The organism is Tahibacter harae (genome assembly GCF_024437735.1).
Classification (GTDB): Bacteria; Pseudomonadota; Gammaproteobacteria; order Xanthomonadales; family Rhodanobacteraceae; genus Tahibacter; species Tahibacter harae.
On the sequence record NZ_JANFQO010000007.1, the window covers coordinates 173,015 to 229,341 of the forward strand.

Consider the following 56,327-nt stretch of genomic DNA (forward strand, 5'->3'; position numbering starts at 1 on the left):
CTTTCCAATATCTACAATTCCAGCAGCAGCACCGGCGGCCAGTTCGGCTCCCAGCGCGCCGGCGCGCTGGACCTGCTGCTGGCCGACACGGCCAATCCGTCGCTGCTGACCCGGGAATACGCCCGCACCTTCAAGCGCGGGCGCGATCTGTACGACCTGATCAACTCCGCCCTGACCGCCGCCGACGGCTCGGGCAATGTGACCACGGTCTTCCCCTCGGGCAACTCCCTGGCCGACCAGCTCAAGATGGTCGCGCGCATGATCAAGATTTCGCGCGAGGACAGCGGCCAGATCCGCCACAAGCGCCAGATCTTCTACGTGCGCTTCGGCGGCTTCGACCTGCACGACAACCTGATGTCCACCGCCACCAACGGCCATGGCGCCCTGCTCAACCGCGTCTCGCAGGCGCTGGGCGCGTTCTGGGCCGCGCTGGGCGAGATCGGCGCGCGCAACGAGGTAACTACCTTCACCATGAGCGAATTCGCGCGCACGCTCAGTTCCAACGGCAACGGTTCCGACCATGCTTGGGGCGGCGTGCAGATGGTGATGGGCGGTGCGGTCAACGGCGGCCGCCTCTACGGCAGCTTCCCCGACCAGGCGCTCAACAACGCGATCAGTTTCAGCCGCGGCCAGACCATTCCGTCCACCAGCGTGGACCAGGTCGCCGCGACCCTGGCGCGCTGGATGGGCGTGACCAATACCAACGACCTCAACGCCATCTTCCCCAACCTGCCGAACTTCGCCAGCGGCAACCTGGGCTTCATGGCCTGAAAAACGGCACGGGACGGCATTGCGCCGTCCCGCCGGGTGAAACGGCAGCCCCGGCGCGGCGACGCGCCGGGGCTTTTTTGCATCAGAAGCGCGCGCTGAATTCCAGGCCCCAGGTGCGCGGCTCGTTGAGGAAGCCGACCAGGTTGTTGAAATCCAGCCCGCCGACGATGACTTCGCGGTCGGTGATGTTGCGCCCGAACAGGGCGACCTCGTAATCGCCGTAGTGCCAGTTGTAGCCCAGGCGCAGACCGCCTTCGAGCAGCGGCTTGCCGGTGAACTCCACCGATTCGTACAGGAAGAAGTTCACCTTGCTGCGATACGCCCAATCGGTATAGATGTAGAATTCGCCGCTTTCCAGCGGAATGCCGTAGCGCGCCGTCACGTTGTAGACATGCTTGGGCGCCTGCGGCAGCGGATTGCCGTCGATGCGCACGGTGCCGGCCACGCTGCCGGCGGGATCCAGCACGGTGCAGGGCGCGCCGCACTTGAACACGGTGAGGTCGCGGTCCTGGATCTCGGTGTCGTTGAAGCTGGCGCCGGCGGTGACGAGCAGGTGGTCGCCGAGCAGGGCTTCCAGATCCAGTTCCACGCCGCGGCCCACCGCCTTGTCCGCATTCACCAGACGCGCGATGTTGGCATTGCCGCCGACTGCGGTGAGCTGCGGATCGTCGATGGTGTAGTGGTACAGGGCCAGGCCCAGGCGCAGGCGGTTTTCCAGCAGTTGCGCCTTGAGGCCGCCTTCCCAGGACAGCACGGTTTCGGATTCGGCCACCGTCACCAGCTCGTCGCTGGGCAGGGTTGCGTCGGCGAACATCAGGCGGCCCTGCACGCTGGGGGCGCGGAAGCCGCGCGCGACGCGGCCGTACAGGTTCACCGCCTCGCTGGCCTGGTAGACCGCGCTGAGGTCCCAGCTCACGTCGGTATCGCTGGGGCTGATGCGGATGGGCGCGATCGGCGGACCGAACGGCCCCTGCACGCGCGCCGCGGTGAATTCCTTCTGGTCGTCGCTGTAGCGCAGGCCGCCGCGCAGCTTGAGGCGTTCGGTCAGGTCGAAATCGGCCGAGGCGAACACGGCCCAGGCTTCGTTGTCCTGGCTCTGCGTGGCATAGCCGTTCTGCGGCTGGCCCGGGGCCAGGGTGTCGTAGCTGAAGGTGTCGACGTCGATGGATTCATCGAAGCCGAATACGCCGGCCTGCCAGTCGAAGCGGCCCCATTCGTTGGATTCGATGCGGAATTCCTGGCTGAGCTGGCGGTGCTTGGGCAGACCGTCGGCGGATTCGGCCGGGAACGGGATCAGGCCGGGGCCGTAGTTGCCCTCGCCCAGGAATACCGCGCCGTAGCCGCCGTCGATATCGCCGCGGCTGTAGGAATCCACGGTTTCATAGCCGGTGATCGAATGCAGCGTGGTGCTGCCCAGGTCCCAGCGCAGGCGCAGGTTGGCGCCGAACTGCTTGAGATCCTGCGAATTGACGCCGTCGATGCTGACCTGGTCGCGGCGGAAGCCTGGCACCAGGTCGTTCGTGCCCGGCTGGATGATATTGGCGCGGAACAGGCGCGCCGTGCCGTCGAGCTTGCGCGCGTGCAGGTTCAGCAGCGCATCGAACTCGTCGCTGGGCGCGTGCAGGAACTGCAGGCGCGCGGCGCTCTCGCGGTAGCCTTCCAGATCGTCGCCGGGGCCGTTGCGGGTGTTGTCGACCCAGTCGTCGCGACGCTGGTGCAGCACCGACAGGCGCGCCGAGGTGCTCTCGCTCAGGCCGCCGGTGACTGCGCCGGAAAGATTGATGCTGCCGTAGCGGCCGTAGCTGACCCGGCCGAAGCCGCCGAACTCCTGTTCCGGCCGGGCCGACTCGAACTTGATGACGCCGGCCGGCGAGTTGCGCCCGAACAAGGTGCCCTGAGGGCCGCGGGCCATTTCCACCTGGTCCAGGTCGAAGATGGGAAAGCCCTTGAGGATGGGGTTTTCCTGCACCACGCCGTCGTAGACCAGCGATACCGGCTGGGAGGCGTTGAGGTCGAAGTCGGTATTGCCCAGGCCGCGGATGTAGAAGCGCGGGAAGGCACGGCCGAAGGAGGATTCGATGTTCAGGCTGGGCAGGCGTCCGGCCAGGAAGCGGATGTCGTCGCCGCCGGAACCCAGCACTTCGAGCTTCTCGGCCTCCACGGCGGTAATCGCCATGGGCACGTCCTGGATGTTCTCCACCCGGCGCTGGGCGGTGACGGTGACCGTCTCCAGCGCGGCGGCCTCGCCGCCGCGGCGGGCTTCCTCCTCGCGCTGTTCGGCATCCTCGGCCCGGGCCTGGACCGGCAGGGCAAGCAGGATGGCGGCGGCGAGGCCGCCCAGTTGCAGCCCGCGGCGGGCACGGAAATTCGACGTCTTCATGGAATCCGGTTCCTGATGGCGATGGACGAACGTCTGCTGGGAAGCCGCACCGGCCGCCGCCGCGCCGTCCCGGCCCCCGCCCGGACGTCACTGCGGCCCCCGAGGCTGCGGAAGCGGCTGGCTGAACTGTGCCCAAAAATGGCCGCTGGCGCCATCGGGCCGCCATCGCCACCGCACCCGGCAGCGGCGGCCCTTTGGCTTCAACGACTTGCCAGCAGCGTTCCGGCCCCGCTAGAATCCGCGACTCCGTGCGCCGTCCGGTGCCGGGGGCCTTGCCTCACCGCATGCCGTCACTGCAGACGTGACATGGACGGGAGGCTGCGCCGGGCATCCGTCCGGTGCCATCCACAAGGAGTTTCCATGCGTCATTATGAAATCGTGTTCCTGGTCCACCCGGACCAGAGCGAACAGGTGCCCGCCATGATCGAGCGTTACAAGACGCTGATCGAAGGCGACAAGGGCGCCATCCACCGTCTGGAAGACTGGGGCCGCCGCCAGCTGGCGTTCCCGATCCAGAACCTGGCCAAGGCCCATTACGTTCTGATGAACATCGAGTGCAGCCAGACCGTGCTGAACGAACTCGAATCGGGCTTCCGCTTCAACGATGCCGTGCTGCGCCACCTGATCCTGGTGCGCGACGAAGCCGTCACCGAGCAGTCCTTCATCATGAAGTCCAAGGACGAGAAGGCGGGCGACCGCCGCCGTCGCGATGACGATGAAGGCGGTTTCGGCGGTAATGCCGAATCCAGCGATTCCGAAGCGGCCTGAGCCAGGAGCCCACCATGTCCAAGTTTTTCCGTCGCAAGAAGTTCTGCCGCTTCACCGCCGAAGGCACGGTCGAGATCGACTACAAGGATCTGAACACCCTGCGCCAGTACATCGGCGAGACCGGCAAGATCGTCCCCAGCCGCATCACCGGCACCAAGGCCAAGTACCAGCGCCAGCTCGGCGTCGCCATCCAGCGCGCCCGCTTCCTGTCGCTGCTGCCGTACTGCGACAACCACTGAGCCTTTTGCGATGGCGTCCGGTTTCCGGATGCTATCCCTCTCGTCGGCGGCATCCCCGCCCATGAGACGCAATACCCCCTCGCCCCCCAAGCTCGCTTGGGGGAGAGGGTCGGGGTGAGGGGGCAACGCCCAACCCGCATCGAAGTTCGATTTTCGCCACCGGCCCGCATCGCGAGCTGTCACGCGAAAACCCGGCGGCGAAGCAACGGACGCGCCGCCCCTCACCCAACCCTCCCCCCACGCGCCTGCGGCGCGTGGGGGGAGAGGGCTTCAACCACAGTTTCGCGACGTTTAGCGACATCGCGATTCGGACAGCCACCGCTGCATCCGCACCGCCGCAATCCTGCCGTCAGCGGCCGCAAGGCCAGGCAACGGCGCCGGGTGCTAACGAATCGGAGAATCCCATGGAACTGATCCTGCTGCAGAAAGTGAAGAACCTCGGCGTGCTGGGCGACAAGGTCAAGGTCAAGCCGGGCTACGGCCGCAACTACCTGGTCCCGACTGGCAAGGCCGTGCCGGCCACCGCCGACAACGTCGCCCAGTTCGAACAGCGCCGCGCCGAGTTTGAAGCCAAGGCCAACCAGATCCTGTCCGGCGCCGAAGCGCGCAAGGCCACCCTGGAAGGCGCCAGCGTCACCCTCAGCGCGAACGCAAGCCCGGAAGGCAAGCTGTTCGGCTCGGTCGGCCCGCGCGACATCGCCGAAGCCTTCACCGCCGCCGGCAAGCCGCTGGAAAAGTCGGAAGTGGTCATGGGCGAAGGCCCGCTGCGCCACATCGGCGAATTCGAAGTGCAGGTCCACCTGCACGCCGACGTACACACCACGGTCAAGGTCGTCGTCACCGCCGCCTGATCGTGCGCGGCGCCGGACGGCATGGCCGTTCCAGCCCCGCAGCACACTGAAGTACCCGGACGGGCGCCCCAGGGCGCCCGTTCGTTTTGAGGGCAGGCGCGTGCAGGCAGGCCGGCCGGAAAACGGTCCCGGTGCCGGCCGGAGCTTTACGCGGGGAACGGATGCGGCAGTGAACGCCGTCCGCGCCGCGCCGCGCAGACCGCTGAACGCCATACACGCCGCTGCACAACTTACCCACAGCTTGTTGTCTCGACAGATGGGACGGCGCTTCGCATCATCGGAAGCCGTGCCAGTCGCTCGCCGCGAGAATTCAATGGCCGCCACGCCCGATCGCAAACCCGCTGCCGCGCGCAGCATGGACGCCCTGCGCGTACCGCCGCATTCCGTCGACGCCGAACAGGCCGTGCTGGGCGGACTGATGCTGTCGCCGGAGGCCTGGGACAAGGTCGCCGACCGTCTCACCGAGGAAGATTTCTACCGCAAGGACCATCGCGTGATCTTCCGCGCGATCACCGAGCTGTCCAACAAGAGCATGCCCTGCGATGCGGTGACGCTGGGCGAATGGTTCGAATCCCAGGGCCTGGCCGACCTGGTCGGCGGCACCGCCTATATCCTGCAGCTGGCCAATACCACGCCCAGCGCGGCCAATATCGCGGCCTACTGCGACATCGTGCGCGAGAAGTCGGTGCTGCGCCAGCTCATCGACGCCGGCACCGAGATCGCCAGCGACGGCTTCGCGCCGGAAGGCCGCAGCACCCAGGAAATCCTCGAAAGCGCCGAGCAGCGCGTGTTCCGCATCGCCGAGACCGGCGCACGCGGCCGCAGCGGCTTCGTGCCCATGCGCACCGCGGTGAAGGACGCCTTCGCCATCCTGCACCACCGCTTCGAGAACCGCGGCACGGTCACCGGCATTCCCACCGGCTTCACCGACCTGGACGAACTCACCGCCGGTCTGCAGCCTTCGGACCTCATCATCGTCGCCGCGCGCCCGGCCATGGGCAAGACCGCGTTCTCCCTCAACATGGCCGAATACGCCGCGATGAAGACCAAGCGCGCGGTAGCCGTGTTCTCGATGGAAATGTCCGCCTCGCAGCTGGCCTTCCGTCTGATCTCCTCGGTGGGCCGTATCAACCAGCAGCATTTGCGCAACGGCGACATTCAGGAAGAGGAATGGCCGCGCGTGACCAGCGCGATCACCCTGCTGTCCGAAGCCAAGATCTTCATTGACGACACCCCCGCGCTGTCGCCCTCGGAACTGCGCGCGCGCTGCCGCCGCCTCAAGCGCGAGCACGACCTCTGCCTCATCGTGATCGACTACCTGCAACTGATGCAGGTGCCCGGGAACAAGGAGAATCGTGCCACCGAAATTTCAGAAATCTCGCGCAGCCTGAAGGCGCTGGCCAAGGAGCTGCATGTGCCGGTGATCGCCTTGTCCCAGCTCAACCGCTCGCTGGAACAGCGCCAGGACAAGCGCCCGGTCATGGCCGACCTGCGCGAATCCGGCGCTATCGAGCAGGACGCGGACATGATCATGTTCATTTACCGCGACGATTACTACAACCAGGATTCACCGGACAAGGGACTGGCGGAAATCATCATCGGCAAGCAGCGTTCCGGACCTACCGGGAGTGTGAAGCTGACCTTCCTTGGGCAGTATACGAAGTTTGAGAATCATGCTTCGGATAATTATCTCGGGTCGTATGAGTGAGGCAGGATTGGTGATTAGGGCCCGGGGTTGGCAGAGCCCCGGAATACGCAATGGATATTTTTATAGTTTCAGTCTTTTTTGACAAATTTCCGGCGACCGCACTCCGGATTGACTTGAGCCTGCCGATTTCGTGCCTGGACAAGGATCCGCGCCGGAAAAGCCCTCTCCGATTGGAGGAGAGGGGTGGGTGAGGGGGCAACGCTTCAGCTCACCGCTCCGCCCAGGTTTTCACGCAAAGCTGCATTTTGAAGATCGCGGCGAAAATCTTGTGTGACTGCTGATTCCGGCGTCGCCCCCTCACCCCAACCCTCTCCCCCAAGCAAGCTTGGGGGAGAGGGAGCGCTCCGAATCTCCAGCCCCGAACCCCAAGCGCCCACTCGAATCCCGAACCTCGAATCCCGAACCTCGAATCCCGAACCTCGAATCCCGAACCTCGAATCCCGAACCTCGAATCCCGAACCTCGAATCCCGAACCTCGAATCCCGAACCGAACCCCGAACTTCGAATCCCGGATACCAGGTCCCAAATCCCGAATCGACCCTCATGAGCCGCACCACCGTAGCCACCATCCACCTCGACGCCCTGCGTGCCAACCTCGCCCGCATCCGTGCGCTCAGCGCCGGCGCCAAGGTGATGGCGGTGGTCAAGGCCGATGGTTACGGCCATGGCCTGGAACGTGTGGCGCGGGCGCTGGCCGATGCCGATGCCTTCGGTGTCGCGGCGATTGCCGACGGGCAGCGTCTGCGGGCGGCGGGACATGCGCAGCGCATCGTGGTGCTGTCGGGGCCGGACGAGGCGAATGATCTGGCCGAAATGCGCCGTCTGCGCCTGGATGCGGTGATCCATCATCCCAGCCAGATCGAATGGCTGGAGGCCGACACAGATCCGCGCCCGCTCGCGGTCTGGCTCAAGCTCGATACCGGCATGCACCGGCTGGGCTTCGCGCCCGAAGCCGCGCAGGCCGCCCATGCACGCCTGCGGGCGGTGGGCTCGGTGGAAGACGAAATCGTGCTGATGACGCATTTCGCCGCGTCCGACGAATTCGACAACGGCGCCACCGCGGCGCAGATCGCGCGTTTCAACGCCGTCACCGCTGCCCTGCCCGGCCCGCGCTGCCTGGCCAATTCCGCCGCCATCCTGGGCTGGCCGGCCGCGCGCGGCGACTGGGTGCGCGCCGGCGGCCTGCTGTACGGACTGTCGGTGGTCGCCGGCACGAGCGGCAGCGAACTGGGTTTCGCACCGGCCATGAGCCTGAGCACACGCCTGATCGCGATAAACCCGCTGCGCCGCGGCGAGTGCGTCGGCTATGCCGGCACCTGGGAATGCCCCGAGGACATGACCATGGGCGTCATCGCCATCGGTTACGGCGACGGTTATCCGCGCAGCGCGGCCAGCGGTACGCCGGTGCTGATCGGCGGCGAACGCGCCGAAATCATAGGCCGCGTGTCCATGGATCTGATCACCCTGGATCTGCGCAACGCGCCGTCGGCACGCATCGGCGACCGCGTATTGCTGTGGGGCCGCGGTCTGGCGGTGGAAGAAATCGCCGGACGCGCGGGCACGATCAGCTACGACCTGACCTGCGGCATGACCAAGCGCGTGCTGTTCGTCGAGGACTGAGACCCGTGTACTGCGCTGGCCGCGTGCGGCTGTGGGCCGCAGCCCGGCGGTGGAAGAAGTATCCGGTCGCGCCGCCGCGATCAGCTGCGGCGTGACCAAGCGCGTACTGGTCGTCGAGGACTGAGGCCCGCGCACAGTGGCGGCCGCGTGCGGCTGTGGGGCCGCAGCCCGGCGGCGGAAGAAGTACCCGGTCGCGCCGGCGCGATCAGCTGCGACCTGATCCGCGGCCTGAGCAAGCGCATGCTGTTCGTTGAAGACCGGGTTGCGCGCGCGCCGACCTCCGCGGGCCAATGGCAGCCGCGGCCAGAACGTCAGTCTCGCCATCTGCGATCCGCCGCAGCCATCCTGCGCGCCGTTTGCGTCCGCGCCGCCGCCTCGGCGACGCTATCCCCTCGCCACAGCTATCAGGACCGCCCATGGCCAAGGCCAAGACCGCCTACGTCTGCAACGAATGCGGCAGTGAACACAGCAAATGGCAGGGGCAATGCGCCGACTGCGGCGCCTGGAACTCGCTCAGCGAAATCGTGCTCAGCCCGGCGGCGAAGAATGCCCCGGCCGCGGCGCGCCGCAGCGGCTACGCCGGCGACGCCACCGCACCGCGCGTGCTGTCGCTGGATGCGGTGGCGCAGACCGTGGAGGCGCGCACGTCGATCGGCATAGGCGAGCTGGATCGCGTGCTCGGCGGCGGCCTGGTCGAAGGCTCGGTGGTGCTGATCGGCGGCGATCCGGGCATAGGCAAATCCACCTTGCTGCTGCAGATGCTCGGCGCCCTGGGCGAACGCCTCAACGGCCTCTACGTCACCGGCGAAGAATCCCTGGCCCAGGTCGCGGCGCGCGCCCAGCGCCTGGGGCTGCCTCTGGCGCCGCTGCGCGCGCTGGCCGAGACCTGCGTGGAACGCATCGTCGAACACGCCGCCGCGCACAAGCCCAAGGTGCTGATCATCGATTCCATCCAGACCATCTGGACGGAACTGCTGACCGCAGCGCCCGGGTCGGTCAGCCAGGTGCGCGAATCGGCGGCGCGGCTCACGCGCTTCGCCAAGGAATCCGGCATCAGCGTGTTCCTGGTCGGCCACGTGACCAAGGAGGGCGGCATCGCCGGCCCGCGCGTGCTGGAACATATGGTCGACGCCGTGCTGTATTTCGAAGGCGAATCCGGCAGCCGCTTCCGCGTGCTGCGGGCGTTCAAGAACCGCTTCGGCGCAGTCAACGAACTCGGCGTATTCGCCATGTCGGAAAAAGGCCTGCGCGAAGTGCCCAATCCTTCCGCCATCTTCCTCTCCGCCCACGCCGGCCCCACGCCGGGCAGCGCGGTCATGGTCACGCGCGAAGGCACGCGGCCGCTGCTGGTGGAAGTGCAGGCCCTGGTCGATCAGTCGCCGCTGGCCAATCCGCGCCGCGTCGCCCTGGGCCTGGAACAGAACCGCCTGGCGATGCTGCTGGCGGTATTGCACCGCCACGGCGGCGCAGCGGTCTACGATCAGGACGTGTTCGTCAACGTAGTCGGCGGCATCCGCGTACAGGAAACCGCCGCCGACCTGCCCATCCTGTTCGCCATTCTCTCCAGCTTTCGCGACCGCGCCCTGCCCGACAAGCTGGTCGCCTTCGGCGAAGTCGGCCTGTCCGGCGAGATCCGCCCCGTGCCCAACGGCGAGGAACGGCTCAAGGAAGCCGCCACGCACGGTTTCCTCAAGGCCGTGGTGCCCAAGGCGAACGCACCGAAGAAGGCAAGAATTGGAGAAATGGAAATTGTCGGCGTGGAGCGCCTGAGCGAGGCGCTGAACGCAATTCTCTGAACTGCCTGCGCATGCCGGCTGCCGCTGCAAAGCAGTCGCCGGCTGCGCGGGCGTCAGTACCGCATCAGTCTTTCTTCGCCGCCGGCGGTGCCGGCAGCGCATCCTTGAACGCCTCGACCTGTATGCGCACCAGGATGCGGCCCATGCCGTTGTCGGCGTACTGGCTCATGCCCCAGTCGGCCCGGTCCAGCGTGGCCTGTGCATCGGCGCCGCAGACCGGCTTCTTGTAGTAGAAATGTTCGGTGCAGGTGAGGCTGTTGATCTTGAGCTTCAGCGGCTTGGTCACGCCGCGCAGCGTGAGCTTGCCGTCGACTTCCACCGGCTTGTCGCCTTCGAAACGCAGTTCGCCGGCATAGGTCATGACCGGGAACCGGGCAGTATTCAGCCAATCCGCGGTGACAGCGTGTTCGTGCATGGAATCCAGGCCGAAATCGATGCTGTCGGTATCGACCTCGACCTTGACCGAACCCTTGTGGGCCGCCAGGTCCAGGCTGATCTCGCCGCGGCTGCGGTTGAACTTGCCGCGCCAGGTGGAAAGTCCCATATGCGGCATTTCCAGGCTGGGATAGGTGTGCTCCGGGTCGATCACGTACTTCTCCGGCGCAGCGTAGGCCGGCAGGGTGACGGCAAAGGCCAGCAGGCCGAACAGGCAGGGATGCAGGTTCATGGCGCAAATCCTCGGGCAGGGTGGGAACGGACGGTGAAGCCGCGGCCGCAGGATAGACGCCTGGGGCCGCGGCTTGCAGGAGCGTCGAACCAGGGCACTGCGGATCGACATGGCCGGCGCGTGGATCATGTCGCAGCGATGGCCGCGACTGCGGCCGCCCCACGCGGATTCATCCTCTACCGATCTGTGAAACCGCGTACGCCGATCACCATCCCCTCGCCATTGAAGCGGACGATGATGTAGCTGCTGGGACCGGTGGAATAGATCCAGTCCTCGCCTATCTGGGCGCCGTTTCGTCCTATCACCGCCCTGCGCCTGGACGGCTCGCCGCCCGCATCCATCACCCGCTTTTCGGTATCCCCCGCGGAAATCACCTTGCTCCCGAGCCGAACGGTCGAACTCGAAGAACCTGTATCCGCACCGGCCAGGCCGGCGTAAAGCAACACAAAAGCAATCACTGCAAATCGCATAAATCCCCCCCGTTACTGTCTGATGGACTGTCTCTACTGTCGCCGGGGCGCCTGCACTCCCAGCGTAATAGCGATCGCGTGGCGCGGACGGGCGTCCTGCTGAGGATCGGGACACCCACTTGCTGGCTCCTTCCCTAAGTCCGGACACCCAACGAATCAGGAGACAACGAATCAGGACACCCAATGAATGAAACGCGGCGAAGCGGCCCCAGGCTGTTGGACGTACGAGCCCGCCATCCATCAAACACCCGTGCCAGAAATCGAGAAACCTGAAGAAACCGGATCGACCGGCTTGGCGGGAGGAATGATTCGAGACAACCACCAACCATCGCGAGCCGGTCCGTCTTCCGATTCAGAAAGTCCCATCCCTAGGCAAATCAGCCCTCTAGGGCATATCAGGACACCCACAAACCGCCTGCTTGGCTGACTCAAGCCTGTTTCCCCGCTAGATCAGCGCTAGATCAGGACACCCACAAATCGAGCGAACCGCGACACCTTCGACCATTAGCCCCGACCGGCCCGCCTTCCGCTCCAGAAAGTCGCGTCCCGAGCACTCCGGGACACCCACAAATCCCCACCCGACCAACCGACCGCTCAGGCCAACCTGCCAGTCCCCCCAATACCCTTGCCCCATCGCCTTCACTCCCCGATGCTGCCCACTGCCCCACCTCGGCCCGGCTCCGATGTTGACCAGCCTCACCCTGATCCTTATCGGCTTCTCCATCGCCAGCGCGGTCCTGCTGCTGGGCGCCAACCTGGCCGGCTACGGGCCGCCGGAGCAGAGCTGGCTGTCGCGCCTGGCCGCCGTCGTACTGCTGGCCGGCCTGGCCTGCCTGCAATGGCTGCACGGCGACTATCTGCTGCACGGCGGAGCGCTATTCCAGGCGCGCTATTACGCCAGCCTGCTGTACCTGGTCGATCCGGCCTTCTACCTGTTCTTCCTTGGCGTGTTGCAGCCGCCGGCGGCGAGCAATCCGCTGCGCCTGCTGCATTTCGCGCCGGTGGTGCTGGCCTGGCTGCTGCCGGCAGCGGTGGCGATACCGCTGGCGTTCGCGTTCGGCGCACTGCACGCGCTGCTGCTGTGGCGGCTGGTGCACGCACTGCGCGCACAGCGCCGGCATTTCCGGCTGGAGGCCGCCGCCTTCGCCGTGTTCGCGCTGATCGCCCTGGCCATACTGGTGCTGGGCCTGACCGCGCCGCTGCACAGCGAGCGGAACTTCTTCCTCGGCTACGCCCTGCTGATCGGCCTGGCCTTCTGGCTGATCGTCTACCTCCTGCTGCGCTTCCCCGACCTGCTCGCGCGCGCCGCGGAGGCCGTGCGCAGCGCCTATGCCATTTCCACCCTGGGCCGTATCGACAGGGAACAGGTGCTGGCCCGGCTGCAGCGGCTGCTGCGCGAGGAAAAGGTCTATTGCGACGAGAACCTCAGCCTGGCCAGCCTGGCGCAGCAGCTGGAGCTGACGCCGCACCAGTTGTCGGAGCTGATCAACTCCAGCTACGGCGTGGGCTTCTCGCGGCATATCCGCGAGCACCGGGTCGAGGCGGCCAAACACATGCTGCTGGCCGAACCGGAGGCCTCGGTGCTGTCCGTCGGCCTGGCTGTGGGCTTCACCTCGCAGTCGAATTTTTACGCCGCCTTCCGCGAGATCACCGGCGAGGTGCCGGGCCGGTTCCGCAAGCGCGGCGGTGAACAATCGCCCTGATCGCAGCGTCCAGGCCCGGCGCCGCGGGCGCACTGGCCATCAGATGCCCTCGCCCAAGCCCGGCCGGAAAGCCGCAAGCTTGCGGAATTATCTTTTCGGAAATTGGCAAAGCACTGAAAAACAAACGGTTTCGTCACTAGCGAAAAAACCTGTTCCGCTTTTGTCATTGCGGAAGCGCCGGCGCCGCCGCCCGCGCAGGCTGGCCCCGTCCCTCCACGACGAGCCCCGCCATGTCCGCCCTGCCGCCCATCACGGTCTTTTTCGACAGCTACTGCCCGGTCTGCCGGCGCGAAGTTGCCAGTCATCGCCGCCGCGCGCCGGATGCGCCCATCGTCTGGCGCGACCTCGCCACCGATCCCGCCGCCCTGGCCGGCCAGGATTTCGGCCTCGACGCCGCCCTGGCCCTGCTGCATGTGCGCGACGCCCAGGGCCGGCTGCATATCGGCCTGGCCGCGCACCTGCAGCTGTGGGAGCGGCTGCCGGGCTGGCGCCATCTGGCCGCGGCGCTGCAGCGGCTTGCCTGGCTGCAGCGTCCGCTGGAAATGCTGTACCGGCTGTTCACCCGCCACCGTCCGGGCCTGGCCCGGCGCCGCCGGGAGCGCCGCCATGGCTGAGGCGTCCCTGCTGCACTGGCGCGACCTCGCCGGCCTGACCCCGGCCCAGCGCGCGGCCGAACTGCTGCTGCCGCTGCCCTGGCTGATCCTCGCGCTGGCATTCGCGCAGTGCGGCTGGTTCGCGGCCGGCGCCGTGGCGACTGCGCTGTTCTTCACCGCGGGCCTGCGCCTGACCCATGACGGCTACCACCGCAATCTCGGCCTGAGCCCGGCCGGCAACGATCGCCTGCTGTTCCTGCTCAGCGTGCTGCTGGGCGGGGCGCTGCACGCGATCGAACACACGCATCTGCACCATCACCGCCACTGCCTGGCCGAGGACGATCTGGAAGGCCGCATCAGCCATCTGGGCCTGGCCGCCGCCATGCTGCGCAGTCCGCTGTATCCGCTGCAGATCCATTGGCATACCTGGCGCCGCGGCACGCCGCGCCAGCGCCGCTGGATGCGGCGCGAACTGCTGGCCATCGCGCTGGTGCAGTGCTTGGTCTGGAGCAGCGGCAGCGCCGCGCTGCAATGGATTGCCTTCTGTCTGCTGTGCGCCAATGCGGCGGTGCCGCTGGTCGGCATCTGGAGCGTGCATCGCGGCTGCGCGCGGGACCCGGGCCGCGCGCGCAGCAGCCGCAGCAGGCTGCTGGCGCGGCTCAGCTTCAACATGCTGTATCACCACGAACATCACCGCTATCCGGGCGTGCCGGCGCGGCATCTGGGCGAACTGGCGCGACGCCTGGCCGCGCACGGCACCGCGCCGCCGGCGCTGCCGCTGCTGGGCGGCCTGCAGCGAGCGGCTGCGCCCGGGCAGGCGGATGCGGACCGCGACGCGCCGCAGGATTTGCCGTCCGCTGCAACGGCCGCGGCGGCCGCCCGCTCCACCCGGCCGCATAAGGGACCGTCGCGCGCCGGCCGTTGCCGCAGGCCGCCGGGTCTGCGACGGCGCCAACTGCGCCTCGCCGCCTTCGCCTTGCTGCCGCTGCTGGCCGGCTGCGGCCACCGCCACGCCGGCACGCTGCAACTGGATGTCTGCGCGCTGGCCGGGCCGGCCGTCGCCACGCTGATCGCCGAACCGCTGGCCCTGCCCGGCCAGGTGCGGCCGCCGCTGGCCGGCAGCTGCCAATTCCGCGCCGTAGACGATGCGCAGCATGCGCCGCAGATAGAAGTACAGCTGTATACCGAAGCCGCCGCCGCGCGCACGCGCCTGCCGCTGGCGCAGACCTTGCGCCTGATCCTGGCCGAAGCCGGCAACACCTACGGCGGCGCGGACATCCTCGCCTTCGACAAGGTGGCCGAAACCAATGTGGCCTACGGCGAAGCCGCCCAGCCGCGCCTGCTGGTGCTGGCCGAAGGCGGCGTGATCCTGGAAATCCAGCTGCGCGGCGTGTATCGCCAATCGGCGGTGGAGCTGGCCATCCAATTGTGGAAAACGCTCAAGATCTATCGGCCGCCCGCGCCAGCTGGAAACACCCCGTCCGCCTGATCCGGCAAATCGCCCGGATCACATCGTCCGCCGGTCCGGAAGGGCGCAGCCTGCACCAGCGTCACGCGCGTCTGCATGCAAACCCGCCACGCAAGCCGCGTCGAAACAGAAACAAGCCGCACCGCCGCCCGACGGGAAATGCAGGCGCGCGGCTGGCGGCCCGATACAGCGTTCGGCCGGCCGCCACGCAGCAAATACATGGCCGCAGCGGCCGCCGGCCCGGCGCCAGGGGATCGGCCGCGAAAAAACGGCACGCCGCTTCAACGGCGCTCAAGGACCGAAGTCGCCGCGAAAGATCCGATCCGTCACCCGGGAAATACGGCCGACCAGCAGATCCCGCGCGCTCGCGGCCTGGCAATCCGCCGCGACGGTGCCCACGAATACCGGCTGGTCGTCCCACAGGCTCAGGCGTGCGAACCACTGCATGGGCACATCCGCAGCATCGCAGCCCGGCGGCTGTCCCGGCATGGCAACCACGGTGGCACCGTTGCGCCCGAAGGCCGCGTCGAGGCCGTCGCCAGTGCTGTCGCTGCCGACATTCACCCGCGCCAGGTAGATGCCATCGGCGCCGCTCAGCGAAGCGGCGTACATCACACGTTCGCCGCCGGCCATGACGACGAGGTTGAGCGCACTGCCCGCCATCTCGCCATATCCCGCGATCAGCGGCAGCTCCACCTCGTGGCTGTCCGTCGCGCGCAGGATCTGCAGGCGCGGCACCTTCACGCCGCCGGCGCTCGCATACAGATGCATGCCCAGCGCCATGACGCCGGGCCTCACCATGCGTCCGCCGTGCACGGAATAAACCCACGGCCCGACAGGTCCCAGCTCGACCGCATCCCCGGCAAGGTTCACGCCGTCCAGCACCTGGCGGAACCAGGTGAAGCACCAGCCCGCATTGCCGCCGGCATCCTGCCGGCTGATGCCGGCAATCCACAGATCGCCGTTCGGCGCATAGCCGGCTGCGGCGATGTAGCCGCCGTAGGCGTGCGTTCCGCCGCTGAGCAGGCGCGAATCGCGCAGCGTACCGTTGGCGTTGACGCGGATCAGTGCGGCCCGGCCGTCGCCGATACCGCTGCCGCCCAGTTCGCCGCTCAGCAGAATTTCGCCGCCCGTGCCGCGGTCCGCGCCGCGCAGGGTCATGAAGCCGGAATTGCTGCCTGGCAAGGCCGCCGGATCAATGCCCACGCGCCCGCCGCTGCCAAAGGCCGCGTCCGGCTGTCCGCTGGCGGCGATGCGCAGCAGTTCGATCTTGCCCGCAGGTGTCGTATAGGCCAGATCCAGGCGGCCGTCGCCCAGGCACAGATTGCGCGGCGGTGCGCCGGAAGGAGTTGCGATCGGATATTCGACGCGCCCCTGCACACCGTAGCTCGCGTCCAGCGATCCATCGGGCAGCAGCCGCGCGAGGGTCAGCATGCCCGATTCCGCACGCACGCCGACCAGCACCTGGCTGCCGGCGGGACCGGGGCAGATGCCGACCGCGCGGTCCTGCGCGGTGTCGCCCTGGGCCGAATCGACACGCACGAAACCGTTCCGGCCGAAATCGGCATCCATGACCGCGTTGTCGGCCGCGGCCGCCGGCAGCGCCGCCGCCAGCAGCAGAGCGCAAAGTCCCGATGACAATTGACTAATCATCTCCATCACCCATTTTCAGATAAGTAATATCAGTGGAAATACGCAGCCGGCTGCCGGCACGCTGCGCCTGCCGGCAATGCGGGACGGCCGGGAGCGGCGGCGGCGGTGGTGCCGGCTGCGAAAAGACCGGCTGTTTGGAACGGATTCCGTGCGGACAAGGCGGGAGTTCAGCCTGTTGCGACTGCAGCGCCGCTCACGCCTCCAGGCCGTCGGCGAACAGGCAGTCAGGCTCCAGCCCGCTGGACGGCGCCGGCAGCACGGCCGCGGCGCTTCGCCATCGTTTGCTCATCGTCTGCATTCCGGCCGCGCGGATTGCGGCCTTCCCGTCGCCATACGCAAAATGGCGCGGAATCCTCCGCTGCGGGACGCGCGCATCCATCACGCGGCAATACAGTTTTACTTGTACAAATAGTTAAGCGCCGTATCGCAACAGCGTGCCGCGAAAACAGGCGGCACACCGGACCGCGAGCACAGCCGGCGCAGGATCTTCCTGCACGCGCGAACGCACCCGCCTGCTGCAAACGGCACGGCCGCCGTGCAGACGAGGGCAACGCCTTTCTGCGGCGTTGCGGCAGGGGGGAGCGGTCTTCAGCGCGCGGGCTGCGCGCCGGACGCGGCCTCGCAGGCGGCGCCCAGTTCCGGCGCCAGCCAGGCGGCCCAGCCGCTCCAGCCTTGATTGCGCGCCAGCGCTTCGCGCAGTTGCGCGCGGGCGGTTGCGGTGCCGTCGCGGCGGCAGCGCGCGTAGGCGATCTGCGCCAGGCCGAAGCGCGCCGCCGGTCCTTCGCCGCGGCCCTGCTGCTGGCGCCAGGCCGCCACGGCCTGCAGGCGATCGATCGCATCCTGCCAGTCGCCGTGCATCAGCGCCGCCGTGCCGCGCAGCGCGCGGTCGTTCCACAGATCGGCGTGTTCGCCGGACCCGGCCTCGCCCCGCGCGATGCGTTCGTCCAGCAGGCGTATGGCCTCCTCGCTGCGGCCGTCGAGCAGCGCCAGCGTGGCGTAGTGATAGGTCAGCACGCCCAGCCACTGGTCTTCCTTGCCGTAGAAGGCGCGTGCTTCGCGCAGCACCTGGGCGTGCAGCGGCCGCGCCTCGTCCAGCTTGCGCTGGTTGACCAGGGCGCGCGCCAGGTAGCCCTTCAGCGGCAGCAACAGCTCGGGCTCGCCGAACGCCTGTGCCTCGGCCAGGTGCAGCGCCTCGCGCAGCCGCCGCTCGGCCCGCGGCACATCCACGCGCAGGTCGGCCACGGCGAGGTTGGACTGCGCCGCGAGATAGCTGCGCAGGCCCCGCAACGTGTGTAGGCGCGTGGCGGCAATCGCCGCGACGCGCTCGTAGCCGGCGCGGGCAAGCTCGCTTTCGCCGGCATCGTCGGCATAGACGGCGGCCTGCTGCTGCGCGCTGAGCAGATGATCCGGCGCGTCCTCGCCTTCCACCAGTTCCAGGGCGCGGGCGATATGCCGGCGCGCCCCGGACAGGTCGCCCAGCTTGTAGTCGTTCGATGCGCGCTCGGCATAGGCGCGCGACAGCATCAGCGCGTCCGGTTGCGGCATGGCCTGCAGCAGGGCTATGGCCCGGTCCGTGGCCGCGGCCGCGTCGCGGTTCCGGCCCAGGTACATCAGTGCGCCATTGGCAGCGAGCAGCAGCGCCGCGCGCGTGGCCGGGGCGCGCCGGTCGTCGCTGCCCAGTTTCTGCACGCTGCGCTCCAGCAGCTCGCGCGCCGAAACGTCGCCGCGCTCGGTTTCCGCCGGCCGCACTTCTTTGAACAGTTCGGTGAAATAGTCCGCCAGCGCCTGCGCGTTGTCGCGCTCGCGCTGTGCTTCGCGCAGCTGCCGGTCCAGCGTATACGAATGCCAGGCGGCGGCGGCGGCCAGGCCGGCGGCCGCCGCCAGCCACGGCCAGCGCCGGCGCAGGAAGTTGCGCAGCCGGTAGCCGCGTTCGCCGCGGCGGGCATCGACGGGTTCGCGCCGCAGCCAGCGCGTGAGATCCGCCGCCAGCGCCTCGGCGCTGGCATAGCGGTCCTGCGGCCGCTTGCGCAGGGCGCACAGCGTGATGGCGTCGAGATCGGCGTCGACGCCGGCCAGGACGCTACGGCGCGACGGCGGCGGCGGCGCGGATTCGTCGAGGATCGCCCCCAGCAGCACCGAGGGATCGTGCGCGTTGCCGTAGGGCGAAACGCCGGCCAGCAGTTCGTACAGCAGCACGCCCAGCGCATAGACATCGATGGCCACGCCGCCGGCGTCGATGCCGCGCACCTGCTCGGGCGCGGCATAGCGCAGGGTCATGCGGCCGCTGTTGGTCAGCGTCAGCGCTTCCTCGCCAAGCAGCCGCGCGATGCCGAAATCGAGCAGCTTGGGTTCGCCATCGGCACCGACCAGGATATTGGCCGGCTTCAGATCGCGATGGACGACCATGTGGCGATGCGCATGCGCCACCGCCGCCGCGACCTTGGCGACAAGCTGCACGCGCGCCGCCACGCCGCAGTTGGTGTCGGCGGCGTAGCTGTCCAGGCGCACGCCGTCGATGTACAGCGTGGCGAGGTACGGTGCGCCGCCGGCATCCGTACCACCGTCCACCAGCGCGGCGATGTTGGGATGCGCCAGTCCGGCAAGAATGCGCCGCTCGCGCTCGAAGCGGCGGCGGTCCTCCGCCGTCCAGGCGCCCGGCAGGATCTGCTTCAGCGCAACACGCTGCACGGCATCGCCCAGCTTGCGTTCGGCCAGCCACACGCGCCCCATGCCGCCGCGGCCCAGCTCGCGCAGCAGGCGGTAGTGGTCGATGGTCGGCGGCAGCGCGGCATCGCCGGGCTGATCCAGCAGCGCCAGCGGCTGTCCGGCCGCCGCAAGCTGGCTGCATAGATCAGCCGCCAGTGCCGCATCGACGGCCTGCCACGCGGCCAGCCGCCGGGCGCGCGCGGCCTCGTCCAGGTCGAGCAATTCAAAGAAAGCGTCCTTGCGCCGCTGATAGTCGGAAACCTTCATCGCTGCCCTGTCTCCGCCGGCCCCAGGCGCCGCCGGCTGGTAGCGGCGCGCGTTCATCTTACGGAAAAGCGCGGCGGTTTCTCCGCGGCGCGGGCCCTGCCCGCCCCGGCCGGCGCAGGGCGCGCAACACAGTGCGGCGCGCGGCGCGGGAATCGAATCCGCGACATCGCGCCAGCGGCACGAACGCCGTGCAGCGGAGAAAACGCCGCCGAATTGCCCAGGAAGCGGAACCGGCACAGCCAGAACCCACGAAACATGGACAAACGCCGTAAGGCTGGCGCTGCGGGTTCCGGGCTGCTCGTTCTATCCGCCGTGGCCGCGCCTGCCCGGCGCGGCAGCGCTGCTGTCCAGGACCACGCCGCGGCGGCGGCATAGGAAAAAGCCCGGCAGAATCTCCGCGCGGAACATGGCGGCCGCCGGCTCAGGCATGGCCGCCCGCGTCGCTGCACTCCAGCGCGCGCCGGCGCAGGAAAGCCTGTTCGCGCGTGTTGCGTGTCATCGCCGCGGCGCGCTGGAACTCCACCGCGGCTTCGGCACGGCGGCCCAGCTTGGCGAGCAGGTCGCCGCGCACGCTGGGCAGCAGGTGGTAGTTGGCCAGGGCCGGCTCGTCGCGCAGTTCGTCGGCGGCGGCAAGGCCGGCTTCAGGGCCGAAGGCCATCGCGATCGCCACCGCGCGGTTGAGTTCGATCACCGGCGAGGGCGACAGCTCCGCCAGCGCGTCGTACAGCGCGGCAATGCGCAGCCAGTCGGTGTCCTCGGCGCGCAGCGCACGCGCATGGCAGGCCGCGATCGCCGCTTGCAGTGCATACGGGCCCAGGCTGCCGCCGAGTTTCTCCGCCCGCTCCAGCGCAGCCAGGCCGCGGCGGATCAGCAGCCGGTCCCAGCGCGAACGGTCCTGTTCCAGCAGCAGCACGGGCTCGCCATCGGCACCGGTGCGCGCGGGCAGGCGCGAGGCCTGTATTTCCATCAGCGCGAGCAGTCCCTGCACCTCCGCTTCGCGCGGCATCAGCGCGGCAAGTATGCGCCCCAGCCGCAACGCCTCCTCGCACAGCTGCGGCCGCATCCAGTCGTCGCCGGCGGTGGCGGAATAACCTTCGTTGAATACCAGGTAGATCACGCCCAGCACCGAGGCCAGGCGCTCCTTCAGCTCCGCCGCCGCCGGTACTTCAAACGGCACGCGCGCAGCGCTGAGGCTGCGTTTCGCCCGTACGATGCGCTGCGCGATCGTGGGCTCGGGCTGCAGGAAGGCGCGCGCGATCTCGTCCGTGCTCAGGCCGCCGATCAGGCGCAGGGTCAGCGCCGCGCGCGCATCGGCCGACAGCACCGGATGGCAGGCAATGAAGATCAGGCGCAGCACGTCGTCGCCGACCGGATCGTCCAGCTGCTCGTCGGCCAGGGAAGCCTGCAGCAGTTCGCGCAGTTCCTGTTCCTGGCCCAGTTCGTCGTACTTGCGCGTGGCCATGTCAGTACGCCGCAGGCGGTCTATGGCGCGGTGCTTGGCCGCCGTCATCAGCCAGGCGCCGGGGTTCTGCGGCACGCCGCTCTGCGGCCATTGCTCCAGTGCGGCGACCAGGGCGTCCTGGGCCAGGTCCTCGGCCAGGCTGAGGTCGCGCACCAGGCGCATCAGCCCGCCGATCAGGCGCGTGGACTCCATGCGCCAGACCGTGGCGATGGCGGTATGCGAAGCCGTGCTCATGCGTGCTCTCCGTGTCGTGCAGGTGGGTGGACATTGGCAGGCCGGCGCCGCGCCGCCTACTGTTCGGCAATCGCCTTGATGCTGGCGAGGCCGGCCTCGAAATCCTTGCCCACCATCTTGTCCATGTCGAACAGCAGGTTCATCAGCTTGAACAGATACGGCTGCGGACCGTGCATGGCCCAGCGCAGTTCGCTGCCGCCGGCGACGGGCTGCAAGGTGAATTCGGCGGTATTGTGCGCCTCGAAGGGCTTGAGGAAATCCAGCTTGATGACGATGCGCGACGGCGGCACGGCTTCGAGGATTTCCATGCGCCCCTGGCCCACGTCCTTGTTGCCTTCCCAGGCGTAGACCGCGCCCTTGCCGCTGGCCGCGCCGCTGTAGTCGCGCTTGAGCGCGGGATCGCGCTTTTCCCAGGGCGACCAGGCCGTCCAGCGGTGGAAGTCGTCGATCAGCGGATAGATGCGGTCGGCGGGCGCGTTGATCCGGATGGCGCGTTCGACGCGGAAGGTGTCGGGCCGGAACGCCGCGGCGATCAGCACGGCGGCCAGGGCCAGTACAACGGCGAGCAGGATGTACTTGAGCATGGTCTTCCCCAGGTGCGGCCTTGAAATCGACGATAATTTCTTCAATCGCAGCCCGCGGCATCGCAGCCGCGGGCTGCGCCGGCGCTCACTGGCGCGCGGCGATCTCGGCGCGCAGGCGCTCTTCCTGTTCGCGCAGCTCCGGCGTGAACTCGGCGCCGAAGTCGTCGGCCTCGAACACCTGGCGAATCTCGATTTCGCTTTCCGCGCCGGTGGGATTGGGGCAGCGCTTGACCCATTCGATGGCCTCTTCCATCGAACGCACTTGCCACAGCCAGAAACCGGCGATCAGTTCCTTGGTTTCGGCAAACGGACCGTCGACGACGCTGCGCTGGCTGCCGGAGAAGCGCACGCGCGCGCCGCGGGAGCTGGGATGCAGGCCTTCGCCGGCCAGCATGATGCCGGCCTTGACCAGTTCCTCGTTGTACTTGCCCATCTCGGTGAGCAGTTCTTCGCTGGGCATTTCGCCGGCTTCGGTCTCGCGCGAGGCTTTGACAATGATCATGCAACGCATGGTGGTTCTCCTGTCACGGGTGGCTGGTGGTGGTTGTGCTGGTTGGCGGCTGATTCTGCTGAAGCGTCGAGCCAGGGAGTGTGGAATCGACAGGCCGCCGGAAATTTTTTTCTGAACGGGAGCGCGCGTGCGCAGCGGCTTCCGGGCAACGGGCAGCGGCGTCAATGGCGCGTGGCGGGCGCGGCGCGCCGGTCTTCCTCCTGCTCGCGCAGCGCCGGGGCGAGCGCGGCGCCGAAATCCTCGGCCTCGAACACCGGGCGAATCTCGATTTCGCCCATCGCGCCGGTGGGGTTGGGGCAGCGCCGCACCCACTCGACCGCTTCTTCCAGCGAACGTATCTGCCACAGCCAGAAGCCGGCGACCAGCTCCTTGGTTTCGGCGAAGGGTCCGTCGACAACCGTGCGCTGCGCACCGGAGAAATGCACGCGCACGCCGCGCGAACTGGGATGCAGGCCCTCTGCGGCCAGCAGGATGCCGGCCTCGGCCAGCGCCTCGTTGTACTTGCCCATCTCCGCAAGCATGCGGGTGGTTTCGGGATCGGGCTTCACGCCGGCTTCGGTGCCGGCGGTGGCTTTGACGATGATCAGGCAACGCATGACGGCTGTCCTCTCGCTGGCGGCGGCAGTGTGCTGCCGGTTCTGCTGAGGCGTCGAGCCAGGGCGGGCGGAATCGACACGCCGCGGGAAATTTTCTTCGCGCACAAAAAAGCCCGGCAGTCCAAGCCTGCCGGGCTGTGGAATACATCCCTCGCTACACGTGGCGCGGCGACGCCGCTATCCCGCCCGGCGATTCCGCCCCATCCCGATACTGAATCACCAATCCCGGCCGCTCACCCCGCCTGCACCAGGAGCTGCTTGGCAATCGCCCCCTGCAGCCTGCCCACGCCGCGGGCCAGGTGCATCAGGCCGAACAGCAGCGCGATGCCGAACAGCACCTGGAACGGCTGCAGCCACAGCGGCGCCATGTAGACCTGGTCGTCGAAATTGATCAGGCCCAGGCCGGTGAAGGGATAGATCAGCGGATTCAGCGCCAGGCCCAGGCCCAGGCTCAGCACCGTAATCAGCACGGTGAAATAGATGATGCCCAGCGGCAGCATCAGCACCATGTAGAACATCGTGCTCCAGGTGCGCGGATCGGTGAACATGCCTTTGACCCGTTCCAGCAGCGGCTGGTCGCGCTGCGCATACTGCGGCCGCCGCGGCATGCGCTCGCCTAGCATCACCTCGACGATGCGGCCTTCCACCAGCGACAGCACGCGCGTGGAAGCCAGGAACAGCAGGGCCAGCGGCAGGCCGAAGATCAGTATGCCCAGGCCCAGGCTCAGCGACAGGCCGGTCACGGTCCAGGTGAAATAGAAGATGCCGGTGGGCAGGGCCAGCAGCATGTAGAACATCGCCGCCCAGGCACGCGGATCGGCCGCCACGCCGAAGAAGCGCGCCAGCGCCGAGCGCGGCGCCGGCGGCAGCGGCGGCCGCAGCGCCTGATTCACCACGATTTCCTTGTCGCGGTAGATCTCGGCCACCTCGTCCGGGTCGCCGTAGCTGCCGGCGATGCGTGCCAGGAGTTCCTCGGCGGGTATGCCCGGGTTCTCGGCGAACTCGGCGCGCAGATGGTCTTCGGCGTCGTACAGCGCGTCCTGGATCAGCGCCGGATCCTGCCCGCGCAGCGCCTCGCGCAGTTGTTCCAGGTATTCGTTGATGCTGCGCGGCATAGGCCGGTTCATGAGCTTTGTCCCCCGATCACACTGTCGACGAAAGTGCGCGTGGCCGACCAGGCGGCCTGCCATTCGCGCAGCACGGTTTTGCCCAGGTCGGTGGCGCGGTAATAGCGCCGTGGCGGCCCGGATACGGATGGTTCCACTTCGCTGTCCAGCAGCCCGGCCGCGCACAGGTTGCGCAGTACCGGATACAGCGCGCTTTGCTTGCCGATCAGCACGCCGTCGCCGTCGCGTTCCAGCAGCTTGGCGATCTGGTAGCCGTACAGCGGCTCGGCCGAGCGCACCAGCACAGCGAGCAGCACCAGGGAGACGGTGCCGGCGCTGAGTTCGCGCTCGAATTTCCTGCGATGGGTATGAATATCTTCCATCTGCCGTTCACCAGAGCATAGGTTCAGGTGAACGATAGTGTGAAGTTGATACTAGCGTATCGGTCGGAAGTCACGGGTCCGCGCAAAAGCCGGCCTCGCCAAAATTAATTCCAGGAAAATCAAGGAAGAGACGCGAAAAACTCAGCCGCCGGCCAATTCCGCCGGCAGAGTGGCCGTCGCCGCCAGCGCCCGCTTGGCCGCCGGCGCCAGCCGCTTGATGCGGAGTTCCTCGCGCAGCGCCGCCGACTTGTCCGCCATGGCGAACACCGCCAGCAGCCGCTGCGGCGGCCGCGCCCGTGTATAGCGCGCGCCCTTGCCCGCCGCATGCGCCGCGTAGCGCGCCGCGACGTCGATAGCGATACCGGTGTAGATGCTGCCGCCGCGGCATTCGATCAGATACACGAACCAGCCCATCGCGCCGCCACCGTCCCCGTTCCGGCCTTCCCTGCCGGCACATTGCCATAACTCGCCCCGATCCCGGCCAGCGCCCGGCGCGAAGCTGGCTCCACGCGAACAGACGCGCAACCCCAACCTGGAGACCGCCGTGAAGACCGTCCTGACCCTCGTCGCCATCGCCCTGTTCCTGAGCACGGCCACTGCCTGGGCGCGCAAGCCCTGCGAGGAACTCAAGACCGAGATCGCCGCCGGCCTGGATGCCAAGGGCGTGCAGCACTACACCCTGGAAATCATCGCCAAGGACAGCCAGGACCCGCGCAGGACCGTCGGCAGCTGCAACGGCGGCAGCGAAAAGATCGTGTACGAACGCCAGCCCGCGCCGCAGCCGGCGGCCGTGGCCAAGCGCTGAACGCAGGCATCGCGTGAATCCTCCGTTGCCGGTGCCCTACAGGGAGGTGGGCACCGGTTTTTTTAATCTTCCACAACGCGAATCGACCGGGCGGCGACCGTAACGCCCCGCCCTTCGGCAAAAGACACGATAGCGACGGCTGCCCGCCGGCACAGCTCCGCGCTGGATCGGTGCGCTCGCGAAGCTGGAGCGGCAATTGATCCGCGCAAGCCGCCCTCCCAATTCAGGCCGGATTCCCGGCGCCCGCCACCGCCGTCCCCATTCTCCGCTTGCAAAACAAATAAGCCGATGCTTATATGTGGCCATGACGGAGAACATCATCTTCAAGGCCCTGTCCGATCCCACCCGCCGCGCCATCTTCGACAAGCTGGCCGGCGGCGGGCGCAATGCCACCGCGCTGCGCGAGGGCATGGAAATCAGCCAGTCCGCCATGTCGCAGCACCTGTCCGTGCTGCGCGAGGCCGGCCTGGTGCGCGAGGAGCGCCAGGGCCGCTACGTCCATTACGAAGTCGAGCCGCAAGGCCTGCTGCTGCTGATCCGCTGGCTGGCCAAATACCGCACCTACTGGCCCGCGCGCGTCGATGCGCTCAAGGCCCTGCTGAAGGACATGGACCAATGAGCGAGCACGACAGCGAAGACAACGGCGCCAGCCTGGTGTTCGAATACCGCCTGGACGCACCGCCGGAAAAAGTCTGGCGCGCGATCAGCATTCCGCAACTGCGCGAACAATGGCTGCCGTCGCCGGCACTGGCGCAAGCCGAAGCCGTCGCCGCGCGTCCCGGCGAGGAAGTGCAATACCGGCTGCGCGACGACGAGCCGCCGTTTCTCGAAAGCACCGTCACCTTGCAGGTACGGCCGCACGCGCGCGGCGGCACCGTATTGCGCATCGTGCACCGGGTAAGCGATCCGCGTCTGGCGGCGAACGACGGCAATTACGCGGTTCTTTGCGCGGCATGATGCAGCAAGGTTCATAGTGCAAACCCCGGCAGCGCCGGCATCGGCGACTGTAGCGCTTGCGCGGCGGCGGCCTGTGTATCCGTGCGGCCGCAGCGCAAAATGAGACCGGACTTGCGGCAACGCCAGTTGCTGCAATGCCGACGAAATGGCACACCGCACGCAGTTTGACGGACGCGCCCGGGCGCGCGGCCACAGCATCACCGAACGACCCGGTCCGGCGTTCAGCAAACACTGGAATCCGGCCGATGCGCCAATCAAAGCAGCGGCTGCTGCCGACCTGATCTGCCGCCCGGCATCAGGCCCCTGGCGCGGCCTTGCACACACGGCACGCCGCTTTCCCGGCCACGAGCCCGCGCACCCGCGCCGGGCAGCGCCGGCGCACGCCTCTCCATCCACCCGACACCCGGAGTCCGCCATGTCCGCCGCCTTGCTAGTCCCCATGGTCATCGAACAATCCGCCCGCGGCGAACGTTCCTTCGACATCTACTCGCGCCTGTTGCGCGAGCGCGTGATCTTCCTCTGCGGCGAAGTCAACGACGGCATCGCCACACTGATCTGCGCACAGCTGCTGTTTCTCGAAGCTGAAAACCCCGACCTGCCCATACATCTCTACATCAATTCACCCGGCGGCGTAATCAGCAGCGGCCTGGCCATCTACGACACCCTGCGCTATATCAAACCGCCCGTGCATACGCTCTGCCTGGGCACGGCCCGCTCCATGGGTTCCTTCCTGCTCATGGCCGGCGAACCCGGCCACCGCGCCGCCCTGCCCAATGCCAGCATCCACGTACACCAGCCGCTGGGCGGCTACCAGGGCCAAGCTTCGGACCTGCTGATCCACGCCGAGGAAATGCGCAAGACCAAGCAGCTGATAACCCGCCTGTACGCCGAACACTGCGGCCGCAGCTATGAAGACGTGGAACGCACGCTGGACCGGGACCGTTTCATGACGGCGCAGGAGGCGCTGGAGTGGGGGTTGATCGACCGCGTGCTGACGCGGCGCGAGGCGGTGTTCTGACACGCCGGCTTGAGCTATCTCGCCGTCCGGGCTGATTCCCCATCGCATGTCGCGGCTGATAATGAATTGGCGCATCGGCGTACTCACCGCTGCCGAAACGCTGGCCGATCCTGCGCTGCTGCCGGCACTGCTGATGCTGCAAGCCCGATGCGGCGAACCGGCCGGCGGCAAGGCGCGTTGCTGGAAGCATCGGCCGCGGGACGCCATCACGGCGTGCGGGACACGCTGCCCCGGCCCGCCGCCGATCCGGCCGAGCGATGCCGCGGCTGCGGCAGGATTCCGGCACTACGGCAACGCCAGGCTGTCCTCCGCCACCATACTCATCGGCGCCTGCTCCGCATCGAGCAGCACGCGCAGGCGTTCCAGCACCAGCTGCGGCGCCGGATCGGCGATACGGCGATCGGACCAGGCCTCGTAGTCGCGCCCGTCCGGAGCCGTGAACAGCAGGACTACGCGATACTCGTCGCGCCGGCGCCGGTTGCGCACGATGGATTCGGTGACAACGCGGCAGTGTCGCGCCGGGATGCGCAGCCCGCTGCCGGCCAGCCGGCTGCGGCGCCGGTCATCCAGCCGCACGCGGCGCTTGAGCAGCGCGCCGCAGAGCAGCAGCCCCAGGCCGCAGACGAAGAAGAGCAGCATGGCGGCGATGCCGCCGGCTTCCGGCGGTTCCGCGCCGCCGGCGAAAGCCGCCCAGAAAGCGAGCGTGCTCATGCCCGTCCACAGCAGCGCAAACACGTAGAGCACACCGCCGGCCATCTGCAACTGCGAGCGATCGGCGGGATCGACCTGGGGCTTTACGCAGGGAATGGGCTGGCCGGACGCGGGCATGGGGCGATTCTGCCAGCTCCACCGCCATCCACGCAGCCGCCGCGAGTAGCTTGAGCGGCGCCGCCTTCGTCCATGACGCGATGTGCCGTGCCGGCGCGGAAAAACCGCCGCGCCGGACTGCCGCATTCAATCCCGCGGCCACTCCAGCACCAGGCTGCCGCCGCCCTCGTCCGGCGCCGCGCGCAGCAGCAGTCCATGCGCGGCCACGATGCGCGCCAGGGCCGCGTCGGCAACGTGGATTTGTGAAGAAGCGGTGAGGGTGGCGGCAAAGGCGGCCAGGTGTTCGGCAATCTGCGGGGCATCGCCGTGCACACCGATGACGATGCGCGGACCGGCCTCGACCGGCAGCGCCGACACACTCGGCACCGGCGCCGCTTGCGCAGCCTGTGCCGATGCCGCGCGTTCGTGCCAGGCCGGGTCCGGGATCGACCCGGATGCGGCATCCGGTATCTGGATCTGCAGCTGCAGGCGGCAGCCCACACCTGCAATCGCGCTGCTGCGCAGCAGCAGGCCGACCAGCAGCCGCACCAGCCCGCACATATCGCCGTGCACTTCCAGCGGCACCGGCGGCGGCGTGATTTCCAGCGCCGCGTTACCCGCGTAAAGACGGCGTGAAATGCGCACTTTCACCATGTCGAACAAGCTGCCGATTTCCACCGGCGCGCTGCTGCGCGGCTTCGCCGCCAGCAGGTCGGCGGTGTCGTCCAGCAGCTGGCTGAGCGCGTCCAGCTGCTGCTGGGCCAGGCTGCAGGTTTCCGCCTGCTGCGAAGCATCCAGACGGCCGGAGCGCAGCAGGGCCAGCGCGTTGGCCAGCGGCGACAGCGGGCCGCGCAGATCGTGGGCGAGATGGTTCAGCCAGGCGGGTACGACGGCGACGCCGCCGGCAGCCGCGGAGCAGCCGTGAGCATGGATTGCGTTGACGTGCATGCGCTTCCCCGTTGCGACTGCGACGGGACATGACGTTCCCATCGCGACAAACTATATATTCTCGGCCGCATGACCAGCCGGCCGCGCCCGCGCACTATGCCTGCGCCACTGTGTACGCTGTGCATAGCCGGCCGTTCCGCCGCCATCACTGTTCTTGGGAGCCTCGCCGCATGACCGCACCCAACGTTCCCGGCCTCACTGCGCCCGTTCCGCCGCCTGCCTCCACCGCCAATGCCCTGCCGGAGCTGCTACGCGTGCTGCAGGCCGTGCGCGACGGCGATTTCAGCCAGCGCCTGCCGGGCAACTGGGACGGGCTGGAAGGCAAGCTCGCCGACACCATCAACGAGATCATGCTCAACAACCATCGCCTGGCCGAGGAACTGGCCCGCGTCGGCGATGCAGTGGGCAAACGCGGCCAGACCCGCGAGCGCGTCGCCGGCGCCAGCCGCCGCGGCGCCTGGGGCGCGATGGAGCAGTCGGTGAACACGCTCTGCGACGACTTGCTCTGGCCCACCGAACGCATGACCCGCGCCATTTCCGCGGTGGCCCGCGGCGACCTGACCAAGACCATCGACCTGGAAATCGAAGGCCGCCCGCTGCAGGGCGAATTCCTGCGCTCGGCCGGCATCGTCAACGCCATGATCGAGCAGATGGGCGTATTCAGCTCGGAGGTGACGCGCGTGTCGCGCGAAGTCGGCACGGCGGGCAAGCTCGGCGGCCAGGCCCAGGTCAAGGGCGTGTCCGGCGTGTGGAAGGAGCTGACCGAATCGGTCAACCAGATGGCCTCCAACCTCACTGCACAGGTGCGCAATATCGCCGAGGTGACCATCGCCGTGGCCAGCGGCGACCTGTCGCGCAAGATCACGGTGGACGTGCGCGGCGAGATCCTGCAGCTCAAGGAAGCCATCAACACCATGGTGGACCAGTTGCGCGGCTTCGCCTCCGAAGTCACCCGCGTGGCGCGCGAAGTGGGCACGGATGGCAAGCTCGGCGGTCAGGCCATCGTGCCCGGCGTGGCCGGCACCTGGAAGGACCTCACGGACTCGGTCAATGCCATGGCCACCAATCTCACTTCGCAGGTGCGCAACATCGCCGAGGTGACGACGGCGGTGGCGCGCGGCGATCTGTCGCGCAAGATCACGGTGGACGTGAAGGGCGAGATCCTGGAACTGAAGAACACCATCAACACCATGGTAGACCAGCTCAATGGCTTCGCCGCCGAAGTCACGCGCGTGGCGCGCGAAGTCGGCACCGAAGGCAAGCTCGGCGGCCAGGCCCAGGTCAAGGGCGTGTCCGGCGTGTGGAAGGATCTCACCGACAACGTGAACTCCATGGCCTCCAACCTCACCGGCCAGGTGCGCAACATCGCCGAGGTAGCCACGGCCATCGCCAGCGGCGACCTGTCGCGCAAGATCACGGTGGACGTGCGCGGCGAGATCCTCGATCTCAAGGAAACGCTGAACACCATGATCGAGCAGCTGCGTTCCTTCGCCTCGGAGGTGACGCGCGTGGCGCGCGAAGTCGGCACCGAAGGCAAGCTCGGCGGCCAGGCCCAGGTGCCCGGCGTGGCCGGCACCTGGAAGGACCTCACCGACAACGTCAACTCCATGGCCTCCAATCTCACCGCCCAGGTGCGCAATATCGCCGAGGTGACGACGGCGGTGGCGCGCGGCGATCTGTCGCGCAAGATCGCGGTGGACGTGAAGGGCGAGATCCTCGAACTCAAGGACACCATCAACACGATGGTGGACCAGCTCAACGGCTTCGCCGCCGAAGTCACGCGCGTCGCGCGCGAGGTCGGCACCGAAGGCAAGCTTGGCGGCCAGGCCACGGTGCCCGGCGTGGCCGGCACCTGGAAGGACCTCACCGACTCGGTCAATGCCATGGCCACCAACCTGACGGTGCAGGTGCGCAACATCGCCGAGGTGACGACGGCGGTGGCGCGCGGCGACCTGTCGCGCAAGATCGCGGTGGATGTGAAGGGCGAAATCCTCGAACTCAAGAACACCATCAACACCATGGTGGACCAGCTCAACGGCTTCGCCGCCGAAGTGACGCGCGTCGCGCGCGAAGTCGGCACCGAAGGCAAGCTCGGCGGCCAGGCCGATGTGAAAGACGTTTCCGGCGTGTGGAAGGACCTCACCGACAACGTCAACTCCATGGCCTCCAACCTCACCGGCCAGGTGCGCAATATCGCCGAGGTGACAACGGCGGTGGCGCGCGGCGATCTCTCGCGCAAGATCGCGGTGGATGTGCGCGGTGAAATCCTGGAGCTGAAGAACACCATCAACACCATGGTCGACCAGCTCAACGGCTTCGCCGCCGAAGTCACGCGCGTGGCGCGCGAAGTCGGCACCGAAGGCAAGCTCGGCGGCCAGGCCACGGTGCCCGGCGTGGCCGGCACCTGGAAGGACCTTACCGACAACGTCAACTCCATGGCGTCCAACCTCACCAACCAGGTGCGCAACATCGCCGAGGTGGCGACCGCCGTGGCGCGCGGCGATCTCTCGCGCAAGATCGCGGTGGATGTGAAGGGCGAGATCCTGGAGCTGAAGAACACCATCAACACCATGGTCGACCAGCTCAACGGCTTCGCCGCCGAAGTCACGCGCGTGGCGCGCGAGGTCGGTACCGAAGGCAAGCTCGGCGGCCAGGCCGCGGTGCCCGGCGTGGCCGGCACCTGGAAGGATCTCACCGACAACGTCAACGTGATGGCGGCCAACCTTACCGACCAGGTGCGCGGCATCGTCAAGGTGGTGACCGCGGTGGCCAACGGCGACCTGCGCCAGAAGCTGGCGGTGGAAGCCAAGGGCGAAGTCGCTGCGCTGGCCGACACCATCAACAGCATGACCAATACGCTGGCCATCTTCGCCGAACAGGTAACCACGGTCGCACGCGAAGTCGGCGTGGAAGGCCGCCTCGGCGGCCAGGCCGCAGTGCCCGGCGCCGCCGGCACCTGGCGCGACCTCACCGCCAACGTCAACCTGCTCGCGGCCAATCTCACCACCCAGGTGCGCGCCATCGCCGAAGTGGCGACCTCGGTGACCCAGGGCAACCTCACCCGCTCCATCCAGGTCGATGCACGCGGCGAGGTGGCCGAGCTGAAAGACAATATCAACGCCATGATCGGCAACCTGCGCGCCACCACCGAGCGCAACACCGAACAGGACTGGCTCAAGACCAACCTCGCGCGCTTCTCCGGCATGATGCAGGGCCAGCGCAACCTGCTCACCGTGGCGCGCACCCTGATGTCGGAACTGGCGCCGCTGGTGGAAGCGCAGCAGGGCGTGATGTACGTGATGGAAGGCAGCGGCGGCGATGCCTACCTGCAGCAGATCTACGGCTATGCCGACGACGGCGGCGAGGCCGCGCCGCGCCGTTTCCGCCTCGGCGAAAGCCTGGTCGGCCAGTGCGCCGAACTGCGCCGGCGCCTGCTGCTGACCGAGATTCCCGCCACGCAGATCCAGATTTCCTCCGGCCTGGTCAAGGCCGCGCCGCGCAGCGTGATCGTGATTCCGGTGCTGTTCGAGGACCAGGTCAAGGCGGTGATCGAACTGGCCAGCCTGGGCGAATTCACGCCGTCGCACCTGGCCTTCCTGGAGCAGCTCACCGGCAGTATCGGCATCGTGCTCAACACCATCGAAGCCACCATGCGCACCGAAGGCCTGCTGGCCCAGTCGCAACAGCTGGCCGGCGAGCTGCAGACCCAGCAGAAGGAGCTGCAGCAGACCAACGAGGAACTGGGCCTCAAGGCCAAGCTGCTGGCGCAGCAGAATGCCGAGGTGGAGCGCAAGAACCGCGAGATCGAGCAGGCCCGCCGCGCGCTGGAGGAAAAGGCCGCGGAACTGGCGCTGACCTCGCGCTACAAGTCCGAATTCCTCGCCAACATGTCGCACGAGCTGCGCACGCCGCTCAACAGCATCCTGATCCTGGGCCAGCAGCTGGCCGACAACGTGCCCGGCAATCTCTCGCCCAAGCAGGTGGAATTCGCCAGCACCATCCATGCCGCCGGCACCGACCTGCTCAACCTGATCAGCGACATCCTGGATCTTTCCAAGATCGAATCGGGCACGGTCACGGTGGAAGTGGAGGAACTCGCCTTCGCCCAGTTGCGCGACATGGTCGAGCGCAACTTCGCCCACGAGGCGGAACGGCGCCGGCTGGGCTTTGTCACGCGCCTGGATCCGGCCCTGGGCAGCACCATCACCACCGATCCCAAGCGCCTGCTGCAGGTGCTGAAGAACCTGCTCTCCAACGCCTTCAAGTTCACCGACCAGGGCGTGATCACCTTCGCCGCCGGTGTCGCGCCGACCGGCTGGTCCACCGATCACCCGGTGCTCAGCCGCGCGCCAATGGTGGTGGCTTTCTCGGTCACCGATTCGGGCATAGGCATACCGCTGGAAAAACAGCGCATCATCTTCGAAGCCTTCCAGCAGGCCGATGCGGGCACTTCGCGCAAATACGGCGGCACCGGCCTGGGCCTGGCCATCAGCCGCGAACTGGCCAACCTGCTCGGCGGCGAGATCCGCCTGAGCAGCACGGTCGGCGTCGGCAGCACCTTCACGCTGTATCTGCCGCTGCATTACGTGGGCGCGACCAGCGGCGACGACCAGCGCGGCCGCGCCGGCGCCCCCCAGCCCGCCCTGCCCGCCCCGCGCAACGAGGAAGTGGCCGACGACCGCGCCGAACTGCAACCCGGCGACCGCGTACTGCTCATCGTCGAGGACGATCCGCACTACGCCAAGGTGATGCTGGACCTGGCGCGCGAACACGGCTTCAAGGGCCTGGTCGCCATGCGTGGCACCGAGGCCATCACCCTGGCGCGCAAGCACCTGCCCACGGCGATCTCGCTCGACATCTTCCTGCCCGACATGCTGGGCTGGACCGTGCTGAGCCGGCTCAAGCAGGATTCCAGCACGCGGCATATCCCGGTACAGGTGGTCACCATCGAGGACGAGCGCCAGCAGGGCCTGGAACGCGGCGCGTTCTCCTTCATCAACAAGCCGGTCACCACCGAAGGGCTCAAGGCCGCGCTGGAGCGGATCAAGAACTTCGTCGCGCCGCGGCCCAAGCGCCTGCTGGTGGTCGAGGACAACGACGCCGAACGCTTCAGCATCGTGGAACTGGTCGCCCACGACGACGTGGAAATCGTCAGCGTGGACAACGGCCATGCCGCACTGGCCGCGCTGCGCAGCGAGAGCTTCGACTGCATCGTGCTGGACCTGCGCCTGCCGGACATGTCCGGCTTCGACCTGCTCGCCGACATCCACGGCGACAGCGCACTGGCCGACGTGCCCATCGTCGTGTTCACCGGCAAGGAACTCAGCGATGCGGAGAACAAACTGCTGAAGAAAGCGGCCAAGAGCGTGGTGATCAAGGGCGCGCAATCGCCCGAGCGCCTGTTCGACGAGACCGCGCTGTTCCTGCACCGCGTCATCGCCGACCTGCCGCCGGGCAAGCGGCGCATGCTCGAACACCTGCACGACACCGACGAGGCCCTGATCGGCAAGCAGGTGCTGGTGGTGGACGACGACGTACGCAATATCTTCGCCCTGTCCAGCGTGCTGGAACGCCACGGGCTCAACGTGATCACCGCGTCCACCGGCCAGGAAGCCATCGCCCGCCTGCAGGGCGGCAACGATATCGCCCTGGTGCTCATGGACATCATGATGCCGGAGATGGACGGCTACGAAACCACGCGCGCGATCCGCGAGGATGCGCAGTTCCGCAGCCTGCCCATCATCGCGCTGACCGCCAAGGCGATGAAGGGCGACCGCGAGAAATGCCTGGAAGCCGGCGCCTCCGACTACCTGGCCAAACCCGTCAACACCGACCAGCTGCTGTCGGTGCTGCGCCAGTGGCTGCACCGCTGAGCCCCGCCATGCAGATGCCCGCGGACAAAGTGAACATCCTGCTGGTCGACGACCAGCCTTCGCGCCTGCTCAGCTACGAGGCCGTGCTGGCCCAGCTGGGCGAGAACCTGGTCAAGGCGCATTCCGGCGAGGATGCACTGCGCCGCCTGATGGAAGCCGAGTACGCGGTGATCCTGCTCGATGTCAGCATGCCCGGCATGGATGGCTTCGAGACGGCCGAGCTGATCCACCAGCATCCGCGCTTCGAGAACACGCCCATCATCTTCGTCACCGGCGTGCATGTGGGCGACCTGGACCGCCTGCAGGGCTACCGCCTGGGCGCAATCGACTATGTGCAGGTACCGCTGGTGCCGGACATCCTGCGCAGCAAGGTCGCGGTACTTGTGGAACTGTACCGCAAGCGCCGCGCCCTGGCCGGCGAGAATGCGAGCCTGGTCAAGGTCAACCTGGCGCTGCAGACCGAGCGCGCGGAGGAATACGAGGCGCTGTCGCGCACCCTGGCCCTGGCCAACGCGGAGCTGAGCCTCAGCAATGCCCAGCTCGAAGCCGAAGTAACCGAGCGCCGCCGCGCCGAAACCCAGCTGCAGCAACTGGCCGAGAAGCTGCGCCAGGCCGACCGGCGCAAGGACGAATTCCTCGCCACCCTCGCCCACGAGCTGCGCAACCCGCTCGCGCCGATCTACAGCGCGGTCGAGCTGATGCAGAAGGAAACCGCCAGCCCCGCGGCGCGCCACGCGCTGGACGTGATGGATCGCCAGCTGCGCCAGCTGGTGCGCCTGGTGGACGACCTGCTCGATGTATCGCGCATCACCCACGGCCGCATCGAACTGCGCCGCGAGCTGACCGCGCTGGAGCCGCTGCTGACCACCGCGGTGGAAACCACACGGCCGCACCTGGATGCGCTGCAGCACCGCCTGAGCCTGGAGCTGGACGCCGGGCCGGTGCTGGTCGACGGCGACGCCCAGCGCCTGACCCAGGTATTCGGCAATCTCCTGAACAATGCCGCCAAATACACCTTGCCCGGCGGCCGCATCGTGCTGGGCACGCAGCTGCGCGGCGACGATATCGTCATCAGCGTGCGCGACAGCGGCATAGGCATTCCGCCGTCGCGGCTGGAGGAAGTGTTCGACCTGTTCGTGCAGGTGGACACCTCGCTGGAACGCTCCCAGGGCGGCCTGGGCATAGGCCTGACCCTGGTGCGCCGCCTGGTGCAGATGCACGGCGGCAGCGTGGTCGCGCACAGCGAAGGCGAAGGCCATGGCTCCTGCTTCGAGGTGATACTGCCGGTGAGCCGCAGCCGGCCGCAGGACGCGCGGGACGCAGGTGCGACAGACCGCAGCGCAGGCGCTGAAGCGTCTTCCGGCCAGGCCATACCGGATTCCGCGACCGCATCCGCCGTTGCAACGGAAGCCGCACGGGCACCGGCATCCGCCGCTGCCGGCGCCGCCGCGCCGGCCACCGGCAGCCGGCGCATCCTGATCGTCGACGACAACCGCGACGCGGCCAATACCCTCGCCATGCTGCTGGATCTTTCCGGCCACGTGGTGCACACCGTCTACGATCCGGAAATCGCCCTGACCGAATTCAGCGGCTTTGCGCCGGACATCATGTTCCTGGACGTGGGCATGCCCAAGCTCAACGGCCTGGAACTGGCCATGCGGATCCGCGCCCTGCCCGGCGGCGACACCGCCGTGCTGATCGCCCTCACCGGCTGGGGCCAGGCCGAAGACCGCCGCCGCACGCGCGAAGCGGGCATCGACTACCACCTGGTCAAGCCGGCGGATCCGGATGAGATAGAGCGTATCTGCCGGGAAGCGGTCAGGGGTCGGACTTCGTGAGTGGGGATTCGGGACTCGCAGCAGCGACGCGAAGCCGGCGCTTGCCCATCCCGAATTCCGGCCCTTAAGGCAGAGACTCGCGCGGTTCGACCAGGAAAATCTCGGGCTGCGGCGACATCAGCGGCCTGGTGGTGCGCACGTTGTGCGCCGAAACACCCTTGGCGACCAGGCCGGCGCGCAGTTGGTTGATCTGCGCCATGCTGGCGCGTAGCGGATTCTTGAGCACGAACCAGCGGATATCGCCCGTGCATGGCGGCGTGGTCAGCGAGCCGAGGTAGCTGTAGAACGGCTCCTCGCCGAAGCGGTGCAGCAGCCGGCTCATATCCAGGGCGCGGGGTTCGCCCGGCTGCGTGCCCAGGGATGCGATGGCGGCACCCAGCGTGGGATCGGCGCCGCCGCCGGCCATCCATTGCAGCGCGAACACGGCGACGCTGCCCGCGGCATCGGTAGCCTTGATATGCAACTCCAGCAGCGCCGCCTCCTGCACCCGATGCTCGCCGCCGTTGTGGAAATGGAATCCAGCCGGCGTGAACGTGCGCCGCCGCGACCGGCTGCCCACTTCGGGATTGAACAGCACCGCAGGCCCGGGCGTGGGCATGAAGACCACGTTGCGTTCATACGGATCCAGCGTCGCCTGGGTGACGACATAGGATGCGTTCCACGGTGTAGCCGATACGCCGCGAAAATCGATCGGCGATTGCTGGTAGCTGGTGGACCGGCAGGCCGGATCCCAGTGCTCGTCCTCCGGATAGTTCCAGCCGGGCGCGGTGGCCGCGTTTTCGTAGGGATCCTGCGGCGGCACCGGCGGCGGCGATGACACCGGCCCGGCCACGGTCTCCGCCGCCCGCGGCACCGGCGGCGTGGATGCGCAGGCGCCCAGGTTCAAAAGCAACACGACGGCCAGGACAGGCTTGAAGCACATGCGGCACCTCGTCGGAGGAACAGCCACGAATGCACGCCAGCGGCGGCCGGCCGAGGGGCCGGTCTGCCGATGGTTCCGGTCTTGCGCAAGTCTGGAGGCGGCAAGCCTGCTGCCGCTGCCGCACGGCACGCGAACACCACGTTCCGCGGCGGCGCTGCGAGTTGATTTTTACACTAGCACCGCGACTGGTGGCAAACGGATTTTTGAAGCGAGGCTGGCGCCGATCGCTTCACAAAATTAAATGCAATGCGTAGCGGAACAGAAGCCTGGTGCTTTTGGTTTCCGGCTAATTCTCGAACGCAAATTGCATGAATTCTTGCTTTTGCCGATAAGCAATTTCGGGATTCGGGATTCGGGATTCGGGATTCGGGATTCGGGATTCGGGATTCGGGATTCGGGATTCGGGATTCGGGATTCGGGATTCGGGATTCGGGATTCGCAGGGAGTGTGCGGAGGAATCCGAGGTTTTTGGCAAGCGAAATTTGCCGGATTTCTTCGAGAAAAAGCGGAAAGCTCCCTCTCCCCCAAGCCCGCTTGGGGGAGAGGGCTGGGGTGAGGGGGCAACGATCAACGCGCCCCACCCTTTGGATTTTCGCCAAAATCTTCAACACGCGAAGCGCCGGCGAAAACCGGAATTTCTCGCAACCGATGCGCCGCCCCCTCACCCAACCCTCTCCCCCAAGCGAGCTTGGGGGAGAGGGCTTTCTTCCCGCGCCGATGCTTCTCCGCTACACCACATCGGCCGCGCGCAGGCCGGAACACTGTCGCCGCCCGACGCACAACCGCCCAGCTGCGCGATACTGGAACGATCCCGCTCAGCACTCACAGCACGCGTCGCTCATGCCCCGCAATACCAGCCGCCCAACACCCGCGCCACCCTGTCGCCAACACCGACAAACCCGCCGGCCCAACCCCAGCCATCACTGCACGACATCAAACCCATCAACGAATACCCGGTCTATCACCACGATCAAACCGCGCATCCCCGATGTGGTATCGCCATGCTGTTCGCAGAAATAGCCGTAGCTGCCCGGCCGCCTGAACTGCACGCCGGCGCTCCAGGCCAGGGCGCTGGGGGCGGTGTTGGTGTTGCAGTTGACTGCGCAGCGGAAGCTGTTGTCGTCGGCGACGACATTGTGCAGGCCGCCGCCGTTGCGGAACACGACGCGGTCGTACTGGTAGATGGTCAGCGCGGCTGGAGTAAAAGTCATGTCGGGATTGGCGATCACTTCAAACGTGCGCGCCTGGGCCGCGACCGGCGCCGAAATCGCGAACAGCGTCGTCAGCGCCGTCGCCACCACGCGCCGGCAGCCGGCTGCGCCGCGTACGACTGCATCCACCGCGCTCACCCCAGAAAACGCAGATTGGCCGCGTCGAAGCGGTGCAGATTGGGAAAGATGTCGGCGATATCGCTGGCGCCCACGCCGAACCAGCTCGCCAGCGTGGCCGCGTACTGGTCTACCGAGGTGGTAGGGATGATCTGGCCGTGGCCGGTGTCGTCGGGGTTGGCGTCCGCCAGCAGCGAAGGCATGCGGCCGTAAAAGCGCCGCCCGCGCACGGCGCCGCCGAGCACGAAATGATGGCCGCCCCAGCCGTGGTCGGTACCGTCGCCGTTGACCGCCAGCGAGCGGCCGAAGTCCGACGCCGTGAACGTGGTCACCTGGTTGGCCACGCTGAGTTCGTCCATGGCGGCCTGGAACGCCACCAGCGCCTGGGCCAGCTGGGCGAGATTGTCCGCGTGCGTATCGATCTGGCCGTCATGAGTGTCGTAGTCGCCAACGGAGACATAGAACACCTGCCGGCTCATGCCCAGCGCGCCACGCACGCCGATCAGGCGCGCGACCATCTGCAGCTGCGCGCCGAGGTCGGTTTCGGGGAATACGGTGGCCAGCGGCGGCGCGGCATCCAGCGCCGCGCTGACGATTTCGTAATTGTCGATGGCCGCGCCGGCGGCCTGGGCATAGGCGCGTTCCAGTATGTGCGCCTGGGTGCCTTCGGCGATCAGCGCCCGGTAGGCCGCGGCGCCGCCGGGGTTGTCGCCCATGATCCAGGATTCGGCGCCGTCGCCGAGGTAGCTCATCTTCTCCACGCCCGAGGCATCCATCGCATACGGGCTGACCACGGCCGCGCGCAGGAAGCGGTTCTCGTTGGCCAGCGAAATGCTCATCGGCGCGAGGCCGGTGTTGGCGCCGTAGAGGATGTCGGCGATGCGTCCGCCCCAGCCGTCGGCATTGGCATCGTCGGGGCGGGCGGTCTGCCAGCAGATGCTCTGGTCGTCGTGGGAGAACAGCTGCGGCGGCAGCGGCACGCTGCCGGCCTGGTATTGGGCCTGAGTGGTGGGCTGGCGCAGCGTTCCAACATTTGCGACAACTGCCATTTTTCCCGCAGTGAACAGTGCGCGCAGCGGCGCTGCCGAGGGATGCAGGCCGTAGCTGCCGCCGTCGCTGGGCGGACCGCCGGGCAGGCCCGGCGCCAGGGCCAGTGCATCCAGGTTCTGCGCCTGCACCGCGGACTGGGCCAGAGCCAGGCCGCCGGCCGTAGCCAGGCCATTGCGGGCGGCCAGATACGCCGAGTATTCCGCCGTGCTGTAAGGCACTACGGTATTGAAGCTGTCGTTGCCGCCGCTCAGGAAAATGCACACCAGCGCCTTGTAGTCGCCGAAGGTGTAGCGCCGGCCGTTGGCCGCCGCGGCGACCACGCGCAGGCTGCCCAGGGCCGAATACAACGCGGCACCGCCCAGGGCGGCGGCCAGGCTTCTGCGCAGGAAATCACGCCGGTTCGTGTTCACGGGCAGGCCTCATTTCTGGATGGAGTATTCGGGCGAGTTGAGGATCAGGTACAGCGCGTTCTGCACCCGCACCCGGCCCAGCGAATTGCCGTAGTCCTGCTGCGTGAGCTGCTGCAGCTGGGCGAGCAAGGTTGCGCGCATGAACGGCGACATTTGCCCGGAAAGGAACAGCAGGCTGTAGCGGTCCAGCAGCGCGCCGGGATCGCTCGCCGCCAGCGGCGCATCGCGCGCCAGGTTGAGCTGCAGCGTATCCGGCGCATCGCTGTCCCAGCAGCGGTCGCTGCCGGTGTAGTAGCAGAACACTTCGTAGAACAGCCGGTTCGGCGTGCCCACGGCCAGGCTGTCGGAAAGAATCTGGAATTCCGGGCTGCGCAAGCCGGCGCTGCGGATCTCGCCCGGGCGGCTGTAGTCGGGCTTGAAGAAATTGAACACCGTCGGCGAGCGCAGCGGCGCCTGGCCTATGCGTTCCTCCAGGTACGGCCAGGTGCTCAGGTTGCCGATGCGGCCGTCGCCGGAGCGCGCTTCCATCGCGCGCCACAGATGGGTGAATTTCAGCAGCGGCTCGCGCAGCTTGCCGAAGCGCTCGGGCTGCTGCCACTGGCCGTAGCGCGCTTCCACGTCCAGCAGCACGGCGCGGATCACCGCCTTCATGTCGCCGCGCACGCCCTGGCCGTTGTCAGCGAAGGCCTGTGCGACGCGCCGGATATACGCCGGGCTGGGATTGCTGGTGACCAGGTTCTGGATCAGGCGCCGGGCGAGGAACGGGCCGACGTTGGGATGGCGGAAGATATTGTCCAGCGCTGCGTCCAGCTCGGCCTGGGCGCCGGCGGGCGGCAGCACGCCGTTGGCCAGCGCGACGCCGCTGTAGTTCAGCAGCTGCTTGGGCGAGGTGTTGTCGTGATAGGCCTCCACCGGCTGCATCGGCAGCTGCCAGGGCGGCTCGTCGCGGTTGCTGGGGCCACACCAGAAGTACGTTTCCTCGTCGCAGCAGGTGAAGGTTTCCTCGCCGCAGCCGGTGTTGTTCCAGTTCCAGCCGGTGAATACCGCAGCGAAGCCGCGCACCGTATTCTGGTTGTAGGTCGGTATCGGCGCACCGTTCTGCAGTACTGGGCTGCCGTCGCTGTCGAGCATCACCAGACCCACCGAGAACAGCTGCAGCACCTCGCGGGCGAAGTTCTCGTCGGGATGGATGTTCTGTTCCTCGTCCGCCTTCTGGTTCTGGATCATGCTGAGGTAGATGCCCATGGCCGGATGCAGGGTCACCGCGTGCAGCAGATCGGAGAAATTGCCGAAGGCGTGTTCGGCCAGCATGTCCTGGTAGCTGGCCAGGGCCCAGGGCTGATAGTTCAGCGTGCCGTTGACATTGGAGACGACGAAGATCTGGCTCAGCGCATAGGCCACGCGCTGGCGCAGCGCATCGGTGGGCACGGCCATGCCGCGGCTGGGATCGGGCAGCCCCACTGAATTGATCGCCCAGATTTCAAGGCGCGCGTCGTCGGTGACATCGTTGTTGGCCGGCGGCCGTCCGACCCAGTCCAGATAGGGCTCGCTGCGCGCGATCGGCGCGGCGAACTGCTGCTGCAGCCAGTTCTCGTAGCCCTGCGCGCGCAACTGGGCGATGGCCTCCGTGCTGGGACCGAAGGTGGCCTGGGCCAGGAAGCGCGCCGCATCGGCATCGCGCCGCGGCCCTTGCGCCGCATTCTCGAAACCGTGCGCGAGCAGGGCATCGGGCCTGTGGCTGGCCGTCTGCGCCGGCGCGCCCGCCGCAAATCCGGCCAGCAGCAACGCCGCGACCGCCCGCCGTGCCGAGTCCTTCATCTGTCTGTCCCTTCGCTGTCCCGGCGGCGACTCTACGCCGGCGCAGGGTGTGCAAATCTTGCACTGGCGCACAGCTCCGGCGCGCCGGCGCTTTCTGCACAACGGAAACCGCGCGCAGCGCGGCGACGGGTGGACGGCAATGCGGACAGATTCGTGTCCGCTGGTTCAGCCAGCCGGTTTCAGCCCCAGACTTCGCCCAGCAGGCGGCGGAAATTGCCGCCCAGCACCGCCGCGATGTTCGCATCGCTGTAGCCGCGCCGGATCAGCGCCTCGGCCAAGTCGTAGGTCTTGAGTGGATGATCGAAGCCATCGGTATCGAGCTTGTCGCGGAAGGCGTAGCTGCTCTTGTAGCCGCCGCGCAGCGCCTTGAGCTGTTCCGGCGGCATGTCGTCGTAGCCATACAGATCCGCGTCGGAGCCGACGCCGACGTGCTCGATGCCAACCAGCCTGGCGACATGGTCGATGTGATCAACGATGTGATCGACTGTGGTCGGCTCGCTGCCGCGCACGAAATTGCGCACGCCGGTGATACCCATGACGCCGCCCTTGGCGGCCAGCTTGCGTATGGCCTCGTCAGTCTTCAGGCGCGGATGGTCGTTGAGCGCGCGGCAGTTGGAATGGGTGATCGCGATGGGCCCCTTGGACGCCTCGATCGCATCCAGCGTGGTGCGGTCGCCGCAATGGGAGACATCGACCAGCAGGCGCTGTTCGTTCATCGCAGCGACGATGGACAGGCCATAGTCGCTGAGGCCGCCGTCGACGCGCTCGGTCGAGCCCGAGCCGAGCAGGTTCTGGCTGTTGTAGGTGAGCTGCGCGCAGCGCAGGCCCAGGGTGTGGAAGGTCTTGACGTCTTCCACCGTGCGGAAATGCTCGGCGTTCTGCACGCCCATGATTACGGCGATCTTGCCCTGCTCGCGCGCGTGGTCGATGTCGGCGGCCTTGCCGACCAGGGTGAACAGCTCGGAATGGCGCGCGGCGAAGTTGTACCAGCCGGTCATGTAGCGCAGCACCTGGGCATGCGCGTCCTCGCCGCCGATGCCGAAGGCGTTGTGCATGCCGGTGATGCGGCTGGCGCGGAAGGCGGCGATTTCCTGCGGCGACAGCGTGTGCGCGTAATAGCTTTCGTCCAGATCCAGCCGCAGCGGTGCGAGCATGTCGATGACCAGGCTGCGCTCGACGATGCGCCGCGCCCGGGCCGAATAGCGGTGCGTGTCGAAGGCCGCTGCCGCAGGAGCGGCCAGGACGGGCCCCAGGCCGGTGGCGCCAGCCGCGGCGGCGGCAGCCAGGGCTTGCAGCAGGCGGCGCCGGCCAGCCTGCACGGGCGAGGCAGGAATTTTCATATTCGGAAACTCCGCGGATTTTCCGCACTAGAGCCGATCCGCCGTCGCCTTGTCAAACCGCGCCGCAGCATGCGGCTGTTGCCGCCGTGGCCCCGCCCCGCCCCCGACCTTTGGCCCTGTCGCCGGCGGCCGGCGCGGCATAGGCTTGACCCTTCATTTCGCCACGGTAGTGCCGTGAACGCACCTGCCGAAGCGGCGCCGGCCGCTTCATCTCCGCTGGTCAAGGCCGCCCTGCTGATGGTCGCGAGCGCGGTGCTGTTCGGCTTCATGACGGTCACCATCCGCCTCGCCTCCAGGCAGCTGCACGCATTCGAGATCGCGTTTTTCCGCAGCCTGTTCGGATTTGTCTTCGCCCTGCCGCTGCTGCTGCGCCACGGCCCTGCGCTGCTGCGCACGAACAAGATGGGCTTCTACGTGCTGCGCTGCTGCATCGGCATAGTTTCCATGCTGGCCGGCTTCTGGGCGGTGGTGCATCTGCCGCTGGCCCAGGCCATCTCGCTGTCGTATTCCACGCCGCTGTTCGTGACCATAGGCGCGGTGCTGTTCCTGGGCGAAGTGGTGCGGCTGCGGCGCTGGAGTGCGGTGCTGATCGGCTTCATCGGCGTGCTGGTGATTGTGCGGCCGGGCGCGGCGGATTTCAGCACCGCCAGCCTGGTTGCGCTGCTCGCCGCCGCCATGAGCGGCACAGTCGCCATCAGCATCAAGTTCCTGTCGCGCACCGAGCATCCGGATGCCATCGTGCTGATCACCACGGGCCTGTGGGTGCTGCTGTCCCTGCCCGCGGCGATCCCGTACTGGCAGTGGCCGAATGCGGAATCCTGGCTGTGGGTGATACTGGCCGGCGGCTTCGGCACGGTGGCACATCTGCTGTGGACGCGCGCGCTCAAGCTGGGCGAAGTCTCTGCGCTGACGCCGCTGAGCTTCCTGCAGCTGCCGGTGGTGATCCTGTTCGGCTATTTCCTGTTCAATGAACGGCTGGACATCTGGACCGGCGTGGGCGCCGCCGTCATCGTCACCAGCAATATCTACATCGCCCACCGCGAAGCCCGGCTGGCCCGGCGCGTGGTGACGGACAAGGGCGTGGCCGCGGAAACTGCGGGCTGAAATCCGCGCCGGGAATTCAACGCGCCGCAGCAAATACCCGGGCCACGCCGGCGGCATCCAGCGCGCGCCACTGGCCGGCTTCCAGCCCGTCCAGCGCCAGCTCGCCGACCTGGGACCGGTGCAACGCCACCACATGATTGCCGGTCGCGGCGAACATGCGCCGCACCTGGTGGTAGCGGCCTTCGTGCAGGGTCAGGCGCGCCTGGCGTGGTCCCAGCACGTCCATTTCCGCCGGCAGCAGCGGCGTCTTCTCCGCTTCGAGCAAGAGGCTGCCGCTGGCGAACAGGGCGGCCTCGTCGCCGCGCAGATCCTGCGCCAGGGTGACTTCGTACTGCTTGGGCACCTGGGACCTGGGCGAAATGATCCGGTGCAGCAGGCCGCCGTCGTCGGTGAACAGCAGCAGGCCGGAGGTGTCGCGGTCCAGCCGTCCCACCGGCGAGAGCAGCGGATCGCGGTAGCGGTAGCGGCGCGGCAGCAGGTCGTAGACCAGGCGGCCGGGATCCTTGGTCGAGCAGGTATAGCCCACGGGCTTGTGCAGCATCAGCACCAGGCCCGGCGGCGGATCCAGCGGCTCGCCATCGAAACGCACCAGCTCCGGCGCGATGCGCGCGTCCTCGTCCAGCACCTGGCCCTGGGCATCGCAGATGCGTCCGTCGCGGAACCAGGCGGCGACTTCGCGCCGGCTGCCGTAGCCGAGGTTGGCGATATGGCGCAGCAGCTTCATGGGCGCGGTTCCCGGGCGTGGATGACTTTGAAACCCTGCTCGTCGGCGAGCACGGCGACACTGGAAAAATGTGCGGCCAGGGTCTGCTCGTAAGGCAGATGGCGATTGGCCACCAGCAGCAGGCGTCCCGCCGGCCGCAGCGCACGCGCCGCGGCGCGCACGAAGGCCTGGCCCAGCTCGGGCAGGTCGGCGCGGCCCTGGTGGAACGGCGGATTGGTCACGACGAAATCGAACTGTGCATCCAGCCCCAGGGCCACGTCATGCCAGCGGAATTCCAGCGCCGGCGGCGCGCGCCCCAATTGCGCCGCGGCGCGCTGCAGATTCAGCCGCGCCAGTTCCAGCGCGCGCAGCTCGGCCTCGTACAGATGCAGGGACGTCACCTGTTCACAACGCTGCATCACCTCGCAGGAAAGATAGCCGTAGCCGGCGCCGAGATCGGCCCCCTGCCCGGCCAGATCGGCCGGCAGCCGCGCCGCGAGCAGCGCCGAAGCGGTGTCTATGCGGTCCCAGGCGAACACGCCGGGGCGGCTGAGGAAACGCCCGCCGGCGATGGGCTGGGGCGCGTCCTCGGCCTGCCATTGCCGCGCCAGCGCCGCATCGACGCGCGCCTCGCCGCGGCGCAGCCAGAGCACGCGGCATTTGTGTTTCGACAGGCTGTGCGCCGTGCCAAACAGGCGCTCAACGTCCGTCTGCAGGGCACCCGCACCTTCGTTGTTGGCGGCGCTGGCCACAATCAGCGCATCGTCCGCCGCGTGTTCCAGTGCACGCACCAGCAGGCCGCGCACTTCGCTGCGCTGGCGCGGCGGCAGCACAAGCACGGCGTCGAATTCGCCAGCGGCGCTTGTGGTGGTGTTCCAGCCCTGCGCCTCCAGCGCCGCGGCGAACGGGCGGAAGCCCTGCTCGGCGGTCAATTGCAGATCCGGCCGCGCCGCGCGCAGCGCATCCAGTCCCGCGCCGGCGCGGCCGCGCAGCAGCAGCACGCGCGGCCGCGCCGGCAGCGGCAGAGCGGGATCGAGCAAAGGCAAGCTCAGCGCCTGCAAGGCAGGATCGTGCATCGGAAGCGACAAGGCAGCGGCGTCGCCGCGGCGACCGGAAGCGCCTAGGGTAACGCAGGGCGCGCTACACGCCGCAACGACTTCAGCTCAGGCTAAGCTCGGCGGCTGTGGACTGCACACCGGAGCAGTCGCCCCGTTACAGGAGTTGCCGATGCCGTTGCGCCGCCTGCCCGTCATTCCGCTGCTGCTGGCGCTGGGCGCCTGCGAGCGCACCGCACCGCCCGCCGCACCGGCGTCCGCCGGCCGGCCGCCGGGTTGCCTGGTCAACCTGCCGGCCGCGCCGCTGATCGCGCCGGCCGCCTCGCTGCAGGCGCAGGAATTCGCCGCGACGCCGCTGGATGCCAGCGGCCTGCGCTGTCTGGACGAACTACTCGCCGGCCAGCCGTTCGCCACGCCGCAACACTACGATCCGGCCTATGCGCCGATCCAGGCCGCCCACGGCGAAGACGCGGCGCTGCGCTGGGAAAAACTCCGGCACGAGCGCGTGCAGCTGCTGCGCATCAGCCAGGGGCCGTCCGCCAGCGCCTGGCTGCTGCGCATAGACACCGGCCTGGCCCTGGAAGGCGGCCGCTACGATCTGCTGTTCACCAGCGATGCCCAGGGCCGCCTGCGCGAACAGTTGCTGGTCGGTGCCGACGGCGTGCGCTACCGGCGCAGCATGGATCTGCGCAGTCCCAACCAGTTCAGCCTGCAGGAGAGCGGCGGCCGCGAAGCGGCACCCGGCGCGGACTACCGCGCCGCCTTCCAGATCGACGATGAGGGCCATATCGCGCTGGACCCAGGCGGTGCGACCGCGCCACTGGATGCCGCCGCGGTGAACAGTTCCGCCAGCGATGAACCCGCGACCAGCACGGGCGATGAAAGCGCGACGTCGCTGGAAGAAGTCGATGGCGCCCCCGGCGATGCCGAGGCCATACGCCAGCTGCTGTTCTCCGATTCCGGCGTGATCGAGGAAAGCGTACAGCGCCACGATTTCGCCGACGGCAGTCTGGGCATGCTGGCCATAGGCCGCACCGGCACGGCCGGCCTGGCGATCTACGTGTTCCGCCCGGCCCAGCCGCCCGCGGCAGTGGGCCGCACGCGCTATCAGGTCGCCAGCCTGGCCATCGCCGAACCCGACGGCGTGGTCGGCGCGGAACTGGGCAAGGTCGCCTGGAAGCCGGCTGCCACCGGCGTGGCGATCACGCTTACGCTGCGCTACGACGTACTGCGTCCGGGCGGCAATCCCGACAGCGGCGAAGCGGAGACGCTGACGCGCGAGCAGACGCTGCAATTGCACTACGACGCGACCGCCGGCGCGCTGCGCCGCGTGCCCGACGCGGTGCCATAGCGCGGATGCAGGCGCATGCTGCGCGGTTTGCCGGCGTGTCGGCAGCGCGCAATGTAACGGCGCGCCGCATGGTCCAGGCGACGCCGCAGCACGCGCATCGGCAGCATTCTGCAAAACCTGCCGGCCTCAGAATCGCTGCTGCGGCTGCACGCGGCAGCGCACTGTCGAATCCGCGCCGCGCCCGGATCCGCCGCACCACACACGCCGATACGTTCTGCGCAACCCGCGCCAGCTTCAGCAATGCGTGCGCTGCGCGGCGTGGGCCTGGATCGAATCCTCGATCATCTCGCGCAGCACGCCCTGGTCGATGTCGGCCAGACGGCGGATATACACGCAGGCCTTGCCGGTCTTGTGCCGGCCCAGGCGCGCCAGCTGTGCGGCACGGCGCGGATAGTCCGCGGCAAGGTAGAGACTGATGTCGCCCTTGCGCGGTGCGAAGCTCACCAGCGGCCAGTCGCCTTCGCGGCCGCTTTCGTAGCGGTAGCGGTAGCTGCCGAAGCCGATGATGCTGCCCCAGAGCACGGCGGGCTCGCCGCTCGCCGCCTGCATCAGCGCGGCGATGGCAGCGCAGTCGGCGCGGCGTTCCGGATCGGCTATGCCGGCGAGGAAGGTCTCCAGTGGCAGCGCAGTGGGCTTGGTCTTGGCTTCGGACATGGCGGGACTCCGCTGCGGACGCGCCACGGTAAGCGCCGCCGCTGCCGCAGTGCAAGCACCCGGTCCGGCGCAACTACAGCGCCGCCGCCATCTGCGCCAGCTTCGCCACCGTGTTCATATTGCGCGCAGTGCCGGCGGCCGCGGCCGGAATGCGCAGCTTGGAATCGGCCATGCCCTCGCCGTAGTGCACGTAGATCTCGCGCTTGCCCAGGGCCATCTCCTCGCCGTTGACGTGGCTGGCCGCGGCAAGGCAGCCGGGTGCGGGCGGCGTATCGAGAAAGATCGCGACGCAGCGGTTGGGCGCGGCCTTGGGAAACGGATTGTCGGCCAGCACTGCCGCCATCTCCGCCGCCGTGCGCACCAGCACGCCCACCGGCTTGCCGGCGTATTCGGCCAGCGCGGCGGCCAGCGCCTTCTGCACCGCGGCCGCCGGGCGCGGACTGGTGAACACCACATTGCCGCTGGCGATATAGGTCTGCACCTTGGCGAAGCCGGCGGCTTCGCACAGGGCCTTGAGATCGCTCATGGCGAGCTTGCCGGTGCCGCCGACATTGACGGCGCGCAGCAGGGCGATGAAGGCGGACATGGGCTGCTCCCGAGAAAAGCGGCAGTCTAGAGGATTCGCGATTTGGGATGAGGGATTCGCGATCCGGGGGCCGATGCAGTCATGTGGGCATTGCACCGGATCCAGCGCCGGAACGGCCGGCGCTTTCGCACAGGCCGGCAGCCCGGCACAATCGCGCCGGCATTCCGCAGGGGTATTCCATGGCGCCGATACTGGCCGATCCGCAGCAAAGCAACGCCGACTTCCTCCATGCCCACGCGGCGCCCGCGCGCATAGGCCTGGCCGGCGGCAGTGCGCTGATCGACCGCGGCATACGCAAGGCGCAGCGTCTGATTACCGCGGATGCGGCCGACAGCGCCTGGTCGCATGCCTTCCTGTTCGGCGAGCAGCGCAGTGACGGGCATTGCTGGGTGCTGGAGTCCGATCTGGACCTGCGCCACAAGCAGGTGCGCCTCGGCGCGCAGGAGAACCGCCTGGCCAAATACTTCGACGCGGCCGAATGGCCCAATCTTGCCGTGCTGGATTTCGGCCTGGATGCCGCGGCCAGCCGCCGCGTGCTGGCTGCCGCATTGGACCTGCTCGCCGATGCCACGCGCTATTCCCTGCGCGAGATCGTGGGCACCCTGTTCGCCCTGGCCCGGCCCAGCCTGCGCGAGCGCGAGAACCTGCTCGCGCGCGAAGGTTCGCTGTATTGCTCGGCCCTTGTACAGCACTGCTATGCCAGTGCGGGCATGCAGCTCATGCCCGGCGTCAGCGGCAAGAACACCACGCCGCAGGACATCGCCCATTCGCCGCTGCCGCACCAGGCATGGCAGCTGCTGCGCCAACCGACCCGCGCCGCCGCGCCGGGCCGCGCCTGAAAACCGTTCCGCCGCGGCGCGACTGATCCCGCCCTCAGCTGGCGCGCAGCGGCCAACGTCCAATTACCTCGTGCACGCCGCGGCCCGGCACGCTGCGGATCAGCACGAATTCCTGCGCATGCCAGCGCACCGGTTCCAGCACGGCTTCGCCGGCCAGCGGTTGGCTGGTATGGCAAAGGCTCACATGCGCGTCAAAGCGCGAAGCGCCGGGCAGGTACAACCCCTGCGCATACTGCGCGCCGGCCACGGCCAGGCGCAGGAAGCGCAGCACGCTCTGGCTCTCCGGCGAAGCGCGCAGCGCCAGTACATGCTGGCTGCCGCCCAGGCGCAGGCTGGCGATACGGTCGAACTCGACCCCGATCGCCGCGCCGCGCACCGATTCCGCCGCGCGCTGCAGCGCCTGCGGCAGCGGCTCGCGCAGGCGCTCGGCGCGGCCCGCTGCGCACAGCGCCGCATGCAGGTTGCAGAACTTGACCGGCCGGCCTGTCAGGCCGCGTTCGCGCAGCAGACGGTCGAGCCGGTCGACCATGCCGGCGCGGGCATCCAGGTCCGGCTCCAGCGCAAAGAAAAAATTCTCGTTGTCGCGTTGTGGATCATTCCACGCTGACGAATATGCCATCGTACTGCTCCGCACAGCCCGCCGCCGGCAGGTTCGATCTTAGCGGCAGCGGCGGCGGGAAACAGGCCGCGGCGGTTGCCGCTGTTGCGCAATCGGTGTCGCCGCGCAGGCACCGGATCTGCGGCGCGGCGGCAGGCGCTGCACCCTGCAGTTTCCATTCCCGCAATCGCTGGCGCGGCGCAACCGCGACGGATGCGCGCCACGGCGGCGCCGTGCGGGATTTCCTGCTGCAGCGCGCCATCGGCCGGCTGTCAGGCGGCGACGGAAAACGTCAGGAGTTTCCCGTCAACACAACGCCGCGGCACAGGCTCGCATCGGCGGCGCAGGCAAGGGCAACCATAGGCAAACATCCGCCGAAGCCGTGCACGCGCAGACGTGTGTGCCCGCCGCAATGCCGCGCCGCGATGCCGATGCGCGCAACCGCCGGAACGGCCGGCTCAGCCGCCGTCGCGCCCCAGCGCCAGCGCCGAACCCGTGAACGGCAGCACCAGCGCATAGCCGGCCGGTGCCGGCATGATCGCCTGTCCGTCGGCCGTGCCGAACTGGGTCACGCCGGCACCAAGCATGCGGGCCAGATCGTAGCGCTGGCCGCCGAATTCAAACGGCGTGCTTTCGGTGAGGCGGGCGGAGAACACATTCGAGGTAATCAGCGCCTGCCCGGCCGCGCCGGTCACCGTCGTACCCACGACCAGGCTGGTGCGGCGGAAGCGGCCTATGCATTCGCCGCGGGCGAAGCTGGCCGGATCGTCGAAATCGCCGGCCGGCCGGCGCTGCAGGAATACCGAGAAACTGCCGGCCGGATCCAGCCCCAGCTGCAGGCCGCCGTTGCTGAGCCGGGCAGCCTGGAACGGCTCGGCGGCGAAGGTGAAATGGGCGCTGGACTCCGCCGGCGCCGCCGCGAACAGCGGCGCGGCGATACCGCCCAGATGCAGGAAATAGCCGTAGTCGGCGATGGCGCCGCTCTTCTCGGCGGCGTAGAAACGCCCGGTCACGTACCAGGCCAGTTCGGCGGGCAGCAGCGGGGACATGGCAGCTCCGGCGGCAAGATGGAAAAGGCGAGAATATCGACCCGGCGCCGCCAGCGGCAACCGACAGCAGCGGGGCGGATACGCGGCCTCCCTGCGTTGGCGGACAGAATGCGGTCCACGCACCGACGACCGTGACGGCGGCACTTACACGCTGCCGCCCGATTGAAAGCGCCATGCCGCCCACGCCAAGATAGATGCTCTTTGCCACAGCCGCGGAGCCCGCCATGTACGGACTGATCGGAAAATTCACCGCCGTCGCCGGCCAGCGCGATGCCCTGGTCGAACTGCTGCTGGACTGCACCGACGACATGCCCGGCTGCCTGAGCTACGTCGTCGCCACCGATCCCGCCGATGCGGATGCCATCTGGATCACCGAAGTCTGGACCGATGAAGCCAGCCACAGGGCCTCGCTGTCGCTGCCCGCTGTGCAGCAGGCCATAGCCAAGGCCAGGCCGCTGATCGCGAGCTTCGGCAATGCGACCACGATCACGCCGGTCGGCGGCTACGGCCTGGGCCGCCGCGAGGGTTGATCCTGCGCCGCTGAAGTCGCCGCATCGCGCGGCGGGTCCACCGGCACCGCGGCCGGCGCCGTCTCCAGCGAAGCATCGGCAGCGCCTGCCGCTTCCGTGAGCATGGTCGTCGCAAGTTCCGCCGCGGGTGCCGGGGCCGCCGGTATTGGCATCGTCCGCGATTGCGGCGATTGCCGCCTCTCCGCCTGCCGGCGCCCCAGCAGCGCCGCGACACGCCGGTCGGCTTCCGCATCGGGCGGATCCAGGCCCTGGGCGCGCCGCAGCGCGCGGATCAGTTCCACCGAATCGGCATCCAGATGCAGGCTGATCTGCACGCCGGCCTGGGCCGCCACCTGCGGCAGCGCCAGACTCAACCAGACCGTGGCGCAGACCAGGACCAGACGGATCAGTTCGCTTGTACAACGCTGCGCGCGGGGATTCATGCGCCGCTCCTCGCAGCTGCCCGGCATGGCGGCGCAGCTGCATCAGCCGCCGGTACTGTCGCGTCCGGCTGAAGGACAAATGCAAACCGTATACTAGAAAACAACTTTACTCCGGATCACGGCGCCGGCAAATCGGAATTTCCCCCAAAAAACACGCGCTCCTTGTGGACATTGGCGTACAGCGCCGATCTGGGGGAATTTCCGCCCGCGCCCCTGGTGGACTTGCCGGCTTCCACCGCTCCGGGCCGCGGAACATGCTGGCCCGGCTGCGTTTCGAGGACAAAGGCGGGGCCGAAGCCGTCCTTGTCCAACGGCGTGTCCCCGCGCCTGGCGCGGGGACATGCCGGACCAGTGCAGCCCCTTGCGCAGCGTCGTCACGGCGCTTTCAGGCACCCGGCGCAAACCTTCGCACAGGCGCAGGTCCGCTGCGGTCGGCACCGCCGCCTGAGCCGCCGCACTGCGCCAGGCTGCCCTTCCGGGCGGTGCGATTCCGCGCCCGCGGCGATAGCGCCGCCCGAGCCGGCGCGGCGCCCACGTTTGCCGCTGCCGCAGGCTACGCGGAACCACAAATCCGCCACGCCCGGCGCCTGCGCAATACGGCACACTGCGCACTGACTTCCCGAACCGGAGCCCCGCATGGATCTGCAACGCCGCGCCGCCCTGCTGCAGCAGCTGGAAGGCCACGGCTTCAGCGCCGCACACCCGCGCGGCAGCGGCGCACGGCCGCTGCTCAGCCTGGCCGAGTTCTTCGAGGGCAACGACGACGACCGCAGCCTCGGGCCGCAGATTTCCGGCCCCCATCCCGGCATACAGGTACTGCACGCGCGCCTGCGCGATATCGCCGCGCGCGCCGACGTCAGCCACGTCCTGGTCGAAGCCGCCGATGCAGAATGGGCCTACGATTCCGACGACGAATGGGTGGTGGCCGAGCGCGTCGTCATCGTCACGTCGGCGCCCGCGGAAATCGTGGCCGAATGGCGGCGCGAACTCGGTGCGGCGGGACAGGTGAAAGGACTGCCGCAGCCGCCGGCGGCGAATGCACCGGCGGCCGGCGAAGAACAGGCAATCTGGCAACTGGTCTGGACCTGAGCATCGCAACGGAGCCCGTCCGGCCCTGCACCGGCAATCCATCCGCTACGCCGCCGTTCAGGGCTGTCCCGCCGCCCGCTCCCGTTCACGCTGCAGCCGCCGCCGCAGATACTCCTCGCGCGTCAGCCCGTCGGGAATCTGCGGCAGCGCCATCACTTCGGTCACGATCTGCGCCTCGCGCCGCTTGTAGTCGGCAAAAGCCGCATCGGCGGCCTGCTGCTGCATGAACTGGGCTTCGCGCCGCGCGCCGTCCTGCCGGTAGCGGGCGATGAGTTCGGCCTGGCGCGCGCCGCGCTCGACCTCGTCGGCGACGGTGGCCTGAATCAGGCCCAGGCGCAGGTTCATGGCTTCGCCGGCGGAAAGCTGGCGCGCAGCTTCGTAGCGGTCGACGGCCTGCTCCAGGCCGGCCGCTTCGCGTTCGCGCGCGGCGGGATCGAGCTGCGCCGCCGTGTCGAAGAAGCGGCGGGCCTGCTGTTCGAAGGCTTCGCGCTCGAAATAGGCCAGGGCTTGCGGAGTCTGCAACAGGCCGGGCTCCACCCGCACTGCGGCGACCGCACCTGTCGCTTCTGCCGTGGCGGCGGCCGTCTTTGGCGGCGGTGCGGCAACAGCTGTCGGCGGTGCCGCAAGCCGTGCAGTCGCGGCGCCCCGCCCGTTGCCGCGCAGTATCAGCATCAGCACCGATACCGCCAGCAGCACGCTCAGCAGTGCAATCAGGCGTTTTGCGTAACGCATGCTCCACTCCGAAGACAACCGGCACCAACCGCGGCCAGTCCATTCTGCGCCGCCCGGATTCCGGGCCGCGGCCGGGACCTACCGCACAGTGAAAAAACCGCCGCTGCTTCACCGATTTCCGCGTCACCGCCGCGGAAAATCCACGTTTGCGGCATGCCTGTCGACGCGGTGGCCGGACCACGCCGGCCACCGCGTCGACCACACGTACTACAACAGCTGATCGACCGTCCAATACAGCAGATTGAACGGCTTGGCCCGGTCCGCCGCGTCGCTGGCTTCGCTCGCATCCAGCACGGCACCCGAACCGTCCAGCACGCTGTCGATGAAGTTCTTCAGCTGCAGGTTGCGCTCCTGCACATCGCCGTTCTTGAAATCGACGATGGTGGTGCAATGGCTTTCGTTGAGCGCGCGATACTGCGGGAAATAGCCGCCGAAATTGGCCAGCCCGTCCAGGGTGCCGCGCAGGCGCTGGGTATCGACGGCCCATTTCGCGTGCACCAGCGCTTCCTTGGTCGCCTGGTCCGGCGCGTTGCCGATTTCCGGATAGAAGCGTTCGTACGAATAGCCGGAATAATTCAGGTCTTTCCAGAAATGCGTATGGCCGAGACGATCCGCCGGAAAACGCGCGGACAGCGCGCTGTACAAGCTGCCCAGATTGCCCGTGCTCAGCAGCGGCAAGTTGGCGGCGAGGAAGGAAACCGGGCCGCCGGGCAGGTCCAGACCCCAGGCGCTGCGGATCAGGCTGGTCAGCGGCACCGACGGATACTGTGCCGGGTCGCCGCCCGCGGGCGAGGAGAAGATCGGACCGGAATCGTCGATCAGATAGCCGCGGTCCGGCGCGAGATCGCGGCGCACGGCCGGATAATTGGTCAGGCTGCCGGCGCCGCCGGCGCTGCAGCCGGTGGCCAGCATCTGCGTCGGCCGCGGCAGATTGTCCTTCAGCCAGGCCACCACCGCGCGGGTATTGCGCACGCCGTTGTGATGCCAGACCAGCGGCGGATTGGCATTGCTGGGATCGGGATAAACCGCGACCTTGTCGCCGCTGTAGATGTCGCCGGTGCAATACGGCACATAGACCATGTTCCAGTTCTGCGTCTTCACCGCATCGAACGGACTGACCCGGGTCACGAACGGGCTGACCAGGCTAGCGCCCGGATTCATCAGCGCCATGTAGTCGTCGGGAATGCCGTTGGGATTGCGCGCGCCGCGCACGCCGGTCTGGCCGGTACAGCTGGCGTAGTCCCAGCAGGCGCCGCCGCCTTCCATGTAGACAATGGTGTTGCGCGTGCCGGCAACGCGGTTGACGAAGAATTTGTACGGCGAGCCGTTACCGCAGACCGCGCCGGTCTGCGGTGCCAGCTGTATGGTCTGCCACTCGCTGTAGGCGCCGGGGCGGAAGCCGTCGGCAAAGCCCGCCGGATTCGACAGCAGCGGGTACTGCCCCAGGCGCTGCGCCGGCGTCACCGGATTGTCCGCCCGCGGCGGCGTGACCAGGTTGGCCAGGGTCTGCCAGAAGGTGTAATCGCCGGGCTCGGCCAGCACCGGCGCGGCGACGGCCAGGCCGGCGATCAGTACGGCCAGGGAATTGCGCTTGCTCATGTCACTGCCTCCAGGGAAAGGACAACGACTGCTCGGATGGATGTGCGCAGCCGGCGCGGACCCGCGCCGGTCATTCCGCCGCGGCCCCCTGTCGCCGCGCGGCCCCCGCCGCGGCACAGCCGCGCGGAGCCTGCGCAGTTTTGGCTGCACGGGCTTTGCCAGCGAGGGCAGAAGCGGCAAGGATTGGGGGGGAAAGCGGTCAAGCCGGGATCCGGGATCAGGGATTCGCCGGGAGTGGGCGACGCAACCTGGCGCTTTCTGACCAGCAACGAAGCTGCGCCGCATTCCACAAATCCCCAATCCCCAATCTCCAGTCCCGCTGCCGGCAGCTACACCGGCGGCAGCACCACGATCGTGAACCAGAAG

The 56,327-nt window shown here is 68.1% G+C and carries 50 protein-coding genes (2 of these 50 running past the window's edge); 21 read left to right on the forward strand and 29 right to left on the reverse strand.

Features of this window, described 5'->3' with window-relative positions; translation table 11 throughout:
- On the forward strand, nucleotides 1-771 hold the 3' portion of the coding sequence (locus tag NM961_RS09840) for a DUF1501 domain-containing protein (protein ID WP_255914061.1). It extends 717 nt beyond the left edge of the window; only the last 771 of its 1,488 coding nucleotides appear in the window; its start codon lies beyond the left edge, outside the window; it ends in the stop codon at nucleotides 769-771.
- An 82-nt stretch (nucleotides 772-853) separates the two neighbouring features.
- Here the strand turns inward: NM961_RS09840 and NM961_RS09845 are convergent, their stop codons facing one another.
- On the reverse strand, nucleotides 854-3,151 hold the full coding sequence (locus NM961_RS09845) for a TonB-dependent receptor (protein ID WP_255914063.1): 2,298 nt from the start codon (nucleotides 3,149-3,151) through the stop codon (nucleotides 854-856).
- 360 nt (nucleotides 3,152-3,511) lie between these two features.
- Between NM961_RS09845 and rpsF the strand changes: the two genes are divergently transcribed.
- The 6 genes from rpsF to radA all read left to right on the forward strand — a co-directional run bounded on the left by rpsF (nucleotide 3,512) and on the right by radA (nucleotide 10,133).
- Nucleotides 3,512-3,919 (forward strand): 30S ribosomal protein S6, encoded by a 408-nt coding sequence (rpsF, locus tag NM961_RS09850; RefSeq protein ID WP_255914064.1) that lies wholly within the window; start codon nucleotides 3,512-3,514, stop codon nucleotides 3,917-3,919.
- Nucleotides 3,920-3,933: 14 nt separating this feature from the next.
- A complete protein-coding gene (rpsR, locus tag NM961_RS09855; RefSeq protein ID WP_255914065.1) occupies nucleotides 3,934-4,158 on the forward strand; it encodes a 30S ribosomal protein S18 in 225 nt (74 codons plus the stop codon).
- Nucleotides 4,159-4,562: 404 nt separating this feature from the next.
- Nucleotides 4,563-5,009, forward strand: coding sequence for a 50S ribosomal protein L9 (rplI, locus tag NM961_RS09860; RefSeq protein ID WP_255914066.1), 447 nt, complete (start codon nucleotides 4,563-4,565; stop codon nucleotides 5,007-5,009).
- Nucleotides 5,010-5,322: 313 nt separating this feature from the next.
- Nucleotides 5,323-6,717 carry a replicative DNA helicase gene (locus NM961_RS09865; RefSeq protein WP_255914067.1) on the forward strand — a complete coding sequence of 465 codons (1,395 nt, stop codon included), beginning with the start codon at nucleotides 5,323-5,325 and terminating at the stop codon, nucleotides 6,715-6,717.
- A gap of 543 nt (nucleotides 6,718-7,260) precedes the next feature.
- Complete coding sequence (alr, locus tag NM961_RS09870) at nucleotides 7,261-8,337, forward strand: alanine racemase (protein WP_255914068.1); 1,077 nt, start codon at nucleotides 7,261-7,263, stop codon at nucleotides 8,335-8,337.
- A gap of 416 nt (nucleotides 8,338-8,753) precedes the next feature.
- Nucleotides 8,754-10,133: a DNA repair protein RadA gene (radA, locus tag NM961_RS09875; RefSeq protein ID WP_255914069.1), complete on the forward strand. Its 1,380-nt coding sequence runs from the start codon at nucleotides 8,754-8,756 to the stop codon at nucleotides 10,131-10,133.
- 64 nt (nucleotides 10,134-10,197) lie between these two features.
- Here radA and NM961_RS09880 read toward each other — a convergent pair whose 3' ends face one another.
- Together NM961_RS09880 and NM961_RS09885 are read right to left on the reverse strand one after the other, a co-directional pair.
- On the reverse strand, nucleotides 10,198-10,800 hold the full coding sequence (locus NM961_RS09880) for a YceI family protein (protein WP_255914070.1): 603 nt from the start codon (nucleotides 10,798-10,800) through the stop codon (nucleotides 10,198-10,200).
- Nucleotides 10,801-10,976: 176 nt separating this feature from the next.
- A complete protein-coding gene (locus NM961_RS09885; RefSeq protein WP_255914071.1) occupies nucleotides 10,977-11,270 on the reverse strand; it encodes a DUF2845 domain-containing protein in 294 nt (97 codons plus the stop codon).
- Nucleotides 11,271-11,953: 683 nt separating this feature from the next.
- Between NM961_RS09885 and NM961_RS09890 the strand changes: the two genes are divergently transcribed.
- From NM961_RS09890 to NM961_RS09900, 3 genes are all read left to right on the forward strand, one after another.
- Entirely contained in the window at nucleotides 11,954-12,973 is a 1,020-nt protein-coding gene (locus tag NM961_RS09890; protein ID WP_255914072.1) for an AraC family transcriptional regulator, read from the forward strand.
- A 230-nt stretch (nucleotides 12,974-13,203) separates the two neighbouring features.
- Complete coding sequence (locus NM961_RS09895) at nucleotides 13,204-13,587, forward strand: thiol-disulfide oxidoreductase DCC family protein (RefSeq protein WP_255914073.1); 384 nt, start codon at nucleotides 13,204-13,206, stop codon at nucleotides 13,585-13,587.
- Nucleotides 13,580-15,055, forward strand: a complete 1,476-nt coding sequence (locus NM961_RS09900; protein WP_255914074.1) for a fatty acid desaturase — start codon at nucleotides 13,580-13,582, stop codon at nucleotides 15,053-15,055. The genes NM961_RS09895 and NM961_RS09900 overlap by 8 nt, the downstream gene beginning before the upstream one ends.
- A 270-nt stretch (nucleotides 15,056-15,325) precedes the next feature.
- On the opposite strand, the gene NM961_RS09905 is transcribed toward NM961_RS09900, so the two are convergent.
- From NM961_RS09905 to NM961_RS09945, 9 genes are all read right to left on the reverse strand, one after another.
- Entirely contained in the window at nucleotides 15,326-16,675 is a 1,350-nt protein-coding gene (locus tag NM961_RS09905; protein ID WP_255914075.1) for a hypothetical protein, read from the reverse strand.
- A gap of 600 nt (nucleotides 16,676-17,275) precedes the next feature.
- Nucleotides 17,276-19,660: a protein kinase domain-containing protein gene (locus tag NM961_RS09910; protein WP_255914076.1), complete on the reverse strand. Its 2,385-nt coding sequence runs from the start codon at nucleotides 19,658-19,660 to the stop codon at nucleotides 17,276-17,278.
- Nucleotides 19,661-20,081: 421 nt separating this feature from the next.
- The gene (locus NM961_RS09915) at nucleotides 20,082-21,356 is read right to left on the reverse strand and encodes an RNA polymerase sigma factor (RefSeq protein WP_255914077.1); all 1,275 of its coding nucleotides are present in this window, start codon (nucleotides 21,354-21,356) and stop codon (nucleotides 20,082-20,084) included.
- 56 nt (nucleotides 21,357-21,412) lie between these two features.
- A complete protein-coding gene (locus NM961_RS09920; protein WP_255914078.1) occupies nucleotides 21,413-21,940 on the reverse strand; it encodes an SRPBCC family protein in 528 nt (175 codons plus the stop codon).
- A gap of 85 nt (nucleotides 21,941-22,025) precedes the next feature.
- Complete coding sequence (locus NM961_RS09925; RefSeq protein ID WP_255914079.1) at nucleotides 22,026-22,451, reverse strand: YciI family protein; 426 nt, start codon at nucleotides 22,449-22,451, stop codon at nucleotides 22,026-22,028.
- A gap of 161 nt (nucleotides 22,452-22,612) precedes the next feature.
- Nucleotides 22,613-23,047: a YciI family protein gene (locus NM961_RS09930; protein ID WP_255914080.1), complete on the reverse strand. Its 435-nt coding sequence runs from the start codon at nucleotides 23,045-23,047 to the stop codon at nucleotides 22,613-22,615.
- A 233-nt stretch (nucleotides 23,048-23,280) separates the two neighbouring features.
- Nucleotides 23,281-24,174, reverse strand: coding sequence for a sensor domain-containing protein (locus NM961_RS09935; protein WP_255914082.1), 894 nt, complete (start codon nucleotides 24,172-24,174; stop codon nucleotides 23,281-23,283).
- Entirely contained in the window at nucleotides 24,171-24,536 is a 366-nt protein-coding gene (locus NM961_RS09940; RefSeq protein WP_255914083.1) for a PadR family transcriptional regulator, read from the reverse strand. The genes NM961_RS09935 and NM961_RS09940 overlap by 4 nt, the downstream gene beginning before the upstream one ends.
- A gap of 141 nt (nucleotides 24,537-24,677) precedes the next feature.
- Nucleotides 24,678-24,950, reverse strand: a complete 273-nt coding sequence (locus NM961_RS09945; RefSeq protein ID WP_255914084.1) for a GIY-YIG nuclease family protein — start codon at nucleotides 24,948-24,950, stop codon at nucleotides 24,678-24,680.
- A gap of 130 nt (nucleotides 24,951-25,080) precedes the next feature.
- Here NM961_RS09945 and NM961_RS09950 point away from each other — a divergent pair, with 130 nt between their 5' ends.
- The 4 genes from NM961_RS09950 to NM961_RS09965 all read left to right on the forward strand — a co-directional run bounded on the left by NM961_RS09950 (nucleotide 25,081) and on the right by NM961_RS09965 (nucleotide 27,316).
- On the forward strand, nucleotides 25,081-25,341 hold the full coding sequence (locus NM961_RS09950) for a DUF1161 domain-containing protein (protein ID WP_255914085.1): 261 nt from the start codon (nucleotides 25,081-25,083) through the stop codon (nucleotides 25,339-25,341).
- Nucleotides 25,342-25,645: 304 nt separating this feature from the next.
- Nucleotides 25,646-25,960, forward strand: a complete 315-nt coding sequence (locus NM961_RS09955) for an ArsR/SmtB family transcription factor (protein ID WP_255914086.1) — start codon at nucleotides 25,646-25,648, stop codon at nucleotides 25,958-25,960.
- Nucleotides 25,957-26,298 (forward strand): SRPBCC family protein, encoded by a 342-nt coding sequence (locus NM961_RS09960; RefSeq protein ID WP_255914087.1) that lies wholly within the window; start codon nucleotides 25,957-25,959, stop codon nucleotides 26,296-26,298. Before NM961_RS09955 ends, NM961_RS09960 begins: the two co-directional genes overlap by 4 nt.
- A 415-nt stretch (nucleotides 26,299-26,713) precedes the next feature.
- Nucleotides 26,714-27,316: an ATP-dependent Clp protease proteolytic subunit gene (locus NM961_RS09965; protein WP_255914088.1), complete on the forward strand. Its 603-nt coding sequence runs from the start codon at nucleotides 26,714-26,716 to the stop codon at nucleotides 27,314-27,316.
- 285 nt (nucleotides 27,317-27,601) lie between these two features.
- On the opposite strand, the gene NM961_RS09970 is transcribed toward NM961_RS09965, so the two are convergent.
- Together NM961_RS09970 and NM961_RS09975 are read right to left on the reverse strand one after the other, a co-directional pair.
- On the reverse strand, nucleotides 27,602-28,144 hold the full coding sequence (locus NM961_RS09970; RefSeq protein WP_255914090.1) for a hypothetical protein: 543 nt from the start codon (nucleotides 28,142-28,144) through the stop codon (nucleotides 27,602-27,604).
- Between the two features lie 126 nt (nucleotides 28,145-28,270).
- Nucleotides 28,271-29,071: a histidine kinase dimerization/phospho-acceptor domain-containing protein gene (locus NM961_RS09975; RefSeq protein ID WP_255914091.1), complete on the reverse strand. Its 801-nt coding sequence runs from the start codon at nucleotides 29,069-29,071 to the stop codon at nucleotides 28,271-28,273.
- A gap of 170 nt (nucleotides 29,072-29,241) precedes the next feature.
- On the opposite strand from NM961_RS09975, the gene NM961_RS09980 reads away from it, so the two are divergent.
- Complete coding sequence (locus NM961_RS09980; RefSeq protein ID WP_255914094.1) at nucleotides 29,242-34,944, forward strand: HAMP domain-containing protein; 5,703 nt, start codon at nucleotides 29,242-29,244, stop codon at nucleotides 34,942-34,944.
- An 8-nt stretch (nucleotides 34,945-34,952) separates the two neighbouring features.
- Complete coding sequence (locus NM961_RS09985; RefSeq protein WP_255914095.1) at nucleotides 34,953-36,782, forward strand: response regulator; 1,830 nt, start codon at nucleotides 34,953-34,955, stop codon at nucleotides 36,780-36,782.
- Between the two features lie 64 nt (nucleotides 36,783-36,846).
- On the opposite strand, the gene NM961_RS09990 is transcribed toward NM961_RS09985, so the two are convergent.
- The 5 genes from NM961_RS09990 to NM961_RS10010 form a co-directional block, all read right to left on the reverse strand.
- Nucleotides 36,847-37,704, reverse strand: a complete 858-nt coding sequence (locus NM961_RS09990) for a carbonic anhydrase family protein (RefSeq protein ID WP_255914096.1) — start codon at nucleotides 37,702-37,704, stop codon at nucleotides 36,847-36,849.
- A 920-nt stretch (nucleotides 37,705-38,624) separates the two neighbouring features.
- Nucleotides 38,625-39,044 carry a plastocyanin/azurin family copper-binding protein gene (locus NM961_RS09995; RefSeq protein ID WP_255914097.1) on the reverse strand — a complete coding sequence of 140 codons (420 nt, stop codon included), beginning with the start codon at nucleotides 39,042-39,044 and terminating at the stop codon, nucleotides 38,625-38,627.
- Nucleotides 39,045-39,049: 5 nt separating this feature from the next.
- Nucleotides 39,050-40,492, reverse strand: coding sequence for a DUF1501 domain-containing protein (locus NM961_RS10000; RefSeq protein ID WP_255914098.1), 1,443 nt, complete (start codon nucleotides 40,490-40,492; stop codon nucleotides 39,050-39,052).
- Nucleotides 40,493-40,501: 9 nt separating this feature from the next.
- Nucleotides 40,502-42,310 carry a DUF1800 domain-containing protein gene (locus tag NM961_RS10005; protein ID WP_255914099.1) on the reverse strand — a complete coding sequence of 603 codons (1,809 nt, stop codon included), beginning with the start codon at nucleotides 42,308-42,310 and terminating at the stop codon, nucleotides 40,502-40,504.
- A 179-nt stretch (nucleotides 42,311-42,489) separates the two neighbouring features.
- Entirely contained in the window at nucleotides 42,490-43,650 is a 1,161-nt protein-coding gene (locus tag NM961_RS10010; RefSeq protein ID WP_255914100.1) for a dipeptidase, read from the reverse strand.
- Between the two features lie 174 nt (nucleotides 43,651-43,824).
- Here NM961_RS10010 and NM961_RS10015 point away from each other — a divergent pair, with 174 nt between their 5' ends.
- Nucleotides 43,825-44,754, forward strand: a complete 930-nt coding sequence (locus NM961_RS10015) for a DMT family transporter (RefSeq protein WP_255914101.1) — start codon at nucleotides 43,825-43,827, stop codon at nucleotides 44,752-44,754.
- A 16-nt stretch (nucleotides 44,755-44,770) separates the two neighbouring features.
- Here NM961_RS10015 and NM961_RS10020 read toward each other — a convergent pair whose 3' ends face one another.
- Entirely contained in the window at nucleotides 44,771-45,478 is a 708-nt protein-coding gene (locus NM961_RS10020) for a pseudouridine synthase (protein ID WP_255914102.1), read from the reverse strand.
- On the reverse strand, nucleotides 45,475-46,545 hold the full coding sequence (locus NM961_RS10025) for a class I SAM-dependent methyltransferase (RefSeq protein WP_255914103.1): 1,071 nt from the start codon (nucleotides 46,543-46,545) through the stop codon (nucleotides 45,475-45,477). Before NM961_RS10025 ends, NM961_RS10020 begins: the two co-directional genes overlap by 4 nt.
- Nucleotides 46,546-46,684: 139 nt before the next feature.
- Here NM961_RS10025 and NM961_RS10030 point away from each other — a divergent pair, with 139 nt between their 5' ends.
- Nucleotides 46,685-47,863, forward strand: coding sequence for a hypothetical protein (locus NM961_RS10030; RefSeq protein WP_255914104.1), 1,179 nt, complete (start codon nucleotides 46,685-46,687; stop codon nucleotides 47,861-47,863).
- Nucleotides 47,864-48,097: 234 nt separating this feature from the next.
- Here NM961_RS10030 and NM961_RS10035 read toward each other — a convergent pair whose 3' ends face one another.
- A complete protein-coding gene (locus tag NM961_RS10035; RefSeq protein ID WP_255914105.1) occupies nucleotides 48,098-48,517 on the reverse strand; it encodes a DUF1801 domain-containing protein in 420 nt (139 codons plus the stop codon).
- A 73-nt stretch (nucleotides 48,518-48,590) separates the two neighbouring features.
- The gene (locus NM961_RS10040; RefSeq protein WP_255914107.1) at nucleotides 48,591-49,103 is read right to left on the reverse strand and encodes a DUF1697 domain-containing protein; all 513 of its coding nucleotides are present in this window, start codon (nucleotides 49,101-49,103) and stop codon (nucleotides 48,591-48,593) included.
- Between the two features lie 179 nt (nucleotides 49,104-49,282).
- Here NM961_RS10040 and NM961_RS10045 point away from each other — a divergent pair, with 179 nt between their 5' ends.
- Complete coding sequence (locus tag NM961_RS10045) at nucleotides 49,283-49,942, forward strand: hypothetical protein (RefSeq protein WP_255914109.1); 660 nt, start codon at nucleotides 49,283-49,285, stop codon at nucleotides 49,940-49,942.
- Nucleotides 49,943-49,976: 34 nt separating this feature from the next.
- Here the strand turns inward: NM961_RS10045 and NM961_RS10050 are convergent, their stop codons facing one another.
- Together NM961_RS10050 and NM961_RS10055 are read right to left on the reverse strand one after the other, a co-directional pair.
- Nucleotides 49,977-50,561, reverse strand: coding sequence for a 2'-5' RNA ligase family protein (locus NM961_RS10050; RefSeq protein ID WP_255914110.1), 585 nt, complete (start codon nucleotides 50,559-50,561; stop codon nucleotides 49,977-49,979).
- 437 nt (nucleotides 50,562-50,998) lie between these two features.
- Complete coding sequence (locus NM961_RS10055) at nucleotides 50,999-51,589, reverse strand: hypothetical protein (RefSeq protein WP_255914112.1); 591 nt, start codon at nucleotides 51,587-51,589, stop codon at nucleotides 50,999-51,001.
- Between the two features lie 224 nt (nucleotides 51,590-51,813).
- On the opposite strand from NM961_RS10055, the gene NM961_RS10060 reads away from it, so the two are divergent.
- Entirely contained in the window at nucleotides 51,814-52,119 is a 306-nt protein-coding gene (locus NM961_RS10060) for a putative quinol monooxygenase (RefSeq protein ID WP_255914113.1), read from the forward strand.
- On the opposite strand, the gene NM961_RS10065 is transcribed toward NM961_RS10060, so the two are convergent.
- A complete protein-coding gene (locus tag NM961_RS10065) occupies nucleotides 52,092-52,541 on the reverse strand; it encodes a hypothetical protein (RefSeq protein WP_255914114.1) in 450 nt (149 codons plus the stop codon). The genes NM961_RS10060 and NM961_RS10065 overlap by 28 nt on opposite strands.
- Nucleotides 52,542-53,177: 636 nt before the next feature.
- On the opposite strand from NM961_RS10065, the gene NM961_RS10070 reads away from it, so the two are divergent.
- Entirely contained in the window at nucleotides 53,178-53,630 is a 453-nt protein-coding gene (locus NM961_RS10070; protein ID WP_255914115.1) for a YfbO family protein, read from the forward strand.
- A 57-nt stretch (nucleotides 53,631-53,687) separates the two neighbouring features.
- Here NM961_RS10070 and NM961_RS10075 read toward each other — a convergent pair whose 3' ends face one another.
- The 3 genes from NM961_RS10075 to NM961_RS10085 form a co-directional block, all read right to left on the reverse strand.
- A complete protein-coding gene (locus NM961_RS10075; protein ID WP_255914117.1) occupies nucleotides 53,688-54,362 on the reverse strand; it encodes a hypothetical protein in 675 nt (224 codons plus the stop codon).
- A gap of 207 nt (nucleotides 54,363-54,569) precedes the next feature.
- Nucleotides 54,570-55,961, reverse strand: coding sequence for a pectin acetylesterase-family hydrolase (locus NM961_RS10080; protein ID WP_255914119.1), 1,392 nt, complete (start codon nucleotides 55,959-55,961; stop codon nucleotides 54,570-54,572).
- 329 nt (nucleotides 55,962-56,290) lie between these two features.
- On the reverse strand, nucleotides 56,291-56,327 hold the 3' end of the coding sequence (locus tag NM961_RS10085; protein ID WP_255914120.1) for a response regulator. The gene runs 413 nt beyond the window's last position; 37 of the gene's 450 nt are visible here — the last part of the coding sequence; its start codon lies beyond the right edge, outside the window; the stop codon is at nucleotides 56,291-56,293.

Excerpts from the sequence above, each read along its gene's own strand:
- NM961_RS09845 (WP_255914063.1), bottom strand. The coding sequence starts at position 3,151 with ATGAAGACGTCGAATTTCCGTGCCCGCCGCGGGCTGCAACTGGGCGGC.
- rpsF (WP_255914064.1), top strand. The coding sequence starts at position 3,512 with ATGCGTCATTATGAAATCGTGTTCCTGGTCCACCCGGACCAGAGCGAA.
- rpsR (WP_255914065.1), top strand. The coding sequence starts at position 3,934 with ATGTCCAAGTTTTTCCGTCGCAAGAAGTTCTGCCGCTTCACCGCCGAA.
- rplI (WP_255914066.1), top strand. The coding sequence starts at position 4,563 with ATGGAACTGATCCTGCTGCAGAAAGTGAAGAACCTCGGCGTGCTGGGC.
- NM961_RS09865 (WP_255914067.1), top strand. The coding sequence starts at position 5,323 with ATGGCCGCCACGCCCGATCGCAAACCCGCTGCCGCGCGCAGCATGGAC.
- alr (WP_255914068.1), top strand. The coding sequence starts at position 7,261 with ATGAGCCGCACCACCGTAGCCACCATCCACCTCGACGCCCTGCGTGCC.
- radA (WP_255914069.1), top strand. The coding sequence starts at position 8,754 with ATGGCCAAGGCCAAGACCGCCTACGTCTGCAACGAATGCGGCAGTGAA.
- NM961_RS09880 (WP_255914070.1), bottom strand. The coding sequence starts at position 10,800 with ATGAACCTGCATCCCTGCCTGTTCGGCCTGCTGGCCTTTGCCGTCACC.
- NM961_RS09885 (WP_255914071.1), bottom strand. The coding sequence starts at position 11,270 with ATGCGATTTGCAGTGATTGCTTTTGTGTTGCTTTACGCCGGCCTGGCC.
- NM961_RS09890 (WP_255914072.1), top strand. The coding sequence starts at position 11,954 with ATGTTGACCAGCCTCACCCTGATCCTTATCGGCTTCTCCATCGCCAGC.
- NM961_RS09895 (WP_255914073.1), top strand. The coding sequence starts at position 13,204 with ATGTCCGCCCTGCCGCCCATCACGGTCTTTTTCGACAGCTACTGCCCG.
- NM961_RS09900 (WP_255914074.1), top strand. The coding sequence starts at position 13,580 with ATGGCTGAGGCGTCCCTGCTGCACTGGCGCGACCTCGCCGGCCTGACC.
- NM961_RS09910 (WP_255914076.1), bottom strand. The coding sequence starts at position 19,660 with ATGAAGGTTTCCGACTATCAGCGGCGCAAGGACGCTTTCTTTGAATTG.
- NM961_RS09915 (WP_255914077.1), bottom strand. The coding sequence starts at position 21,356 with ATGAGCACGGCTTCGCATACCGCCATCGCCACGGTCTGGCGCATGGAG.
- NM961_RS09920 (WP_255914078.1), bottom strand. The coding sequence starts at position 21,940 with ATGCTCAAGTACATCCTGCTCGCCGTTGTACTGGCCCTGGCCGCCGTG.
- NM961_RS09925 (WP_255914079.1), bottom strand. The coding sequence starts at position 22,451 with ATGCGTTGCATGATCATTGTCAAAGCCTCGCGCGAGACCGAAGCCGGC.
- NM961_RS09930 (WP_255914080.1), bottom strand. The coding sequence starts at position 23,047 with ATGCGTTGCCTGATCATCGTCAAAGCCACCGCCGGCACCGAAGCCGGC.
- NM961_RS09935 (WP_255914082.1), bottom strand. The coding sequence starts at position 24,174 with ATGAACCGGCCTATGCCGCGCAGCATCAACGAATACCTGGAACAACTG.
- NM961_RS09940 (WP_255914083.1), bottom strand. The coding sequence starts at position 24,536 with ATGGAAGATATTCATACCCATCGCAGGAAATTCGAGCGCGAACTCAGC.
- NM961_RS09945 (WP_255914084.1), bottom strand. The coding sequence starts at position 24,950 with ATGGGCTGGTTCGTGTATCTGATCGAATGCCGCGGCGGCAGCATCTAC.
- NM961_RS09955 (WP_255914086.1), top strand. The coding sequence starts at position 25,646 with ATGACGGAGAACATCATCTTCAAGGCCCTGTCCGATCCCACCCGCCGC.
- NM961_RS09960 (WP_255914087.1), top strand. The coding sequence starts at position 25,957 with ATGAGCGAGCACGACAGCGAAGACAACGGCGCCAGCCTGGTGTTCGAA.
- NM961_RS09965 (WP_255914088.1), top strand. The coding sequence starts at position 26,714 with ATGTCCGCCGCCTTGCTAGTCCCCATGGTCATCGAACAATCCGCCCGC.
- NM961_RS09970 (WP_255914090.1), bottom strand. The coding sequence starts at position 28,144 with ATGCCCGCGTCCGGCCAGCCCATTCCCTGCGTAAAGCCCCAGGTCGAT.
- NM961_RS09975 (WP_255914091.1), bottom strand. The coding sequence starts at position 29,071 with ATGCACGTCAACGCAATCCATGCTCACGGCTGCTCCGCGGCTGCCGGC.
- NM961_RS09980 (WP_255914094.1), top strand. The coding sequence starts at position 29,242 with ATGACCGCACCCAACGTTCCCGGCCTCACTGCGCCCGTTCCGCCGCCT.
- NM961_RS09985 (WP_255914095.1), top strand. The coding sequence starts at position 34,953 with ATGCAGATGCCCGCGGACAAAGTGAACATCCTGCTGGTCGACGACCAG.
- NM961_RS09990 (WP_255914096.1), bottom strand. The coding sequence starts at position 37,704 with ATGTGCTTCAAGCCTGTCCTGGCCGTCGTGTTGCTTTTGAACCTGGGC.
- NM961_RS10005 (WP_255914099.1), bottom strand. The coding sequence starts at position 42,310 with ATGAAGGACTCGGCACGGCGGGCGGTCGCGGCGTTGCTGCTGGCCGGA.
- NM961_RS10010 (WP_255914100.1), bottom strand. The coding sequence starts at position 43,650 with ATGAAAATTCCTGCCTCGCCCGTGCAGGCTGGCCGGCGCCGCCTGCTG.
- NM961_RS10020 (WP_255914102.1), bottom strand. The coding sequence starts at position 45,478 with ATGAAGCTGCTGCGCCATATCGCCAACCTCGGCTACGGCAGCCGGCGC.
- NM961_RS10030 (WP_255914104.1), top strand. The coding sequence starts at position 46,685 with ATGCCGTTGCGCCGCCTGCCCGTCATTCCGCTGCTGCTGGCGCTGGGC.
- NM961_RS10035 (WP_255914105.1), bottom strand. The coding sequence starts at position 48,517 with ATGTCCGAAGCCAAGACCAAGCCCACTGCGCTGCCACTGGAGACCTTC.
- NM961_RS10040 (WP_255914107.1), bottom strand. The coding sequence starts at position 49,103 with ATGTCCGCCTTCATCGCCCTGCTGCGCGCCGTCAATGTCGGCGGCACC.
- NM961_RS10045 (WP_255914109.1), top strand. The coding sequence starts at position 49,283 with ATGGCGCCGATACTGGCCGATCCGCAGCAAAGCAACGCCGACTTCCTC.
- NM961_RS10050 (WP_255914110.1), bottom strand. The coding sequence starts at position 50,561 with ATGGCATATTCGTCAGCGTGGAATGATCCACAACGCGACAACGAGAAT.
- NM961_RS10055 (WP_255914112.1), bottom strand. The coding sequence starts at position 51,589 with ATGTCCCCGCTGCTGCCCGCCGAACTGGCCTGGTACGTGACCGGGCGT.
- NM961_RS10060 (WP_255914113.1), top strand. The coding sequence starts at position 51,814 with ATGTACGGACTGATCGGAAAATTCACCGCCGTCGCCGGCCAGCGCGAT.
- NM961_RS10065 (WP_255914114.1), bottom strand. The coding sequence starts at position 52,541 with ATGAATCCCCGCGCGCAGCGTTGTACAAGCGAACTGATCCGTCTGGTC.
- NM961_RS10070 (WP_255914115.1), top strand. The coding sequence starts at position 53,178 with ATGGATCTGCAACGCCGCGCCGCCCTGCTGCAGCAGCTGGAAGGCCAC.
- NM961_RS10075 (WP_255914117.1), bottom strand. The coding sequence starts at position 54,362 with ATGCGTTACGCAAAACGCCTGATTGCACTGCTGAGCGTGCTGCTGGCG.
- NM961_RS10080 (WP_255914119.1), bottom strand. The coding sequence starts at position 55,961 with ATGAGCAAGCGCAATTCCCTGGCCGTACTGATCGCCGGCCTGGCCGTC.